Origin of the sequence: Leptolyngbya sp. GB1-A1 (genome assembly GCF_039962475.1) — a bacterium.
Taxonomy (GTDB): Bacteria; Cyanobacteriota; Cyanobacteriia; order Elainellales; family Elainellaceae; genus Leptolyngbya_A.
The window spans coordinates 403,444-459,582 of the sequence record NZ_JAMPLI010000001.1 but is presented as its reverse complement, the minus strand read 5'-3'; the positions used below and the strand labels follow the sequence as shown (position 1 = coordinate 459,582).

At 51.4% G+C, this 56,139-nt stretch carries 57 protein-coding genes, 2 pseudogenes and 1 riboswitch (2 of these 60 cut by a window edge); of the genes and pseudogenes, 26 read left to right on the top strand and 33 right to left on the bottom strand.

The window, feature by feature from the left end:
- Together bchB and NDI45_RS02015 are read left to right on the top strand one after the other, a co-directional pair.
- Positions 1–995 carry the 3' portion of a ferredoxin:protochlorophyllide reductase (ATP-dependent) subunit B gene (bchB, locus tag NDI45_RS02020; RefSeq protein ID WP_348245967.1) on the top strand. Its footprint begins 532 nt before the window's first position, so only the last 995 of its 1,527 coding nucleotides appear in the window; the start codon falls outside the window, past its left edge; its stop codon occupies positions 993–995.
- A gap of 86 nt (positions 996–1,081) precedes the next feature.
- A complete protein-coding gene (locus tag NDI45_RS02015) occupies positions 1,082–1,357 on the top strand; it encodes a hypothetical protein (RefSeq protein WP_190792714.1) in 276 nt (91 codons plus the stop codon).
- 2 nt (positions 1,358–1,359) lie between these two features.
- Here the strand turns inward: NDI45_RS02015 and NDI45_RS02010 are convergent, their stop codons facing one another.
- From NDI45_RS02010 to carA, 9 genes are all read right to left on the bottom strand, one after another.
- The gene (locus NDI45_RS02010) at positions 1,360–1,722 is read right to left on the bottom strand and encodes a VOC family protein (RefSeq protein ID WP_190792713.1); all 363 of its coding nucleotides are present in this window, start codon (positions 1,720–1,722) and stop codon (positions 1,360–1,362) included.
- Positions 1,723–1,755: 33 nt separating this feature from the next.
- Positions 1,756–2,757: an aromatic ring-hydroxylating dioxygenase subunit alpha gene (locus tag NDI45_RS02005; protein ID WP_348245964.1), complete on the bottom strand. Its 1,002-nt coding sequence runs from the start codon at positions 2,755–2,757 to the stop codon at positions 1,756–1,758.
- A gap of 24 nt (positions 2,758–2,781) precedes the next feature.
- The gene (locus NDI45_RS02000; protein ID WP_190792711.1) at positions 2,782–3,774 is read right to left on the bottom strand and encodes an ABC transporter permease; all 993 of its coding nucleotides are present in this window, start codon (positions 3,772–3,774) and stop codon (positions 2,782–2,784) included.
- A gap of 120 nt (positions 3,775–3,894) precedes the next feature.
- Positions 3,895–4,938, bottom strand: coding sequence for an ABC transporter permease (locus NDI45_RS01995; protein WP_190792710.1), 1,044 nt, complete (start codon positions 4,936–4,938; stop codon positions 3,895–3,897).
- 17 nt (positions 4,939–4,955) lie between these two features.
- Positions 4,956–6,500, bottom strand: a complete 1,545-nt coding sequence (locus NDI45_RS01990; protein ID WP_348245962.1) for an ATP-binding cassette domain-containing protein — start codon at positions 6,498–6,500, stop codon at positions 4,956–4,958.
- Between the two features lie 97 nt (positions 6,501–6,597).
- On the bottom strand, positions 6,598–7,890 hold the full coding sequence (locus NDI45_RS01985) for a BMP family ABC transporter substrate-binding protein (protein ID WP_242067415.1): 1,293 nt from the start codon (positions 7,888–7,890) through the stop codon (positions 6,598–6,600).
- 803 nt (positions 7,891–8,693) lie between these two features.
- Positions 8,694–9,248, bottom strand: a complete 555-nt coding sequence (locus NDI45_RS01980) for a DNA starvation/stationary phase protection protein (RefSeq protein WP_190792708.1) — start codon at positions 9,246–9,248, stop codon at positions 8,694–8,696.
- Positions 9,249–9,524: 276 nt separating this feature from the next.
- Complete coding sequence (locus tag NDI45_RS01975; RefSeq protein ID WP_348245959.1) at positions 9,525–10,484, bottom strand: bestrophin family ion channel; 960 nt, start codon at positions 10,482–10,484, stop codon at positions 9,525–9,527.
- A 37-nt stretch (positions 10,485–10,521) separates the two neighbouring features.
- Positions 10,522–11,679 (bottom strand): glutamine-hydrolyzing carbamoyl-phosphate synthase small subunit, encoded by a 1,158-nt coding sequence (carA, locus tag NDI45_RS01970; RefSeq protein WP_348245957.1) that lies wholly within the window; start codon positions 11,677–11,679, stop codon positions 10,522–10,524.
- A gap of 8 nt (positions 11,680–11,687) precedes the next feature.
- Here carA and NDI45_RS01965 point away from each other — a divergent pair, with 8 nt between their 5' ends.
- The gene (locus tag NDI45_RS01965) at positions 11,688–11,834 is read left to right on the top strand and encodes a hypothetical protein (RefSeq protein ID WP_190792705.1); all 147 of its coding nucleotides are present in this window, start codon (positions 11,688–11,690) and stop codon (positions 11,832–11,834) included.
- A 103-nt stretch (positions 11,835–11,937) separates the two neighbouring features.
- Here the strand turns inward: NDI45_RS01965 and NDI45_RS01960 are convergent.
- The 4 genes and pseudogenes from NDI45_RS01960 to NDI45_RS01945 form a co-directional block, all read right to left on the bottom strand.
- Positions 11,938–12,672, bottom strand: a pseudogene (locus tag NDI45_RS01960) (class I SAM-dependent methyltransferase).
- 225 nt (positions 12,673–12,897) lie between these two features.
- Complete coding sequence (locus NDI45_RS01955) at positions 12,898–13,218, bottom strand: hypothetical protein (protein WP_348245955.1); 321 nt, start codon at positions 13,216–13,218, stop codon at positions 12,898–12,900.
- A 127-nt stretch (positions 13,219–13,345) separates the two neighbouring features.
- Positions 13,346–14,200, bottom strand: a complete 855-nt coding sequence (locus tag NDI45_RS01950) for a DNA-formamidopyrimidine glycosylase (RefSeq protein ID WP_348245953.1) — start codon at positions 14,198–14,200, stop codon at positions 13,346–13,348.
- A gap of 98 nt (positions 14,201–14,298) precedes the next feature.
- Positions 14,299–14,547, bottom strand: a complete 249-nt coding sequence (locus NDI45_RS01945; protein ID WP_190789733.1) for a photosystem I reaction center subunit IV — start codon at positions 14,545–14,547, stop codon at positions 14,299–14,301.
- A 505-nt stretch (positions 14,548–15,052) separates the two neighbouring features.
- On the opposite strand from NDI45_RS01945, the gene NDI45_RS01940 reads away from it, so the two are divergent.
- Positions 15,053–16,516 (top strand): hypothetical protein, encoded by a 1,464-nt coding sequence (locus NDI45_RS01940; protein WP_348245951.1) that lies wholly within the window; start codon positions 15,053–15,055, stop codon positions 16,514–16,516.
- Between the two features lie 37 nt (positions 16,517–16,553).
- Here the strand turns inward: NDI45_RS01940 and queA are convergent, their stop codons facing one another.
- Positions 16,554–17,699 (bottom strand): tRNA preQ1(34) S-adenosylmethionine ribosyltransferase-isomerase QueA, encoded by a 1,146-nt coding sequence (queA, locus tag NDI45_RS01935; RefSeq protein WP_348245949.1) that lies wholly within the window; start codon positions 17,697–17,699, stop codon positions 16,554–16,556.
- Between the two features lie 155 nt (positions 17,700–17,854).
- Between queA and NDI45_RS01930 the strand changes: the two genes are divergently transcribed.
- Together NDI45_RS01930 and NDI45_RS01925 are read left to right on the top strand one after the other, a co-directional pair.
- Positions 17,855–18,244, top strand: coding sequence for a hypothetical protein (locus NDI45_RS01930; RefSeq protein WP_190789621.1), 390 nt, complete (start codon positions 17,855–17,857; stop codon positions 18,242–18,244).
- A gap of 275 nt (positions 18,245–18,519) precedes the next feature.
- Positions 18,520–19,989 carry a phospholipid carrier-dependent glycosyltransferase gene (locus NDI45_RS01925; protein ID WP_348245946.1) on the top strand — a complete coding sequence of 490 codons (1,470 nt, stop codon included), beginning with the start codon at positions 18,520–18,522 and terminating at the stop codon, positions 19,987–19,989.
- Here the strand turns inward: NDI45_RS01925 and trmB are convergent.
- On the bottom strand, positions 19,986–20,624 hold the full coding sequence (gene trmB / locus NDI45_RS01920; RefSeq protein ID WP_348245944.1) for a tRNA (guanosine(46)-N7)-methyltransferase TrmB: 639 nt from the start codon (positions 20,622–20,624) through the stop codon (positions 19,986–19,988). The genes NDI45_RS01925 and trmB overlap by 4 nt on opposite strands.
- A gap of 419 nt (positions 20,625–21,043) precedes the next feature.
- On the opposite strand from trmB, the gene NDI45_RS01915 reads away from it, so the two are divergent.
- The 7 genes from NDI45_RS01915 (at position 21,044) to NDI45_RS01885 (ending at position 28,665) form a co-directional block, all read left to right on the top strand.
- Positions 21,044–22,207, top strand: a complete 1,164-nt coding sequence (locus NDI45_RS01915; RefSeq protein ID WP_348245942.1) for a metallophosphoesterase — start codon at positions 21,044–21,046, stop codon at positions 22,205–22,207.
- Between the two features lie 216 nt (positions 22,208–22,423).
- Positions 22,424–22,807, top strand: a complete 384-nt coding sequence (rpsL, locus tag NDI45_RS01910; protein ID WP_190790286.1) for a 30S ribosomal protein S12 — start codon at positions 22,424–22,426, stop codon at positions 22,805–22,807.
- Positions 22,808–23,139: 332 nt separating this feature from the next.
- On the top strand, positions 23,140–23,610 hold the full coding sequence (gene rpsG, locus NDI45_RS01905; protein WP_190790287.1) for a 30S ribosomal protein S7: 471 nt from the start codon (positions 23,140–23,142) through the stop codon (positions 23,608–23,610).
- 263 nt (positions 23,611–23,873) lie between these two features.
- The gene (gene fusA, locus NDI45_RS01900; protein WP_348245939.1) at positions 23,874–25,994 is read left to right on the top strand and encodes an elongation factor G; all 2,121 of its coding nucleotides are present in this window, start codon (positions 23,874–23,876) and stop codon (positions 25,992–25,994) included.
- 25 nt (positions 25,995–26,019) lie between these two features.
- A complete protein-coding gene (gene tuf, locus NDI45_RS01895) occupies positions 26,020–27,249 on the top strand; it encodes an elongation factor Tu (protein WP_190791333.1) in 1,230 nt (409 codons plus the stop codon).
- Between the two features lie 292 nt (positions 27,250–27,541).
- Positions 27,542–27,859, top strand: a complete 318-nt coding sequence (gene rpsJ / locus NDI45_RS01890; protein ID WP_058882368.1) for a 30S ribosomal protein S10 — start codon at positions 27,542–27,544, stop codon at positions 27,857–27,859.
- A gap of 164 nt (positions 27,860–28,023) precedes the next feature.
- Complete coding sequence (locus NDI45_RS01885) at positions 28,024–28,665, top strand: LON peptidase substrate-binding domain-containing protein (protein ID WP_190791332.1); 642 nt, start codon at positions 28,024–28,026, stop codon at positions 28,663–28,665.
- 164 nt (positions 28,666–28,829) lie between these two features.
- Here NDI45_RS01885 and pheA read toward each other — a convergent pair whose 3' ends face one another.
- From pheA to NDI45_RS01870, 3 genes are all read right to left on the bottom strand, one after another.
- Positions 28,830–29,690 carry a prephenate dehydratase gene (gene pheA, locus NDI45_RS01880; RefSeq protein ID WP_190791331.1) on the bottom strand — a complete coding sequence of 287 codons (861 nt, stop codon included), beginning with the start codon at positions 29,688–29,690 and terminating at the stop codon, positions 28,830–28,832.
- A gap of 195 nt (positions 29,691–29,885) precedes the next feature.
- Entirely contained in the window at positions 29,886–31,274 is a 1,389-nt protein-coding gene (gene mnmE, locus NDI45_RS01875; protein ID WP_348245936.1) for a tRNA uridine-5-carboxymethylaminomethyl(34) synthesis GTPase MnmE, read from the bottom strand.
- A gap of 287 nt (positions 31,275–31,561) precedes the next feature.
- Positions 31,562–32,230 (bottom strand): hypothetical protein, encoded by a 669-nt coding sequence (locus NDI45_RS01870; protein ID WP_348245934.1) that lies wholly within the window; start codon positions 32,228–32,230, stop codon positions 31,562–31,564.
- A gap of 219 nt (positions 32,231–32,449) precedes the next feature.
- On the opposite strand from NDI45_RS01870, the gene rbsK reads away from it, so the two are divergent.
- The 4 genes from rbsK (at position 32,450) to NDI45_RS01850 (ending at position 36,233) form a co-directional block, all read left to right on the top strand.
- Positions 32,450–33,373: a ribokinase gene (rbsK, locus tag NDI45_RS01865; RefSeq protein WP_348245932.1), complete on the top strand. Its 924-nt coding sequence runs from the start codon at positions 32,450–32,452 to the stop codon at positions 33,371–33,373.
- A gap of 66 nt (positions 33,374–33,439) precedes the next feature.
- A complete protein-coding gene (locus NDI45_RS01860; RefSeq protein WP_190791327.1) occupies positions 33,440–34,096 on the top strand; it encodes a DUF938 domain-containing protein in 657 nt (218 codons plus the stop codon).
- 140 nt (positions 34,097–34,236) lie between these two features.
- Complete coding sequence (locus tag NDI45_RS01855) at positions 34,237–34,383, top strand: hypothetical protein (protein WP_190791336.1); 147 nt, start codon at positions 34,237–34,239, stop codon at positions 34,381–34,383.
- Between the two features lie 83 nt (positions 34,384–34,466).
- Positions 34,467–36,233 (top strand): ABC transporter ATP-binding protein, encoded by a 1,767-nt coding sequence (locus tag NDI45_RS01850; protein ID WP_348245993.1) that lies wholly within the window; start codon positions 34,467–34,469, stop codon positions 36,231–36,233.
- A gap of 98 nt (positions 36,234–36,331) precedes the next feature.
- On the opposite strand, the gene NDI45_RS01845 is transcribed toward NDI45_RS01850, so the two are convergent.
- The 7 genes and pseudogenes from NDI45_RS01845 to miaB form a co-directional block, all read right to left on the bottom strand.
- Complete coding sequence (locus NDI45_RS01845) at positions 36,332–36,508, bottom strand: chlorophyll a/b-binding protein (protein ID WP_190791326.1); 177 nt, start codon at positions 36,506–36,508, stop codon at positions 36,332–36,334.
- 161 nt (positions 36,509–36,669) lie between these two features.
- The gene (locus NDI45_RS01840) at positions 36,670–37,014 is read right to left on the bottom strand and encodes a hypothetical protein (protein ID WP_190791325.1); all 345 of its coding nucleotides are present in this window, start codon (positions 37,012–37,014) and stop codon (positions 36,670–36,672) included.
- A gap of 736 nt (positions 37,015–37,750) precedes the next feature.
- A complete protein-coding gene (locus NDI45_RS01835) occupies positions 37,751–38,524 on the bottom strand; it encodes a hypothetical protein (protein WP_348245929.1) in 774 nt (257 codons plus the stop codon).
- An 844-nt stretch (positions 38,525–39,368) separates the two neighbouring features.
- Positions 39,369–39,809 (bottom strand): annotated as a pseudogene (locus NDI45_RS01830) (ferritin family protein); the annotation flags it as partial.
- Positions 39,810–39,870: 61 nt separating this feature from the next.
- Entirely contained in the window at positions 39,871–40,710 is an 840-nt protein-coding gene (locus NDI45_RS01825; RefSeq protein ID WP_348245927.1) for a M56 family metallopeptidase, read from the bottom strand.
- Positions 40,710–41,129 carry a BlaI/MecI/CopY family transcriptional regulator gene (locus NDI45_RS01820; RefSeq protein ID WP_348245925.1) on the bottom strand — a complete coding sequence of 140 codons (420 nt, stop codon included), beginning with the start codon at positions 41,127–41,129 and terminating at the stop codon, positions 40,710–40,712. The genes NDI45_RS01825 and NDI45_RS01820 overlap by 1 nt, the downstream gene beginning before the upstream one ends.
- A 74-nt stretch (positions 41,130–41,203) precedes the next feature.
- Positions 41,204–42,586, bottom strand: a complete 1,383-nt coding sequence (miaB, locus tag NDI45_RS01815; protein WP_348245923.1) for a tRNA (N6-isopentenyl adenosine(37)-C2)-methylthiotransferase MiaB — start codon at positions 42,584–42,586, stop codon at positions 41,204–41,206.
- A gap of 874 nt (positions 42,587–43,460) precedes the next feature.
- Here miaB and NDI45_RS01810 point away from each other — a divergent pair.
- The 4 genes from NDI45_RS01810 (at position 43,461) to accD (ending at position 46,166) form a co-directional block, all read left to right on the top strand.
- Positions 43,461–43,979 (top strand): orange carotenoid protein N-terminal domain-containing protein, encoded by a 519-nt coding sequence (locus tag NDI45_RS01810; protein ID WP_190790799.1) that lies wholly within the window; start codon positions 43,461–43,463, stop codon positions 43,977–43,979.
- A 346-nt stretch (positions 43,980–44,325) separates the two neighbouring features.
- The gene (locus NDI45_RS01805) at positions 44,326–44,829 is read left to right on the top strand and encodes a nuclear transport factor 2 family protein (protein WP_242067200.1); all 504 of its coding nucleotides are present in this window, start codon (positions 44,326–44,328) and stop codon (positions 44,827–44,829) included.
- 171 nt (positions 44,830–45,000) lie between these two features.
- Positions 45,001–45,222 carry a hypothetical protein gene (locus NDI45_RS01800; RefSeq protein ID WP_190790800.1) on the top strand — a complete coding sequence of 74 codons (222 nt, stop codon included), beginning with the start codon at positions 45,001–45,003 and terminating at the stop codon, positions 45,220–45,222.
- A gap of 8 nt (positions 45,223–45,230) precedes the next feature.
- On the top strand, positions 45,231–46,166 hold the full coding sequence (accD, locus tag NDI45_RS01795) for an acetyl-CoA carboxylase, carboxyltransferase subunit beta (protein WP_190790801.1): 936 nt from the start codon (positions 45,231–45,233) through the stop codon (positions 46,164–46,166).
- A gap of 174 nt (positions 46,167–46,340) precedes the next feature.
- Here accD and NDI45_RS01790 read toward each other — a convergent pair whose 3' ends face one another.
- The 3 genes from NDI45_RS01790 to NDI45_RS01780 form a co-directional block, all read right to left on the bottom strand.
- Positions 46,341–46,961 carry a DUF305 domain-containing protein gene (locus NDI45_RS01790; RefSeq protein WP_348245920.1) on the bottom strand — a complete coding sequence of 207 codons (621 nt, stop codon included), beginning with the start codon at positions 46,959–46,961 and terminating at the stop codon, positions 46,341–46,343.
- Between the two features lie 69 nt (positions 46,962–47,030).
- The gene (locus NDI45_RS01785) at positions 47,031–47,255 is read right to left on the bottom strand and encodes a hypothetical protein (protein ID WP_348245918.1); all 225 of its coding nucleotides are present in this window, start codon (positions 47,253–47,255) and stop codon (positions 47,031–47,033) included.
- Positions 47,256–47,309: 54 nt separating this feature from the next.
- Positions 47,310–47,504 carry a heavy-metal-associated domain-containing protein gene (locus NDI45_RS01780; RefSeq protein ID WP_348245916.1) on the bottom strand — a complete coding sequence of 65 codons (195 nt, stop codon included), beginning with the start codon at positions 47,502–47,504 and terminating at the stop codon, positions 47,310–47,312.
- Positions 47,505–47,508: 4 nt separating this feature from the next.
- Between NDI45_RS01780 and NDI45_RS01775 the strand changes: the two genes are divergently transcribed.
- The 3 genes from NDI45_RS01775 to NDI45_RS01765 all read left to right on the top strand — a co-directional run bounded on the left by NDI45_RS01775 (position 47,509) and on the right by NDI45_RS01765 (position 49,990).
- Positions 47,509–47,844, top strand: a complete 336-nt coding sequence (locus NDI45_RS01775) for a hypothetical protein (RefSeq protein ID WP_348245914.1) — start codon at positions 47,509–47,511, stop codon at positions 47,842–47,844.
- A 35-nt stretch (positions 47,845–47,879) separates the two neighbouring features.
- Positions 47,880–48,596: a DUF2993 domain-containing protein gene (locus tag NDI45_RS01770; RefSeq protein WP_348245912.1), complete on the top strand. Its 717-nt coding sequence runs from the start codon at positions 47,880–47,882 to the stop codon at positions 48,594–48,596.
- 62 nt (positions 48,597–48,658) lie between these two features.
- On the top strand, positions 48,659–49,990 hold the full coding sequence (locus NDI45_RS01765; protein WP_348245910.1) for a nucleotide disphospho-sugar-binding domain-containing protein: 1,332 nt from the start codon (positions 48,659–48,661) through the stop codon (positions 49,988–49,990).
- 13 nt (positions 49,991–50,003) lie between these two features.
- On the opposite strand, the gene NDI45_RS01760 is transcribed toward NDI45_RS01765, so the two are convergent.
- The gene (locus NDI45_RS01760) at positions 50,004–51,503 is read right to left on the bottom strand and encodes a glycosyl hydrolase family 57 (protein WP_348245908.1); all 1,500 of its coding nucleotides are present in this window, start codon (positions 51,501–51,503) and stop codon (positions 50,004–50,006) included.
- A gap of 310 nt (positions 51,504–51,813) precedes the next feature.
- Entirely contained in the window at positions 51,814–52,920 is a 1,107-nt protein-coding gene (locus NDI45_RS01755; protein WP_347277835.1) for a pentapeptide repeat-containing protein, read from the bottom strand.
- A gap of 12 nt (positions 52,921–52,932) precedes the next feature.
- On the opposite strand from NDI45_RS01755, the gene NDI45_RS01750 reads away from it, so the two are divergent.
- The gene (locus NDI45_RS01750; protein WP_348245905.1) at positions 52,933–53,055 is read left to right on the top strand and encodes a hypothetical protein; all 123 of its coding nucleotides are present in this window, start codon (positions 52,933–52,935) and stop codon (positions 53,053–53,055) included.
- A gap of 76 nt (positions 53,056–53,131) precedes the next feature.
- A complete protein-coding gene (locus tag NDI45_RS01745; RefSeq protein WP_348245903.1) occupies positions 53,132–54,121 on the top strand; it encodes a CHAD domain-containing protein in 990 nt (329 codons plus the stop codon).
- Between the two features lie 108 nt (positions 54,122–54,229).
- On the opposite strand, the gene NDI45_RS01740 is transcribed toward NDI45_RS01745, so the two are convergent.
- From NDI45_RS01740 to NDI45_RS01730, 3 genes are all read right to left on the bottom strand, one after another.
- Positions 54,230–54,979: a GNAT family N-acetyltransferase gene (locus NDI45_RS01740; protein WP_348245901.1), complete on the bottom strand. Its 750-nt coding sequence runs from the start codon at positions 54,977–54,979 to the stop codon at positions 54,230–54,232.
- Positions 54,980–55,257: 278 nt separating this feature from the next.
- Positions 55,258–55,341, bottom strand: a complete 84-nt coding sequence (locus tag NDI45_RS01735) for a hypothetical protein (RefSeq protein WP_348245991.1) — start codon at positions 55,339–55,341, stop codon at positions 55,258–55,260.
- A gap of 366 nt (positions 55,342–55,707) precedes the next feature.
- Positions 55,708–56,043 carry a DUF4278 domain-containing protein gene (locus NDI45_RS01730; RefSeq protein ID WP_190790810.1) on the bottom strand — a complete coding sequence of 112 codons (336 nt, stop codon included), beginning with the start codon at positions 56,041–56,043 and terminating at the stop codon, positions 55,708–55,710.
- 42 nt (positions 56,044–56,085) lie between these two features.
- A riboswitch (Glutamine riboswitch) is annotated at positions 56,086–56,139 on the bottom strand (it continues 95 nt past the right edge of the window).

Sequence of the window (56,139 nt, the reverse complement as noted above, 5' to 3'; positions counted from 1 at the left end):
ATCAGCACGACTGCCGCGAACTGCGAAAGCTGATGGGCGATCTGGGCATTGAGGTGAATGTCGTGATTCCTGATCAAGCTTCGGTGCATGAGCTGAAAACCCTGCCGCGCGCCTGGTTTAACCTGCTACCCTATCGTGAACTGGGCTTGATGACCGCTGAATATTTGCAGGCGCAGTTTGGTACTCCGTTTGTGGATATCACGCCGATGGGTGTCGTAGAAACGGCACGGTGCATTCGGGCAATTCAGCAAATTGTCAACGCGCAGGGCGCAACCGTAGACTACGAACCCTTTATCGATGAGCAAACGCGGTTTGTGTCGCAGGCGGTCTGGTTTTCGCGATCGATCGACTGTCAGAACCTGACTGGAAAAAAAGCGGTCGTGTTTGGCGACAATACGCACGCGGCTGCTTTAACGAAAGTTTTGGTAAGAGAAATGGGCATTCGCGTTGTGCTGGCGGGAACGTACTGTAAATACGATGCGGAATGGTTTAGGGAACAGGTCAGCGAATACTGCGATGAAATCTTAATCAGCGAAGATAACGCCGAAATCGGAAATGCGATCGCCCGTTTAGAACCTGCCGCCATTTTTGGAACACAAATGGAACGTCACGTCGGCAAGCGTCTGGATATTCCCTGCGGCGTGATTGCGGCTCCGATTCATATTCAGAACTTCCCAGTTGGCTATCGTCCGTACGTGGGCTATGAAGGCGCAAACCAGCTTGTGGATCTGGTGTACAACTCCTTCACGTTGGGCATGGAAGATCACCTGCTGGAAATCTTTGGCGGTCACGATACCAAAGAAGTGATTACCAAAGGCATGTCGGCAGAATCTGACCTCAACTGGAGCAAAGATGGCTTAGCCGAACTGAATAAAATTCCCGGATTTGTGCGCGGCAAAGTGAAGCGAAATACCGAAAAGTTTGCCCGCGATCGAGGAATTGAATCGATTACGGCTGAGGTTTTATATGCTGCAAAAGAAGCAGTTGGTGCATAAGTTTTGAGACGGTGTTTGACATCAGAATGAGTGAAGTCCTTTAGAATAAGGGGTGGGCTAAGCCTGCCCTTATTTTTTGTTGAATGATGACTCCTGAAAACTTAGAATCTGAACGTCTCTATACTCGCTTTGTTGCGATCGCCAAAACCCTTCAAATTGTCGGCTGTTTGTTGATTGTAGCGATCGTCGTTTTCTTTTTAACCAGTGTTCGAGTGGTCGGCGCACCCGTTCCGCTGTCGCTGATTATGGTTTTGTTTTTGCTGATTGTCGTGCTGATTGGAATTATTTATTTAGCAACTCAGGGATTGATTGCGATCGTTGATTTACTGAGTCGAATCGAGCAGAATACGCGACCCGAATAGTATTACTCGCTGCGTCGAGTCCCAAAGAAACCTAACAAATTGCCAAACGGATCTTTGACCTGGCACATCCAGCTTCCATCGCCGCGATCGAGCGGACCGCGATATAAAACTGCACCCATTTGCATCGCTTTTTCCAGTGCAGTATCGAAACAGTCAACACGCCAGTAAGCGACCTGCCCGGCAGTTCCGGCAGAGACTTTGCGATCGGCTTCACTAAACCAGATTTCCTGATCACCCACCAACACAAAAAAATGATCGGGATGATCGAGATAGGTGATGGGAGCATCAAATAGTTTGGCATACCAAGCGGTTGCTTCATGACGATCGGGTACAAAATACATCAGTTCAACAATGCGCTGAAACATAGAATTTCTAACTCAAATTAATACGTTATTAGATCAGATCGTGCCATAAGTAACGCCTAACTGTTTGAGCCATTTGCGATAGGCAAGCGACCCTCGATCGCAGGGCAAATGAAATTCGAGCTGCGGGGTATAGAGCGGCAATTGTTGAGGCGAGTGGGATTCCAGATTTGCACCATCTTGAGCAAAAACTTTTTCCTGAAATGCTTGGGCGGCAGCTTCATCCATTTCTTCTTTGAAGTTGAACGTGAGGCACATCCAGCCAATCATCTCAACTTCGCTGACCGGTGTAACAAAGTAGAAAATATTGAGCAAATGTCCATTTGGCATTGTCTTTCGCAGCACGGCAACGAGTGGACGCAGTGCCCAGTAGTCATACTGCACAAACGCACCCTGCCCTGTACCGTCGGGGTCGGGCTGCCAGTAGCGAATGTCGTGGAGCCACACACCAGACTGATCGATCGTCACCTGGTAATCTTCCACTTCTGGCTTTTCGCGGCTGCCCAAAATGCCCTCATGCACAAAGGAGAAATGCGCCACGTCGAGGAAGTTTTCGATCGCCCGATAGCCGTTCGCGCTACAGGGATGAGGTCCAGTAATCACGCGACCGTACGCCGGATCATGCCACTCAGCAAAGTCGGGAATCTCCTGCTGCGGTTCTCCTAGAGAAACAAACACCAGTCCATATTTTTCCTGCACGGCATAGCGGCGAACGCAGGCTTGCTTGGGCGGAATGTAATCTGGATGAGCAGGCACATCAACACATCGACCGTCCGGGGCATAGGCTAACCCGTGATAGCTGCAAATGACGCGATCAGCGACAATTTTTCCCTGAGAGAGCTGCACACTGCGATGGGGACAGCGATCGTCCCAGGCACAAACCTCACCCGATTCAGTCCGCCAAAGTACCACATTGGCATCCAAAAGACGCACAGGAACGAGAACCCCCGGCTGAAGATCGACGGAACGGGCAACCCCATACCAGTCATTCCAGATCACAGAATCCGCTAGAGCTTTCTGCTGAACAGTTTGCTGCATCGTGTTCCTCCTATTTAACCCTGTTTAATCCTGCTGAAACACCCGTCCCAAGGCGGCAGGCGGCGTACTGTGAATCATTTGCCCGATCGATCGACTGACAGCAGGCGGAAGACGTTTGAGGAGCCGTTCGAGCCATTCACTTGAAGTCAATACGAGGAATAAAATCATCAATACAAATGGAGCAACGGTGAGAACCTGCGTGGGAACGTTGGGTAACGCACTTTGGGCAACGCTGGCTAAAGATTGGAGAATGCCAAACAGATAGCAGCCAAACGCAGCCCGTAACGGATTCCAGCCGCCGAAGATGACGATCGCCAATACAATCCAGCCATAGCCTGCGGTATGCCGATGACTCCAGCCCGCTTTGAAGTCGAGCGAAAACGCTGCTCCGGCAATGCCCATCAACGCGCCGCCCAATAGGGTATAAAGATAGCGCATCAGCACCACATTCGTTCCACGCACAAACGCCGCCGCAGGCTGTTCGCCGATCGCCCTCAGCATCAGTCCCGGACGGGTGCGATAAAAGAAAAACGCCGTGCCAATAATCAGCAGATAACTGCAATACACGAGCAAATCGCTTTGAAACAAAAGCGGTCCCAAGAGCGGAATATTTTGCAGCAGCGGCAGCTTGAAACTGGGCACAACCGGACCCGGAATTCGCACAAACGGGTTGCCCAAAAACGAAGACAAATCAGCACAAAGCAATGCCAGCACAAACCCGATCGCCACCTGAGATTGCTGAAGCGTCAGTGCCCCAAAAGCCACGATGAGCGCGATCGCTGCCCCCGTAATCGCCGCCGCCCCAAATCCCAACAGCAAGCAGGGCACTGTACCCAGTCCTTCAGTGGTTTTCGCGACCGCAAAGCCGACCATGGCTGAAAGCAAAATGGTTCCTTCAGCAGAGAGGTTGATGACGCCAGCCCGTTCGGTAATCGTTTCGCCGACGGCAGCAAAAATCAGGGGCGTGGAGGTAGCGATCGCGACGGCGAGAATGGCGATGATTTGGGCAGGAGTCATGCGGGTAGAGAGGGGATGAGTGGAAGGGTGAGGGGACGGGGAAATGGGAGGAGCAGGGAATAGGATTCAGGATCTTGTGGAGTGGGTGTCCTGACGTGCCCATCGCCGCAAATTTTTGGGTTAGCTTGTGGGTTGCGTAGGCGATTGTTTGCGCTGGCTGAAGCCCCGTCCTAGGAGGGCGAAGAGAACGATCGTGCCCTGGATGACGCCGGAGAGAGAGGATTCTAGATCGAGCGCGAGGGGAAGTTGAAGGCTGCCAATGTTGAGGGCACTGAAGAAAAAGCCGATCGGGAGAATCAGCCACGCATTCGAGCCGATGAGCATGGCGATCAGCAGCGACAAATAGCCCAGATTGCTGGAAACGGTGGGAATCAAGCGATGGAAGACGGCAAGCACCTGCAATGCGCCCGCGAGTCCGGCACAGGCTCCGCAAATCGCAAACGCGCTCAAAAGCTGCTGAATGGATGGGATGCCGAGAACGTAGGAGGCTCGCAGGTTTTGACCCACCGCTTTGAGCTTCAGCCCGAAGTAAGTACCGCGCATGACCACGATCGTCGCTGCCAGCACCAGCAGAGCCAGAATTAAGGCGATCGGACTTGCTCCTGTGCTGCCAAAGGTAGGTAGCCAGAGGGATTCGCTAAACTGCTCTGTGCCGCTCATGGAGGCAACGCCCGGACGTTTCCAGGGACCAAAAATCAGATAAATTGCCAGCCCGTCGGCGACAAAGTTAAGTCCTAGTCCGGCAAAGATTTCATTGATGCGCCCGTAGACGTTGAGGATGCCTGTCAGCAGTCCCCACAATGCCCCGCCCACAATGCCTGCCCCAATTGCCAGCACAATCACCACAAACGGCGGCAGCACATCCTGAAACAATTGAATCGGAACCATGGAGGCGATCGCCCCGAAGGAAATCTGTCCCTCAATGCCCAGGTTATACAGCCCAGCCGTGAAGGTAAACAGCAGTCCACAGGTGCAAAGCACGAGCGGAACCAGCGTCATCACGACCCGCGCAACCTGATCAGAAGTGCTAAATGCCCCAGAAAACATATTCGTCAGCACCTCGATCGGAGAACCGCCCACCAGAACAATGACAACGGCAATAAACAGCAGCGATAAAACGATCGCGCTGGCTTGATAAACAGTCGATTGAGAAAGTTTGGGCATGGCGAGAAGATGGGAAACTAACCCATGACGTTTTGCTTGGTCGATTGCTTTGCAATTTCCGGTGTAGGGTAATCAGGCGGGCTATCTGCGTTGAGCAGCGCATCAAATCGACCGCCAATCATCTGTCCCAGGCGATCGACTGTCAACTGTGAAGCATCAATCGGCTGAGACATTTTCCCACTGCTGAATACAATCACCCGATCGCTGTACTGCATAATCTCATCGAGATCGGAAGAGGTAAACAAGATCGTTGTGCCGCCTTCGCATCGGGCAATCAACTGCTGCCAGACCCACAGCGTAGACTCAATATCCAAGCCGCGAGTCGGCTGTTCCATTAACAGGAGGTTGAGCGGGACAGGTAAAAGCGAAAGCTGGGTACGCTGCTGGTTGCCGCCGGAAAGCCGCTCGACTGTGCTGCTCGGTTTGCCACGAATGTTAAACAGGGCGATCGATCGCTGGGTTTTGTCCAGAATGTCTTTCCAATCAATAAACCAGCTTTTCGCAGGAGTCCGCAGGGCAACGTGCTCTTGAATGGTTAAACCCGGAATCAGTCCTTCTCGGAGGCGATCGGCGGGCGAGTAGCCAATTCCCCCATTCAGATACGCCGGATAAGGCTGCTGCGTGAGGTTTTGTCCGTTAACGCAAATTTGTCCGGTAGGCGTTTTGAGCAGTCCGGCGCAAAGCTGAAGCAAAAGCTGTTGACCGCTGCCTTCGAGCCCGGCTAAGCCAACGACCTCGCCCTGATTCACCGTGAGCCGATCGATCCGAATCTGAAGCCGATCGCTGATCAGCATCACGTTTTCCAGATCGAGGGCAATTTGGTCTCGCTGGGTCGGCGGTTTGACGGGAGGAGCCAGTTCATGTCCAAAGATCAGGTTAATTAGCTCAGCCTCAGCACAGGGCACGGGCAAATTTCCCACCACCTGACCCTGACGCATCACAGTGAGGCGGTCGCACAACTGATTCACGTCTTCGAGCTTGTGCGATACAAAAATCACCGATTTACCCTGGTCTGCTAACTTGCGCGCTGCTGCAAACAAAGCGTCTTTCTGGGCTGCCGAAATGCCAGTCGTTGGCTCATCCAAAATCAGCGTATTCACGCCCAGTGAAAGCAAGCGCAAAATCTCAAGCTGCTGCCGTTCGCCGACGGTAAGATTGCCCACTTTGGCGTAGAGATTCAAATCAAAATTAAATTGAGCTGCTAACTCCCGAAACTGCCGCACGACCTGCGATCGAGCCATTAGCAGACTGCCCGACTTGCCCACCATAAAATTTTCCAGGACGCTTAGGGGCGGAAAATCGAGCGGATCTTGGTGCAGCATTCCGATTCCGACCTTCATCGCATCGGCGGGTGTGCGAATCTCGGTTTCCCTACCGTCCAGCAGCAATCGACCGGAATCCTTGGTGATAAAGCCGCTGAGAATCTTGACCAGTGTACTTTTTCCCGCACCGTTTTCGCCCAGCAGTCCGTGGATGCTCCCTGCCTCGACCGTAAGCGAAATGCGATCGTTTGCCTGAACCGTGCCGAACCGCTTGCTGATGTCCTGAAGTTCAACTCTCATAGCAAATCCCTGAAGAGGCAAATTCCTGAAAGGCGGCAGAAAAAAGGCAAAGGGATCAGCCATTGGTCTGACCCCCCTTTCTTTATTATGAGCTGATTTACTTGCTGGCTCCTTCCATTCCCTCTAATAGCTGGGGCATATACCAAATCTCTTGATCGGTTGCCGTCTTACCATCTGCTACAAAGGTGCTGCCGTCTTGGAGCTTAATCGGACCCTTGTACGGGTTAATGCTGCCATCGCCCAAGCCCTGAATGAACTTGTCCAGCGAGGCTTTCTGGTCGCCTAGCGCGTTCCCCGGCAGGAAGCCAATCATCGAGGCTGGGGCGTTAATGTCCTTCCAGTCGGGACCGAGCCAGACAAACTCACTTGGCATTTCACCGCCCATCGTTTTCTGGATCGCCGTCTCATAAGGAATTCCCCAGTTGTAGTAGGGCACGCCTAAGCAGATATCAGGAGCCAGATCGCAGCCGCCCTTAAAGTCGTAGTGGACATACTTCACGGCTTTGCCTGCCTCCGCCGCTTTCTTCGCCTGGGCAGACACTTCGGGCGTGTCAATTCCCGACATCACCACATCGTAGCCGCCGTTGTAATAGTCATCTGCCACTTTAGTCGGGTCGAGCGTTTTACCCGGAATGTTAAACCAGAAGCCGATCCAGGTGACTTTGAAATCCAGGTCAGCCGCTGCCTTGTTGCGATAGTTTTCCCAGCAGTGCTTTGCGCCCAGATAAGCCGCGGAAGTGTATCGACGAGTTTCATCGTTGATCAACGGACCAACGTAGCCGATCTTGCCGCTCTCGGAACCCAGGGCAGCGGCACAGCCTGCAATCATTTTGCCGTACTCCATCCGCCCCATGATATTACCCAGGTTCGGCTGATTCTTGAAGTTCTGACCCTCTTTCCAGGCATAGTCGCCCGACGCATGAACGACCGCCACATCAGAATGCTTTTTTGCCGTCTCCAGCGCATCGTCTTTAAAGTCATCCGAGTTGAAGATGACCATTTTTGCGCCTTTAGAAATCAGATCATCAGCAACCTGTGCGCCTGTGATGTTGGGGCGATCGGCAGGGTTGACCTTATCCACATACTCAAACTTAAGGTCGGGCATTCTTTGGAGAACTTCCTGCATTCCGTCGTAGTGTGCCTGGTTCCAACCCGAATCGTTGCGCGGACCCACCAGCACCATCCCGACCGTAAAGGGATCACCGCCCCCCGCCGCTGCACCATCCGCCGCCGGACTCGAAGTGGTTGCCGTGGGGGAGTTTGAAGAAGTACCGCAGCCAACAATTAGGCCAAGCGTAATGGAAAACAGCGCAACGCTGCGCCAGAACCCACGCAGATAAAACCGTACCGGAGAAACTATTTGCTCTAACAAGCGAATCATCTTGTTCATTGAATTAGTTTGAGACGCAAAAACCAACGAATGGCACAATTGCAGAAATTGAACAGAACTTCGTTACGAAACTTTTAGGATACGATGCTCAACCCGCTTTGGCAGAGCAGCAGGATTCGCAGATGGTTTAAAGGTCACACTTGACTTACGCACAGATTGTTCACGCACAGATTGTTTACGAATGATTTAGGGAAAGCAATCTAATAAACCCCGATCGAAACTTTACTATCCTGCCCAAGCACCCTGCCCAAGCACCCTGCCCAATTGCCTCGCCCAATCAACTGACGGTCAGCAGACGTTTGGACAAGCGATGTTGTCGATCGCCGTAAAACGCATGCATCACCCGTTGATTATAGGCTGCACTAGGCTGGCACTAGGCTGATCATAGGCGAAAAGTTGAGAACCTGGCAGCAAAGGAATTTTAATCTGTGGAAGCGAGAAATTACCTAACTTTGAGATTCCTTTCGATCGCTTAATCTGCCTTTTCAATAAACGGTAGTGATCACAACAAACAGCCTCATTATGATTGCTGACCCAGTCGGAAATTGTAGTTCAAATTACAGTCGTACAAACTGAATGAGTCGCTCGATCGGATGAAGTGTGAGCATCCCGGTTCTACAAAAAAGCCGCCCATCCCATCACGGGAGAGACAGCTTATTTTCTCTACTTATTTTCCCTGGGGAATTGGGCTAAGGACTTGAGGAGTTACTGTTGCCCTTGACCAAATATCTACAAGGGGAATCCCTGTAAGGGGGAACTGCTTCGCCTTGCAGCGTTACTCTGGGAGGTTAACCCAAAAACGGCTAATTGACACTCGCTAGCGTAAATGCCGGAGTCAGGCTGTCATGCGCCAGGAAGTGATCCAGGTGGAACGCTCGATCTTCGGTTTGCAGCAAGATTTGCTCATAGAGCAGGCGCGTGGCTCGATCGCCTAAACTCTCTGCTTGAGCTGCCTGCTGCCGAATGACTCCAATGATTGCCTGCTCTGCTGCTAAGTCATGGACAACCATATCTCGACAAGAGAAAATGCCGTCCGGTTCTACAGTGAAGCAGCAGAGTTCTGCCAGTTTGGTGAAGCTTGCTGCTGGAACGCCGCCCAGACCGTTGAGCCGCTCACCAATGGCGTGAACGTGATCCTGCACTTTTCCGTATGCCTCATCAAAGAACTGATGCAGCGAATAAAATTCTGCACCTTCCACCACAAAATGATGCTTTTGATATTGCAAATAGAGGGCTTGAAAGCTCGCTAAAGTGATATTTAGTCCTTCACAAATCGCTGTGGTAACGTTTTTCTCCAGCAGGATTGGATTGTCCCGAACCTGGTCGAAAGCTTGAATAGCGGATGCGATCGTTACCATATAAGTTTCCTCTCTCAGCAGATAGAACTGCTAGCTATCGTTGGCTGTTATCCGGGTGAGGAAAGATCAACGATTCAACATTGATAATTCCTGCTTTGCCTTTAATCTAGAGGAGAGTTTATCGAACCGTCAACTATTAAAAAATACTTTGCAGTAATCTAATAGAAATCATTTGCAATTATTCGCAAGGAGTAATTATCTACCAAACAGCAGATGCTTCTTCTTCAGCCTTTTCGTCGAGCGATTTCCTTACATCAAATTCGATTGAGCTTAAAGTTAACTCACGCTTTCACGCTGAGAAGTTTGCTCTAGAAAAGGGGGAATATGCCGCTTTCTTTGCAGGGCGCTGCTTGGCTCCAGCAGCATCAGTTCCTCAATGTTTTGTTGGATGGTGGCACAAATGCTATCGAGCGGTAAGTCGTTTGCGTCGTGACCAAAAGGATTTTCAATCTCAATTCCAATTTCCTCGATCCCAAACATAATGAAGCTAATTAAAATGACGATCGCCACTGTCCATCCATGCAGCTCTGCCACAAATTGAAATGGCAGCGTCAGGGAATAAAGTAGCAAAACCTGCTTGAGGTGAATTCCGTAAGCCAGCGGCATGGGCGTTTTCAAAATGCGTTCGCAGCCTCCCAGACAATCTACCATTGCATTGAGCGACTGCTGCATCTGAGAAAACTGATAGACATTCAGGCATTCCCGCTGATATTGATACTGCAAATAATCCTGAATCCAGAAGGCAATTTCGAGCGGCGGATTATGCAGTGTTTTAAGCGTGCAGTACTGCGAATGAGGCACTAATTTTTCTAGCTCCTCATTTACCGGTTCCTGCCTCAGATGCCGCTTCACTGCAACTGAAAATCCAGCTAGCAAAGACAAAATAATTTGCTTATTCTGGCGATCTTGCAGATCTTTTTCAATAACCGAAACCCAAATTTGTCGTGCCAAATTGCGAGTGGCGTTCACAAGACTGCCCCACAGCTTCCGTCCCTCCCAAAACCGCTCGTAGGCAGTATTGGTGCGAAACACCAGCATCAGCCCCAGGACGACATTTGGAATCACGCCCGCTAACACAGGCAGACCCACCGGATAACCTAATCGATCGAGCAGCACAACGCCGATCGCAAAGAGCCCACACACCAAGGTACGCGGCAAAACTGCCGGAATCACCGATCCTCGCAGCCGCAGCGCCGATCGAAACCAGGATTGCTGCGTTTTCTTAACTTTATGCATGGTCAGGAAACCGGATTAAAAATCAGCAAGAATTACCCTATCCTGCCCTTTGCTGGCGATGTTCGCGCATGGACTGCACAAAGTTATCGAACAAATAATCTGCGTCGTGAGGACCAGGGCTGGCTTCCGGGTGATACTGTACCGAGAACAGCGGCAGCGACTTGTGACGCAATCCGGCAACTGTACGATCGTTCAAATTCAGATGCGTAATTTCTACGTCTGCATCTGGCAGGGAGTCTGCGTCGATCGCAAATCCGTGATTCTGACTAGTAATTTCCACGCGCTGATGCAACCCGCAGGGCTGATTTAAGCCGCGATGCCCAAACTTGAGCTTAAACGTTTCGCCCCCCAGCGATAGACCGAGAATCTGGTGGCCCATACAAATGCCAAACATCGGCTTCTCGCTTTCCAGCAAGGCTCTTGCCGTCTCGATGCCCTCGGTTACTGCGGCAGGATCGCCCGGTCCATTCGAGAGGAAAATTCCGTCTGGATTGAACTTGAGGATTTCCTCTGGCGGCGTATCTGCCGGAACCACAATTACTCGACACCCGTAGCTTGCCAACCGTCGCAGGATGTTGCGTTTGATGCCAAAGTCGATCGCCACTACGGTCAACTGTTCCCCAGTAGCACTGTCTAACGTTGGGCGAAACTCCCAGGACGATTCAGTCGGGTCAGCCCATTCGTAGACTTTTTGCGTTGTCACTCCCCGCACTAAGTTCAAACCTGCCATGCTCGGAGCTCGCTGCACCTGAAGCAGCAAATCCGCCGGATCAAGCACTTCGGTTGAAATTGCCCCGTTCATTGCCCCCGTTGCTCGAATCTTGCGCGTCAGCGCGCGGGTATCAATGCCGTAAATTCCAACAATGTGATGTCGCTTCAGATAGTCGGGCAAGGATTCAGTCGATCGCCAGTTGCTCGGACGGTAACAGATGTTTTTGGCGATCGCCCCCCGCACATGAGGACGAATTGATTCTTCGTCGTCCGGGTTTACTCCAGTATTGCCTAGCTCTGGATAAGTAAAGGTGACAATCTGCCCCTCGTAGCTGGGGTCGGTCAGCACTTCCTGATAGCCTGTCATGCCCGTATTAAAAACGACTTCACCGATCGTCGTTCCGGTCGCCCCAAACGACCATCCCTGAAAGCTGGTTCCATCCGCAAGGACAAGCAGGGCAGGTTTGGCATCTGAAAAGAGCATAGGTTCCCATGAAAGTCAGCGTTATCTATATTAGAGCGCGATCGGTGGGAGTGGGACAGGGAATTGTCAGGATTACAGGATTTGTGGGGAGCAGAGGAGCGGAGGAGCAGGCGGGCGAGAAAGGTGAGGGGCGATCGCTTGCTCTATCGGTCTAATGACCAAGATAAGCGGTTGCAAAAATTTCTAAGACCACATCAGGACTTCTTCAATCCGCTCTAACACGGTTGTTATACGGCGATCGCTTGCTCATTTGCAATTTCATCTTGATTTATGTGCAATAAAGGCAGCATGGGCTTTTGGTAGTTTATATTGACCATAACTACGCATGACTGGAATCTGGAACCCTATCTCACGAAGTTTTTCAGCCATGTCTTTCGCCTTGTACAGTCGTAAATGATGTACTTCTTCATCTCGCCTGTAATGTTCTCCCACTTTTCGTAAAGTGATAATGCGACGAATCAATATTGACTGCTCTTGATTCTCCTCCTTCTCAACAAGAACTATTAAGTCTTACCCTTCAGTAAAACTCTGAGTTTTATTTCCTTGCATCCCCTATCCTGGTTCTGCAATATCAAAGAGGAACACACCTCCTGGAGTTAATGCGCTGTAGATGCGATCGAAGAGTTGAGTCAGCGTGTGGCAATTGTTATCTGTATCAAATAGATAGTTGAAACATTCACCAATTGAGACAACAGCATTGCAAGACGGGATGTTGGTCTTAAACAATGACTCCACTCGAAACTCAGCACCCGGAACTCTGGTTCGAGCAATTGCAACCAGAGGCTCAGAAATATCGATTCCAAGAACATGATAATGAGCCTTGCTAAGCTCTAAGGCTGATAATCCACTTCCACATCCCAAGTCCACTACTAAACCTTCTCGAATCCTGTTTTGATCCAAAATATCAAGGATGCCAGGAGCGGATTTGAGAGCATATTCGCTGTGACCAACATCATGAATGTATGCAAGGTCTTCCTTGTACCAATTTTGCATCTCTTCACTCCAGCAAATTATTGCGTGAATTTCTACAATTGCGTCTCACCAATAACTAATAACTGAAGGGTACTGTCTCCACTCAGGGCTGAGTTGTATAACGGCGACATTCACCGGCTGCCAGTAGCCTCTCATCCTAGCCGATCGCTTTCAACAGTCCGGTGCAATGAAGGGTTGGGGTACGGTAACTAGGACTGAGCCTCACCCAACATCTAACCGACAACATTACCCCTCGGAAAGAATGAGCAGAAGAACGACATTTAGCAGCGCAGTTACACTACCTCCCAAAGCTGCACCTTTAACTAAATCCCACTTTCGTGAGCGAGCCGCATAAATCAGTAATGGAGTAAGATACAGGGCTTGAGATACCCCTATAAATATTCCTGTAAAACCAACTAGGTTTATGTCAACACGGTTGGGACGTATAGGATTTCCAGGGGTGTAATACCATGCAAAAAGAGCAATTCCGAAGCAGGCAACAACTAGATTAAACACGACTATCAGGAAGGCATTGAAAACAATTTTGCGTTCATCCTCCACTTGCATAAAGATTTACCAACCACAGTTACTAAACTGTAGCTATCTTGCCGATCGCCGTAAAGTGTTGCCCTATTACTTCACTGATCCTCTATTTCATTACGTTGAACCAACCCATTCTGCATTAGGGAAATGGTTAAGCAGAGGGCTGACAGATCGGGCAATAATGCGCCGATCGCCCCGCTAATTTAATTCGCTCGATCGGGGTTTCGCAGTTGCGGCAGGGTTCGCCTTTGCGATCATAAACCCAGGCAATGCCGCCGTAGTTACCGTTAATGCCCTGGATGTCTCGAAAGTCGCTAAAGGTGGTTCCGCCTGCGCCAATGCTGTCTTGCAACACTTTGATAATTGCCTGATGAAGCTGTTTGACCTGCTCTGGAGTGAGATTGGCTGCCAGCGTTTCCGGGCGAATCTGGCTCAGAAACAGGGACTCATCTGCATAAATATTGCCAATGCCTGCGACGATCGCTTGATCCAGCAGCGCGTTTTTGATCGGACGCTTGCGGTTTTGCAGTCGCTCTGCGAGATACTCAACCGTGAAATCCGGTGAAAGCGGCTCTACGCCCAAGCCTTGCAGTCCAGAAATCACCGATCCAGGCGATCGATCGGGCGGCACGTACCACATCTGACCAAAGGTGCGCTGATCGACAAATCGCAGTTCACGATCGTTGGGGAAAAAGAGCCTGACGCGACAGTGCTTTTGCAGCGGCTCATCCTGCAACATCCAGAGCAACTGTCCGGTCATTCGCAGATGAACTCCTAGCCAGCCCGCAGGTTTTCCAGCATCGTTTACCAGTTCTGCCAGCAGATATTTGCCGCGACGCTGCCACTGGATGATCGATTGACCCATTATGCCTTCTACAAATTCCGCAGCAGAAAAGGGGTAGGCGATCGTGCGATCAAGCAGCACAGTCCCACCCCTGATCGATTGATTCAGGGTCACGCTATTTAGACCCCGACATACGGTTTCAACTTCAGGCAGCTCAGGCACGGCTAAACAAAAATGGGAACAGGACTGCTAGAAAACTTTACAGCGATAGGCTGCAATGCTTTAGACAATTTCCGATTCCCATTCTAGCCTTTAGTAACTTAAGCTTTGGCGGCTGGCTTGGTAGCAGGCTTTGCCGGAGCTTCAACTTCTACTAGCTCGTTGAGGGCGAAATTGTTGGTGTTCACGCCGCCTGCCGAACCGCTGTATCCGCTGTAATTCACGGAGTCAAACCGGACAACTACTGGATAGCGAATGCCGCTTTGATCGATCGAGGCGACCGTTCCGACTTCGTTGTACCAGAAGGACGTTTGGCGGAGGACTCGAACCTTTGAACCGCGTTGAACCATGGCTCTTTTCCTTTGGGATTTGCTTTGATTAAAAATCAATTCCGCCAGATTCAATCCATTCCAATCAATAGAAAATCTATCGAAAGGTCGATGATCTGGGGAAGAAAACAGACAGGAATCGTCTTACACCTTAAACCGTTTTTGATCGGACATCAACCCGATCGAAAATTGATAATTTGCTGAGTTTCGACACAATTCTTCAAATCAATCTAAACCTGCAATAACGCTGCCCCTAAGCCTGCTAAAAGCTGCAATTCTGTGCCAGTTTCCTAACACTTGCGCCCTGCCAATGGGAATGCGATCAATCCCAGTTCATCACTCAATGCTAGGAAAGAGCAATGAATCAGGCAAACAATGCCAAAATTGCTGCCTGCGTGCTACGTCAACGCTTCCTGATTAAGGCAAAATGTTCCCTAGTGATAAATCATCACTTTGATACTTCGATCAATCGGGGTTGATTGACTCGTTTTGTTCACACAGGCGATCGTTTAGGGAGCGGGACAGGATGAAATGGCGGAGTGTGGTGAAGCGCGTACTGGCTCCGATGCTGGTGCTGGTGTTGAGTTGGGCAATGGTGAGCTGTAGTCAGTCTGGCAGTATCGCCCGCAAGTCGCTGCTGTCGCGATCGGGAAATCGACTGGCAGAAATTGCGCCGCCTAGTGTGATTCAGGAACTCAAGCAGTACACCGACATTTATCAGCCGCAAGTGACGATCTTGAGTCCACGTTCTGATGAGGTGCTGGAAGACACGCAAACCTCTGTTAAGCTTCAGGTGCGTGATCTGCCCTTGTTTAAGGACGAGGAATTTGAGCTGGGCTATCATCTGCACTTTATTTTGGACAACCAGCCCTATCAGGCGATTTTTGATGTCGATGAGCCGATCGTTCTAAGCGACCTCGAACCCGGAACCCATACCATCCGCGTTTTTGCCTCCCGTCCCTGGCACGAGAGCTTTAAAAACGAAGGAGCCTTTGCTGAAACTACCTTCCACATCTTTGCCAAAACCCCTGAAAACAATCCCGACCCTCACCAGCCCTTGCTGACCTACAGCCGTCCCAAAGGGAACTACGGTGCGGAACCTGTCCTGCTTGATTTTTATCTTACGAACGCACCGCTTCACTTTGTCGCTCAAGAAAATAGTGAGGACGCGATTCCCGACTGGCAAATTCGCTGCACCATTAACGGAGAAAGCTTTACTTTCGATCGCTGGGAGCCGATTTATCTACAAGGCTTAAAGCCTGGAAGAAACTGGGTTCAGCTCGAACTGCTGGATGAAAACGGCAACCCGCTGCCCAATGCGTTTAATAACACGATTCACATCGTCAACTATCAGCCCAACGGCACCGATGCCCTATCCCGCTTGATTCGGGGAGAAATTCCGCTGACGATCGCCCGTCGCCTTACCGACCCCAACTACACGCCACCTGCCCCCGAACCCGCTGCGGTCGAAGAAACGCTCGAAGAAGTGACCCCCGCAAAAACGCGAGAACCAGATCAGGAAACTTTGCCCGAGAAAACCGGGAACGAAACGACTGAACTGCAGCCCCAAGCCATCCCCAATGCTTTCGATCGCGCAACTGAACAGACTCCCGTAGAAATTCCGGCTGAATTAGAGCAGCCCGACGATGAGGAAAGCATTCGAGAAGAGTTAGCCGATGAAGTGAAAGAGCAGCTTCAAAACGAACTTGAAGCATCCCCGTCGGAAGCAGCAGGGAAAGCCAAGGACGATCGCTCGCCCCTCCTGATTCGCCCGGTAGAGCAGTCTGCTCCCGAATCCGCTCAACCCAATGCTCCGGACGCAGCTCCCCAGGCAAAACCGCCTGTCCTTCCCTCAACGCCTAAGCAAGACGACCTGCCGCCTACCCTGCCCGAAATCATTGAGGAGCCGGACATTCCGACAACGCCTGCTCCCCCCCCTTCGCGATTGCCTGCCCCGATTCCACGCTTCCTGACCTTCCTGACCCGATAAGTCCTGAACCGATAAGTTTTGATGAACTAATCAGCTCTCAGATCAAGCGGGCTTCTGGCAAAATCAGCATCGCATCTCCAAAGGAATAAAAACGATACTCCTCCTCGATCGCCATTTGATACAGATCGAGAAGTCGTTGTCGCCCAATCAAAGCACTCACGAGCATCATTAAACTCGACTTGGGCAAATGGAAGTTGGTAATTAGCCCTTCGACCACGCGCCACTGAAAGCCGGGATAGATGTACAAATTCGTTTTGCCGCAGTAGGGTTGCAGGGTTCCGGTTTGGGCGGCTGCCCCTTCGAGCGATCGCACGGCTGTTGTGCCGACTGCAATCACTCGTCCTCCGTTCGCCTGGGTTTGCTGAATCTTGTCTACGGTTTCGACAGGGATCTCCAGCCATTCGCCGTGCATCTGGTGCTGCGTAATGTCGCTCGACTCGACCGGACGAAATGTGCCCACTCCCACATGGAGCGTAATAAAGGCGCGCTGAATCCCGGCTTCATCTAACCGTTGCAGCAGTTCTGGGGTAAAGTGCAGTCCTGCCGTTGGAGCCGCCGCAGAACCGGGGCGATCGGCATAAACAGTTTGATATTGCTCCGCATCCGCTTCAGACTCATGGATATAGGGCGGCAAAGGCACATGACCCAGATCAGCCAACAGCGGCAGCAGCGATTGACCGGGCGGCAAGTCAAATTCCAGATAGCGTCCCCCGGTTGCGGGTTCAACGGCTAATACCTTTGCTGTTAGTTTGGGGCGAGGTCGATCGGTTTCGTTTGCGGCAAAACCAGGAGAATTTTCATCTGGAGAATGCTCAGATATTTCGGGAATTTCGTTGCCCCAAAACTCGATTTGCGTCCCCACCTTCACCCGCCGACCTGGTTTTACCAGAGCAAGCCATTGATTGATCTGAGGCTGTTCTTCTAACAGCAAAACTTCAACGTTGCCGCCATTCGGCTTTCGTCCAAACAAACGGGCAGGAATCACGCGAGTGTTGTTGAGCACTAGCAAATCTCCCGGCTGAAGCAGTTCGGGCAGATCGCGGAAACTGCGATGCTGATAGTCTTTCGTACCCACAACCAGCAACCGGGAACTATCGCGCGGCACGGCTGGATTTTGAGCAATCCGCTCTGGTGGCAAAACGTAGTCGTAGGATTCCAGCAGGAGATCAGAATTTTCAGGCATTGCGTCAGGTCTTTTTGAAACGATCGATAAACTAACCCGATGGTCATCACGTTGGGTGAAATTCCCTATGCAGGTTAGGGGGCTTTTCCCCTATTCCTTCTGGGACTATGACGAGAAGATTAAAGAGTAGCATTTGCAGGATACGACAAGAAGTTATGGATTATATCTACTACCTCGCAAATGCCAGCCTGACATTGAGAATCGTGGAATATCTCCATTCAATGCCCTGGCTCCCTGTTCGCTTTGTCACGGTGATTCATCAAATTGATGGTTGGGTCATTAAGGTAAAGCTAAGCCGCCCCCTCGACGCTCAAGACGATGGAGACTTTCGATCGTTTCTCAACGAGCTAGGTATTCCTTACGAACCTGAGATTCGCGTAAGAATGGCGCTCTGGGGACTAGAGACTGGGCAGACTCCGGTGGAGGTAATGCGTCGATATCAGGTGGCAGTTGTGTCGCATGGAAACCCCGATCGCAGCGAAATTGAGGACTTCCGCAAACAGTTTGTGCAGGGCTTAGGCTATTGTCCCGAAACGCTTGCTTAATAACTGGTTCTTAACCCCAGATTGAGCATTATTTTAGAAATAGCCGTTAACAATCTTCTGCTTTCTGGTTCAACGATCGATTCAGAAATTAAAGTTTGGGTGGTGAACTTTGGGCACACAGAGAGTGTGCCTTTCCTTTTTTAAAGGAGAAAAATTGTTCAGGTCAAACCGCTTGCGATCGACCCAAACGACTTCCGGTTATTCCCCGAAGAAGGCACAATTGGGATGTTTGTTTAGGGTGTTTTTCCCTAGCCGTTTCCTCCCTTGTTGCGACCATGCCTTCGATCGCCTTAAAACCCAAGCCTGGCTCTGACGCTTTTCCCTGGTTTAGCTTGGGTCTCGTTTTAATCTTTCTTGGTTCTCTGGGGCTGCGGTTCTGGGAATTGAGCCGTTTTAATACCCTGGTGTTTGATGAGGTCTACTACGCCAAGTTTGCAAGTAACTGGTTGAAGGAAGAAATCATCTTTACCGGACATCCGCCCCTGAGCACCTACATCATTGCTTTTGGCATCTGGCTGGGCGAAAAGCTGCCCTGGAGCGGCGAAGTCAAAAACGGCTTGGCAGGTCTGACGGTTTCTCCGTTTAGCTATCGCTGGCTGAATGCGGTGACTGGAGCTTTCATTCCGCTGATTGGGGCGGCGATCGCCTATCAAATCACCCATCGCCGTAGTTTTGCCCTGATTGCCGGGTTTCTAATGGCGATCGACGGTTTATTTCTGGTCGAGTCTCGCTACGCGCTGAATAATATCTACCTGGTGCTGTTTGGACTGCTGGGACAGTCGGCGTTTCTGGCGGCTCTGCAAACGGAATCGCTCAGACGATGGCTCTGGCTAATTTTTGCAGGCGTTTGGTTTGGCGCAACGGCAGCGATCAAATGGAACGGGCTGGGCTTTCTGCTGGGAATCTACCTGCTTTGGATAGGGGCATGGCTCTGGCAATGGCGATTCCCAACTCAAGGTTTTGCTGAAACGCAGCTTCCTCTGCAAAAGCTAACCCAGCTCCACCTCGGACATTTTTTGATTCCGCTGGCGATCGTCCCCGCGCTTACTTATTACGTAAGCTGGATTCCCTATATGCAGGTCGATGGCTCTGCTCTCAATTTCTGGGAACTTCAGTACCAAACCTATGACTATCACCGTCGTGTTGGCGGTTTAGAGGCGCATCCCTATTGCTCGCTCTGGTTTAGCTGGTTAGTGATGTTTCGTCCGGTTGCCTATTTTTACCAGGTCGGTTCCTCTCCGAACGATCCGGCAGTGATTGCGGGAGTGGCTGCGGTTCCCGGTCAGAGCAACTTTGTCTTTGATGTTCATGCAATGGGAAATCCCCTGCTCTGGTGGTTTTCCACGCTCGCCATTCTGCTCTTTTTGGGTGTGTTTCTGGTTCAGCTTCGGCAAATGATCCGCCCTCAACCGGATGAATCAGGGTCAGCCTTTCGACCTAACTCAACTCGCTGGATCGTTGCCTATCTTGCCCTCAGTTGGGCAGCGAACCTGCTTCCCTGGCTCAGCGTCAAACGCTGCACGTTTCTGTATCACTATATGCCGTCGCTGATATTCGCGATTCTGGCACTCGCCTTTATCCTCGATCGCTGGCTGCAAAGTTCGGTTTACTGGCGGAAAGTAACTGCGCTTGGGGTTTTACTAACGCTGCTGATTGCCTTTATCTTCTGGATGCCGCTCTACCTCGGACTGCCGCTGACCCCTGAAGCGATCGCCCTGCGTCGGTGGTTTCCCTCCTGGATTTAACGACTTGCCCGCTCAAACACAGCACGATAAACAAGTTCTCCTCGCTCCAGGGTCGATCGCTCCCGTTCGGTCTGAATTCCCAGCGGATTCTCTGCTAGCCACTCCTGACTCTGCCGCACAAATGCTGGATGCTCCTGAAACCGATCGCCCATCTCGATCGCCACCGCTTTTACATCCGACTGCAAAAACACTGTTCCCCCTGGAATTAAAAATTTTGCCAGTTCTGCCACAAGTTCTGGCTGCACTACTCGCCGCTTCTGGTGTCGCTTTTTAAACCAGGGATCGGGAAACTGAACGCTAACGCGGTGCAAAACGTTTGCCGGTAGGGACTGAAGGAGCGATCGCGCTGAATTATTCGCATTACAAAACAAATAGTGGAGATTCGTCAAACCCGCTTCCTCGCGCAGCTTATTTGCCTGGATGACGAGCGGTTCCCTGATTTCGAGTCCCAGAAAATTCCACTGGGGAAACTGCTGCGCCATCTCCAGCACAAACTGACCCCGCGCACAGCCAATATCCAGATGCAGCGGCTGATTCAGATCCGCATAAACCTTCTCCCACTCAGGCACAGGCGCAGGCTGCTGATACTTATCGCTAAGCGGATTAACATGCTGACGCACTCGAACGGTTGCCACAAATCTACCTCAACGTCTCTCACTACCAACGTCTTTCGCTACCAGCGTCTCACGCTTTCAAAGTCCCCTGGTGTTGAAGGATTTGGGGAGCAATGGAGTACCCTTCACCTCCTCAAATATCCCTCATGCCATACCAGGCTGCGTTCATACCTTTCCTAGCCTAATCGATCGCTGAATCGACCAATGCAATCCGCTCCCTCAGAATGCATGTAATCAACAACCTTATCCGGGCTTCTTGTGAAGCTTCAATTCGGGCTTCTTGTGAAATGATCATCTTGCCTTTTGGAGCGGGGCATTCAAGCAACCGATCCGACAAGCCATCGAGATTCAAATCATTGCAACTCGCACGATATCCCTAATTTTCAAGCTCCCCGTCCAGAAGTTATACTCGCACCAAGCCTTTTAATATTCAAAATTTCATGTCGCTCCGCTTTCGTTTTGGAATTATCAGCGATCCTCACATCGCTTTACCTCACACAATTTGGGATTCGCCCCACCGCTTTCATCTGGTCGAAGTCAGCATTCCGGCGATCGAACAAGTTCTGGATCACCTCACCCAGCTCGACTTAGATTTCCTGCTGCTACCTGGTGATCTGACTCAGCACGGTGAACCGGAAAATCATGCCTGGCTCGCCGATCGCCTTTCGCGGTTGCCGTTTCCTGCCTATGTGATTCCTGGCAATCACGATATTCCTCACGCTTTTGCAACTGATAAATCGATCGGGCTCAAAGAGTTTCCCCACTACTACCAGAAATTTGGCTACAGCGATCCCAACCAACCCTACTACACCTGCAAACTGCTGCCCGGAGTGCGGTTGATCGGGCTAAATTCTAATTTCTTCGATGCTGCCGGACAGCAAATAGCCACAGGTCGTTTAGACGACAATCAGTTCGCCTGGCTTCAGCAGGTGTTATCTGAAACAGCAGGCGAATTTGTTCTGGTGATGGTACATCACAATGTCCTGGAGCATCTGCCCGGACAGTCCCAAAACCCGATGGGGCAGCGATATATGCTGTCCAACGCGCCAGAACTGCTGGCTCTACTGCGACAGGCAGGCGTACAGCTTTTATTCACCGGGCATCTACACGTTCAGGATGTCGCGCAGCAAGGAAATCTCTACGAAATTACAACGGGTTCTCTGGTCAGCTATCCCCATCCCTATCGAGTGCTCGAATTTTACCAGGATGATTCCCCTAACGGAGAACTGCAAAGCAAGCACGACACCCAGCTCGAAATCCAATCCCATCACATTACATCGGTTCCCGGTTTCCCAGATTTATCTCACACTTCGCGGGAATGGATGGGCGATCGATCGCGCTCCTTTATGCTCAAGCTTCTGACCCAACCTCCTTTGAATTTGCCTCTGGAAGCGGCTGAGCAATACGTACCCTCCCTCAGATATTTTTGGGCAGATATTGCGAAGGGAGACAGTCAATTTTATTTCCCAGAATTTCCACCGCGGCTCAACCGATACTTTGCTCAGTTTGGTGCGATCGCTCTTCAGGAGAATGAAGAGGTTGTAGGTGAGGCGATCGATAATCAGGCAGTTCTCTCACTGGGAGGTAGGTTGAGGAGTCTTTGACCTCCTGAATTGCTCTCGAAATTCCCGATTTGGGAGAACTTTGAAAGCCAGTAGTGCTCTGGCTCACTTCTTTCAGAATGAGGGGGTTAGGGGAGCAGCTTGAGATGACCACACAAACCCGATCGGCAGAATTGACGGATTTTCAATAAAATTGATATATTAGTAGACTGTGAAAACTTTAGGAAAATACTCAAGCGGCAAGACCTGCTCTAACTCATGCCAACGATTCAGCAGCTAATCCACACCGAACGCCAGAAAATTACTAAGAAAACCAAGTCCCCAGCTTTGAAGAGCTGCCCTCAGCGTCGTGGCGTCTGCACGAGGGTTTACACGACTACGCCCAAAAAGCCGAACTCAGCCCTGCGGAAGGTGGCGCGGGTTCGCCTTACTTCGGGATTTGAAGTTACGGCATATATCCCCGGTATTGGTCACAACTTGCAGGAACACTCGGTTGTTATGATTCGGGGTGGACGGGTTAAAGACCTTCCGGGCGTTCGCTATCACATTATCCGTGGAACGCTGGACACCGCAGGCGTGAAAGACCGCAAGCAGGGTCGATCGAAGTACGGCGCGAAGCGTCCCAAGGCAGCAACTAAGTAGATAGTTCATCAATGTTTCGCTGCGTCTCGTCGCTGTCTGCTGAGCAATCTGAGTTCTGCAAATGCCTGCAGTCTACTGCTCAGCTTTATGCTCTAACTGTTTAACGTTCGACTCTTTAAGCAGTCCTGATTGCCTGGGCTGCTTGAAGCAATGTGTGGGACCATTTCCTGCTCATGCGGCTGAGCGGACAAAAAAACTATTGGGGAGACCAGCCGAAGCGATGCGTTTCCTGTATTTCTTCGGTAAACTGTACTCCCTGTAAAAACCTAAAAACCTGCTGTCCTTAAGGGCGGCTCCGCAATCAAAGTCAAGCAAGATCAAGGTCAAAGCTTATGTCTCGTCGTACAACTGTTCAAAAACGCCCAACTCCGCCCGATCCGGTACACAACAGCCGCCTCGTTAATATGATGGTCGTCCGCCTGATGAGAAGCGGCAAGAAATCCATCTCTTACCGAATTGTTTACGATGCGTTCAAGATTATTCAGGATCGCACGGGCAACGAACCGCTTGAAGTGTTTGAGCGGGCAATCAAAAATGCCACTCCCCTGGTCGAAGTGAAAGCTCGCCGGGTGGGTGGTGCAACTTATCAGGTTCCGATGGAAGTTCGCTCCGATCGCGGCACGGCACTGGCCCTGCGCTGGCTTACGACCTATTCCCGAGCGCGTCCCGGCAAATCGATGGCAAGCCGTCTGGCAAACGAACTGATGGATGCCGCTAACGAAACAGGCAGCACAATCAAAAAGCGGGAAGAAACCCACCGGATGGCAGAAGCTAACAAAGCGTTCGCCCACTACCGTTACTAAATTTGCTCTGGCGAGATTGCGATCGCAGTCAGGCGAGTGATTTGAACCAGCAGTGTTTCCTGGGGAGTAGGCATCTTGCCCGCCCAGTTCACTAAGCTGAATCACTTGCCGCTTGCGATTGGTGAGGATACCCATCCAATAAGGTTGGAAATCCGCAATCGTGAGAGTTCGCAGAAACTACACAGAGCCAGGGACAAAAGTATAGAATCTTAACAGTGCTTGTCGCTAAGCATAAAGATGCAGCAGAGACTAAGGAGGTAGCTGTGGCACGGACCGTCCCGCTAGAACGGGTGAGAAACATTGGCATTGCCGCGCATATCGACGCGGGTAAAACGACGACAACTGAACGAATTCTGTTTTACTCCGGTGTGGTTCACAAGATGGGTGAGGTTCACGAAGGAACTGCCGTCACCGACTGGATGGAACAGGAACGGGAACGGGGCATCACGATTACGGCTGCTGCAATCAGTACGCAGTGGACTCGTCGAAATCCTGATGATCCAACTCAGCCGATGCCCGGTGAACCCGAATATCGCATTAATATCATCGACACGCCGGGTCACGTAGACTTCACTATCGAAGTCGAGCGATCGATGCGGGTGCTGGACGGTGTAATTACTGTGCTTTGCTCAGTCGGCGGCGTTCAACCCCAGACAGAAACTGTTTGGCGGCAAGCCGATCGCTATAGAGTGCCTCGCTTCATCTTCGTTAATAAGATGGATCGGACGGGCGCGAATTTCTACAAGGTTTACAGCCAGGTAGTCGATCGCCTGCGGGCAAACGCTGTGCCGATTCAACTTCCGATCGGGGCTGAAGACCAGCTGCGCGGCATTGTAGATCTGGTGCGGATGAAGGCATATATCCACGCCAACGATCTCGGTACGGATGTTCAAGTCACGGATATCCCGGAAGAGATGCAAGATCTGGTGCAGGAATATCGCACAAAGCTGATCGAATCTGTTGCCGAAACTGACGACAAATTAATCGAAAAGTACCTGGGCGGCGAAGAACTTACCGAAGACGAGATTCGGGCAGGTTTAAGAAAGGGAACTATTGCGGGAACGATCGTCCCCATGCTGTGCGGTTCTGCCTTTAAGAATAAGGGCGTGCAGCTCATGCTGGATGCGGTGATTGACTATCTGCCTGCGCCTTCTGAAGTCCCTCCGATTCAGGGCACCCTGCCCGATGGCAGCGAAGCAGTGCGTCATGCAAACGACAATGAGCCGCTGTCTGCGCTGGCGTTCAAGATCATGGCAGACCCTTACGGTCGCTTGACCTTTGTGCGCGTGTATTCTGGTGTTCTGACGAAGGGCAGCTATGTCTACAATGCAACGAAGGGCAAGAAAGAGCGGATTTCGCGCCTGATCATACTGAAGGCAGACGATCGCCAGGAAGTAGACGAACTGCGGGCAGGCGATCTCGGTGCAGCTCTTGGACTGAAGGACACCTTTACCGGAGACACGATCTGCGACGAGAACTCAACCATCATCCTGGAATCGCTGTTCGTTCCTGAGCCCGTGATCTCGGTTGCAGTTGAGCCGAAGACCAAGCAGGACATGGACAAGCTCTCCAAAGCACTGCAAGCTCTGTCGGAGGAGGATCCCACCTTCCGCGTTACGGTTAATCCCGAAACGAATCAAACCGAGATTGCCGGAATGGGTGAGCTTCACCTGGACATCCTGGTCGATCGAATGAAGCGGGAATACAAGGTTGAGGCAAACATTGGTGCGCCTCAGGTGGCATACCGTGAAACCATTCGTAAACCTGTTCGGACGGAAGGCAAATTCGTGCGTCAGAGCGGCGGTAAGGGTCAGTACGGTCATGTGGTCATTGAGGTCGAACCGGGTAAACCAGGATCGGGCTTTGAATTTGTCTCGAAGGTCGTCGGCGGTGCGATTCCAAAAGAATATGTTGCCCCGGCTGAGCAAGGGATGAAAGAAGCCTGCGAGTCCGGCATCATTGCTGGGTATCCAGTGATTGACTTGAAGGTAAGATTAGTAGATGGGTCGTTCCACGAGGTTGACTCTTCTGAAATGGCTTTCAAGATTGCTGGCTCAATGGCAATCAAGGATGCTGTGATGAAGGCATCGCCTGTTCTGTTAGAGCCTATGATGAAAGTTGAGGTCGAAGTTCCCGAAGACTTCATTGGAAACGTCATTGGCGACCTTAACTCTCGAAGAGGTCAAATCGAAGGACAGGACACCGAGCAGGGAATTGCAAAGGTGACTTCTAAAGTCCCTCTCGCAGAGATGTTTGGATATGCTACCGATATCCGGTCTAAAACCCAGGGTCGCGGCATATTCACGATGGAATTCAGCAACTACGACGAGGTTCCTCGTAACGTGGCTGAAACCATCATCGCAAAGAGCAAAGGGAACGCATAGTCAGTAAAGAGGAACGGATAGATACATGGCACGCGCAAAGTTTGAACGGACTAAACCCCACGTCAACATCGGTACGATCGGTCACGTTGACCACGGCAAAACCACGCTGACGGCTGCGATCACAATGACCCTGGCTGCTCTTGGACAGGCGCAAGCGAGAAAATACGATGAAATCGATGCGGCTCCCGAAGAGAAGGCACGGGGTATTACGATCAACACCGCTCACGTAGAGTACGAAACTGAAAATCGGCACTACGCCCATGTGGACTGTCCGGGACACGCTGACTACGTGAAGAACATGATCACGGGTGCAGCACAGATGGACGGTGCAATCCTGGTGGTAGCAGCGACCGACGGTGCAATGCCCCAAACCAAGGAGCACATTCTGCTGGCGAAGCAGGTCGGCGTACCCAGCATCGTGGTCTTCCTGAACAAGGTAGACATGGTGGATGACGAAGAATTGCTCGAACTGGTTGAACTCGAACTGCGCGAACTGCTCAGCGAATACGAGTTCCCCGGTGATGATCTGCCGATCGTGCGTGGTTCCGGCCTGAAGGCTCTGGAAGCGATGATCGCTAATCCGAAGACGGGTCGCGGCGAAAATGACTGGGTTGACAAGATCTACGAACTGATGGATGCGGTAGACTCCTTCATTCCCACGCCTGAGCGGGATGTGGACAAGCCCTTCCTGATGGCGGTTGAGGACGTATTCACGATCACGGGTCGGGGAACGGTCGCAACTGGACGGATCGAGCGTGGAAAGGTGAAGATTGGCGACAACATTGAATTGGTTGGCATTCGCGACACCCGTAATACAACTGTGACCGGAATCGAGATGTTCAAGAAGAGCCTCGAAGAAGGGATGGCAGGGGACAACGCGGGTCTGCTGCTGCGGGGTCTGAAGAAAGAAGACATCGAGCGCGGCATGGTGCTGGCGAAGCCCGGTTCGATTACGCCTCACACCGAATTTGAGGGTGAAGTGTACGTTCTGACCGAGAAAGAAGGTGGTCGTAAGACGCCGTTCTTCGCAGGCTACAAGCCCCAGTTCTATGTACGGACAACTGACGTGACGGGTTCGATCGAATCCTTCACCGCAGACGACGGCAGCAACGCCGAAATGGTGATGCCTGGCGATCGTATCAAAATGAATGTGAAGCTGATCAACCCGATCGCAATTGAGCAGGGAATGCGCTTCGCAATCCGTGAGGGCGGTCGGACGATCGGTGCAGGCGTGGTTTCTAAGATCCTCAAGTAATTCAAGATTGAGTCTTAGGGCAATCGTTTGAATAAAACATGGGCAGCAGTTGGTCTTTGGGCTGGCTGCTGTTCTTCTTTGACGCCGTGAAAGTCCCATTCCCCTAGTATTGAGGGATTTAGGGGGCGATGCAGGGTGTACCCATCCTGTGGCAATACCTGCTCAGACAACTCCTCTCCAAAACTTCCATAAAGCAGTACACTAGATCAGGCGACACGCTGCAAAGCCGCCTCTCTGGATTAAACCAGATTGAACCGACAAACTGAACCTAGACAACTTAACGGGAACGCTCATGGCAACGATTCAACAGCAAAAAATTCGGATTCGACTGAAGGCGTTCGATCGCCGCTTACTGGATACTTCCTGCGAAAAGATTGTAGACACGGCAAACCGCACCAATGCGACTGCGATCGGTCCAATTCCTCTCCCCACGAAGCGTCGGATTTACTGCTTGCTGCGATCGCCGCACGTAGACAAAGACTCGCGGGAGCACTTTGAAACCCGGACGCACCGCCGTATTATTGACATTTACCAGCCTTCATCTAAGACGATCGATGCGTTGATGAAGCTGGATCTGCCCGCAGGCGTGGACATTGAAGTGAAGCTGTAAATCGTCGAGCTCTCCGCTTGGGATTGCCTTCACGAATACGATAGACTGTGAAGAGTAGCTTAATCTTTCAAGATGGCTACTCTTTTTGCATTAGACCTTTGCGGGTGCGAAGCTGCCCACTGGGGTTAAAACGTATCTGTTTGCCGTTAGGGATAGAGACTGCAATGACTTTTTCCTCATCGATCGCCGTTCGTGAACTGCCCCTCTTTCCCCTTCCCGAAGTTGTTTTATTTCCTGGTCGTCGCCTCCCCCTTCATATCTTTGAGTTTCGCTATCGGATCCTGATGAATACGGTTCTTCAGGGCGATCGTCGCTTTGGAGTGCTGATGGTTGATCCGGCGGAGGGGAATGTTTCTGGAATTGGATGCTGCGCCGAGATTGTTCAGCATAAGCGTACCTCAGACGATCGAATGTATGTTGAGACGATCGGGCAGCAGCGGTTTCGGGTGCTGGAATACGTGCGGGAGCGACCCTATTACGTGGGCTTGGTCGAGTGGATCGAGGATCACCCGTCAGAGCAAGATTTACGAGGTCTTGCAGGAGATGTGAATCAGCTTTTAGAAGATGTGGTGAAACTTTCCACAAAGTTAACCGGGCAGGAAATTGAACTGCCGGACGATATTCCCAGTTCGCCGATCGAGCTGTCCTACTGGGTGGCGTCGAATCTGCAGGGCGTTCCTCAGGAACAGCAAGCTCTTCTGGAATTGCAGGACACGGTAGCCCGACTAGAGCGAGAAGCTGAAATTCTCACTTCGACTCGGAATCATCTTGCTGCTCGGACTGCGTTGAAGGACGTGTTTCAATAGCGTTCGACCTGCTGCATTTAGGAAGCCAAATTAATTAAGAAGTGCGGAATGACTTCTGTGACTTGATTTCTATGACTCGATCGCCTTCTGCTTAACCAACTACAGCGTTAAGAAAGCCCGGTGTTAAGACTGTTGTGCCCGTGTGTGATCCTGTTGTGATCAACTCACTCTGGCTTTAGCTGTCCATTGACTACGGTTTGAATGTTGTAGCTGCCGAAGATCTTCAGAGTTTCGGTGCAGCTTCTTAGTTCTGCTAGGGCAGACTGCACTGCCTCGGACTGCAAATCGGCTTCTAGATCCACAAAAAACAAGTAATCTCCAATGGCTCGCTTTGTGGGGCGAGATTCAATGCGGCTAAGGTTAATATTGCGTCTTGCCAGCACATCCAGCGTCTTCACTAAAGAACCGGGCACGTTGGCAGGCAGATTGAAGGCAAGCGAAGTGTGTTTTCCAGTAGAGGCAGGTTCGAGGCTGATAATCCAGAAGCGGGTGCAGTTGTCAGGCAGGTCGTTAATGGGATGAGCCAAGATTGGCAAATTATAAAGGTGAGCCGCTCGCTCAGACGAAATTGCACCGATGTGCGGGTTGTCCAAGTGCTGGAGTGCTTCTGTGGTGGAGTTGGTTGGAATCAGCTGAGCCGTGGGCAGAAATTTTTCGAGCCAGCCCTGACATTGGGAAATTGCTTGTGGGTGAGAGTAGACGATTTCGATCGCCTCTAACCCGGACGCACGGGACAGCAGCGCATGGGAAATCGGCAAAACAAGTGCCTGCTGAATTTGGAGCGCGTCAAACTGCCAGACCGTATCAAGCGTCATCCGAACACTGCCCTCGGTTGAATTTTCGACTGGGACGACGGCAACCGGGACTTCTTGCTGTGCGACAGCACGAATCGCTTGAGCAATGCTGGGGTAAGGCATTAAAGGCAGCGTTATGCCCTTGGTTTGGGACAACCACTGAGCGCAAGCAATCGCAGCACTCTCGGTATAGGTTCCTGTGGGTCCCAGATAAGCGATTAATTCTGGCATAGGAGATATCGGGGCAATCAGCGAAAGAAGAAACGCAGATCGTGCTGAAGCTATGCAATAGCATACCTTGTTTGGGCAAAAAGCAATCGGGGGCGACGAAGCCTGCGGTTTGCCTGAAGTTTCCTGGCTGTAAGGGCACTGCGAAGCAGCTTTCTCGACCCATCTAGGTAATCTGGGACGGTTTAAAGAGTGAAGTTACTTGCCGATGCAGAACTTGCTAAAGATTTGATCCAGCACAGCTTCGGTCACTTCTTCTCCGGTAATTTCTCCTAGAGCCTGGATTGCTGAGCGCAAATCGATCGTCCAAAAATCGAGCGGCAATTGAGCGGCGATCGTCTCCTGAACTTGGGCGAGTGCGCTCTGGGCGCGGGTGAGGGCGGCAGCTTGTCGCTGGTTGATGGCAAAGTCGAGGTTCGCTGCCTGAAGTTGATCTGCGTGAATAATAGCAACGATCGCCTTCTCTAAATCTTCAATACCTTTTTGCTGGGCAGCGGCGGTTTTAACGATTGGGTGTCCGGCAGGAAGGTCAGGCAGGGTATCAATGAGGTCAATTTTATTGAGCACCAGAATGAGCGGACGGTGCTTGACCTGCTGATAAATTTCGAGGTCTTCTGCGGTCCAGCCTGCTTCAGCATCAACGGTTAGCAGAACCAGATCGGCAGTCTGGGCGGCTTGGTGCGATCGTTCGACGCCGATTTGCTCGACGCGATCAGCGGCTTCCCGAATGCCTGCGGTGTCGAGTACCTGAATAGGAATGCCCTGCACCACCAGATAAGATTCCACCACGTCGCGGGTGGTTCCGGGTAGATCCGTGACGATGGCGCGATCGGTACGGCTCCAGGCATTGAGCAAACTGGATTTGCCGACATTGGGACGACCCACAATCGCCACCTTCACGCCCGTTCGCAGCAGTTCTCCTCGATCGGCTGTCGCAAGAATTTGCTGAACCGATCGCCGAACTTCATCAATTTGTACCCGAATCCAGTCTTCGTCGAGCGGCGGCAGATCGTCCTCAAAATCAATCCGGGCTTCGACTTCTGCCAGAATTTCCAGACCGATCGATCGCAGGTGACGAATGGGCTGGGCTAGCTTGCCCTGAAGTCCTGCCAGTGCGGTTTGGGCAGCCTGGGTAGACTGTGCCCCTACCAGATCGGAAATGCTTTCTGCCTGGGTGAGATCGATCCGACCATTGAGAAATGCTCGCAGCGTGAATTCTCCGGGCTGTGCCAGTCTTGCGCCCTGTTCCAGGCAAAGCTGAAGCACCTGCTGCACTGCCATCATGCCGCCGTGACAGTGAAATTCCACCACGTCTTCACGAGTATAGGAACGGGGAGAGAGCATCAGCATCAGCAACGCTTCATCGATCCCCTGCCGGGTTTGGGGATGGCGCACCTGCCCATAAAGAATGCGGTGACTTTCCCAGGTCTGATTTCCAGGTGCATCAAACAGCGATCGGGCGATCGCCAGTGCCTCTCGACCTGAAAGCCGCACAATGCTAACGCTGCCTTGCTGAGGCACAACGGCTGTGGCAATAGCGGCGATCGTTTCGCCCTGATAAATTTTGGCTGGAGCTGGATGACCCATGCGGTTTGCTTGATTCCTTGATGCTGGGTAAATCCCTGACGAGATTGTCTCTTTCATCCTACTCCAGCCCCAGAGCGGCAATGGCACGAATGCAAGCTTCAGCCCTGCAAAAGCGAGGCAAAAGCGAGGCAAAAGACACAAAAAAGGAGATACAGCTTAGCCGTACCTCCGAGGATGGGGTTAGATGCAGTTTGATTGTTTAATTGCTAGACGAATCGCCGCACGAATCGCCATCTATTCAGGCTTAAAAACTTAAAAACAGTGCGGCTTAGGGTTCTCGCATTGCCTTAGATTTCTTCGTCTTCTTCGATTTCTTCGTCGTCCACATCGAGCGCTTCATCGATCGACTGAGCTGCATGACGGAACGCATTGCCCAGCTTGTGCAGTTTGCCCTTGTAGCCGCGCTGAGCCTCGTTAGCGAGTTCGTCGGTTTGTTCGCCCAGTTCGTCCAGTAGTTCGATAACGTCTTCGCTCTGGTCTTTCTTGCCCGACAGCAACTTTTTAAGCTGTTTCAGGTTCGCAGCAACTTCTTTGTAGGACTCGTCTTTGGACTTATGCAGGATGTCGTACCATTCGTCGATCATGCCGACTGCGACTTCCGCATCCATTTCGGTAATGTCGTGTGCGGCAAAGATTTCGAGCAAACCGTCTAGCTCTTGTGCTTCATCGATTTCGTTCTCAGAGTGAGACTTTTCTGCTTTCGCAGGGTCGTTCTTGCTGGCTTTTGCGTGATCGTCTTTTTTGCCTTTCGACTCTGGGCGCGATTCAGCCGTGTTTTCCTTTGCTTTTTGATTGTGCTTTTCTTTCTGATCGTCTTTCTCTACGTGCTTCGCTTCACCGTCAGTTTTGTCTTTTGCTTTTGCACGCGATTCAGCCGCATTCTCTTTGGCTTTTTGATTATGCTTTTCATGCTGATCTTCAGCAGTCGGCTTGCTCTTTTCTTCTTTAGCTGCCATGGGATAATCCTTTGTAGGAAGAACGGTACGACGATCAGCATAAAAAGCTTGATTTGCCTCAACCCTCTTTCCAAAGGTCTAATGTAAACAGCCCTCCGTCGAAAGAAATGCTTTTGAGTGCCGATCGCCCCTCAACTGCTCCATTCCCCGCTCGTTTGCCGTTTTCGATCGCGCTTTTTCCCAGTTTTGCCCCATAATTTTGCCGTATGAGTATTCCGCATGAGTGTCATTGTCTTTGGTAGCCTTAATCTCGATCTGGTTGCCCGAACACCTCGGCTCCCGATGCCCAGTGAAACATTGACCGGATACTCGTTTGAGACGATTCCAGGCGGTAAGGGCGCAAATCAAGCAGTGGCAGCCGCTCGGCTTGGCATTTCAACGCACTTGATTGGGCGAGTGGGGGGCGATCGGTTTGGGCAAACGCTGCTTCAATCTCTTCAGAGCGATGGTGTTCACTGCGAAGGTGTAGCGATCGATGAGGCGAGTCATTCGGGCGTGGCGCTGATTACCGTTGATGATGCTAGCGAGAATCAGATCATTGTGATTCCTGGTGCAAACGGACGGGTCGGCGAGGCAGAGGTGTATCGTCTGCGATCGGTTTTGTCGGACGCAAAGGTACTGCTGCTTCAGCTTGAGGTTCCTCTAGCGGCGATCGAGGCAGCAGCTCAGGCGGCAAAACAGGCAGGCATCCCAGTAATTCTCGATCCGGCTCCAGCCCAATCGGATTTCCCCGCTGAACTTTACTCGCTGATTGATATTCTGACGCCAAACCAGGTGGAAGCCAGTCAGCTTGTGGGATTTGCGATCGACACCGAAGCTGAGGTGGTTCGTGCCGGACAAATTCTACATCAGCGCGGCGTGCAGACAGTGGTAATCAAGCGCGGCAAACAGGGGGCATGGGTTCAGACCGCAACAGAGGCGTTTGCGATCGAAGCCTTTCCGGTGCAAGCAATTGATACGGTTGCGGCAGGAGATGCCTTTAATGGGGGACTTGCGGCTGGACTCGCAAGCGGTTTGTCGCTTCAAGCGGCTCTGATTCAAGCGGCTGCGGTTGCTGCCCTTTCTGTTACCCAGACGGGGGCGCAGCCTTCGATGCCAACCCGAGAGGAGGTTGAGCGGTTTCTTGAAGAGATGGGGAGATGAGGGGAGGAGGAAAGTAAAAGCGTTAGAACAGTAGGATGAGTGAAAACTATGCCGCGCTAAACCCCAATGTCTTTTCCTGATGCCCGTCAATATGCCCCGGCAACTGAGCGAAACCGTGAGCCGATCTTAAATGTGCTGCGTCAGGTGTTGCCGCCGGATGGAACGGTTTTGGAGATTTCGAGCGGGACGGGGGAACACGCTGTTTTTTTTGCGCCCCGGCTTGCTCCGCGTTTGTGGCTGCCTTCTGATCCTAATCCGCAAGCCCGTGCCAGTATTGCGGCATGGCGACAGCAAATCCCGGCTGAAAATCTCTATCCGCCAATTGCTCTGGATGTCCGCGATCCGGTGTGGGCAGTAGAGCAAAATCCCCTCCCCGAGGAGCTGCAAGGACTTAACCTGAACCGAAATCCGATTCGGGCGATCGTCAACATCAATATGATCCACATCTCGCCCTGGTCTGCAACGCTGGGACTGATGGCAGGCGTGTCTCGTTTGTTGCCAGGGGGTGGAATTTTGTATCTGTACGGTCCCTATCGGCAGAACGGCAGGCATACGGCCCCGAGTAATGCCGCGTTTGATCAGAGCTTGCAAATGCAGAATCCAGACTGGGGCGTGCGTGATCTGGAAGCGGTGGTGGCGGCAGCAGCGGCAGAAGGCTTGTCGTTTCTCAAAACCTGGGAAATGCCTGCCAATAATTTTTCGGTGGTGTTTGAAAAGCTTTAAGCCGACAGCCGATCGTCTTTGGACAAGCGAAGCAGTTGAGAAATCTGCTGACCAATCATAATAGAAGGTCTAAGTAAGCAAAACGGTTTTAGACCTTGACCCCGTGCAACGCAACCTTCACCCAGCGCAGGAGCAACCCCATGCCTAGCCTCGATCGAAAAGCAAACCGCAAGATGGAGCAAAATATTGACAAAAATACGATCCGAATCGAGCCAGTGACTGTCGTGGTGGCAATTTTCGCGCTGCTGCTGCTGCCCCTGCTGCTGTCGGGCTTTCTGTTTCAGTAAGTTTCAGTCAGTTTGAGTGAGTTTCAGTTATTTCGCGTATTGAGGCGTTTGCTTTGACTTCTTCTCCTCACCCCCAATCTTCCATGAATTCGCTGCTGCGCGTGTTGGGCAGTCTCAGACACTATCGTTGGCTGGCAAGCGGCGCGTTGCTCAGTTCTTTGCTGCTGACGGCTGCCTATGCAGTCACGCCTCAATTGTTTCGGTGGGGGATTGATCGCGGCATTGCAGCGCAAAATTCCAGGGTGGTTCTGCTGTGCGCTGGGGCAATGGTGCTGGCGGCGATCGCGCGGGGACTGTTCAACTTTGGGCAGAGCTACTGGGCAGAAGCGGCATCGCAGGGGGTGGCTTACGATCTACGAAATCGGATTTTTGGCAAGATTCAAAACCTTAGCTTTAGCTATCACGATCGATCGCAAACGTCCCAGCTTCTAACCCGCGTCACCAGCGATATCGAGCAGATTCGATCGTTTCTCAGCACCAGTTTGATCCAGGTGATTAGTGGCCTAGTGACACTGATTACGATCGCCACCATTCTAATTTTGATGAACTGGGAGCTTGCCCTGATTACGCTCACCGTTGTGCCCATGTCTGCCTGGCTCATGGCGCAATTTCTCACCCGCAATAGCGATTTGTTTCGGCGGGTGCAGGAGCAGTTAGGCGATCTGAATGCGGTGCTGCAAGAAAATCTGTTTGGTGTGCGAGTTGTGAAAGCCTTTGTGCGTGAACAGCCGGAATCCGATCGCTATACGCGACTGAACGATCGCCTGATCCAAACCAATATGCAGACGATTCGGGCGATTCGCAATACGTTTCCCTACATTTTTCTGCTGAGCAATCTGGTCACGGTCGTGGTCATTGGCTATGGTGGCGCGGCAGTGATTGACGGCAGGTTTTCGATCGGTCAACTGGTGGCGTTTAATTCTTACCTGCTGCTGATTTTGCAGCCAATTTTGCTGATTGGGTTTGCGGCTCCCGCTATTGCCCAGGCGGTGGCTTCGGCAGAAAGGGTGTATGAAGTGGTTGATGCGGCGGTGGAAATTCGCGATCGCCCCAATGCCGTTTTGTTTGAGACCTGCGGCGGCAGAATCACCTTTGAAAATGTTTGGTTTCGCTATCCCGGTGCCAGTACGGAAGCACTCAAGGGGATTTCGTTTGAAACCAAACCCAGGGAACTGATCGCGATTTTAGGCATGACTGGATCGGGCAAAAGCACGATCATGAACCTGATCCCGCGATTTTATGACGTTACCCAGGGAGGCGTGCGAATCGACGGACGAGATGTGCGCGATTTTCAGCTCAACAGCCTGCGATCGAAGATTGGCACCGTCTTTCAGGAAACCACGCTATTCTCCGGCACGATTCGCGAAAATATTGCCTATGCCAAGCCCGAAGCTACCCTGGAGGAAGTGATCTCCGTCGCCAAAACCGCTCAAATGCACGACTTCATCACTAGCCTGCCCGACGGTTACAGCACGATCGTTGGAGAACGGGGCATTGGCTTATCTGGCGGACAAAAACAGCGAATCGCGATCGCCCGCACCCTGCTCACCAACTACAGCATCCTCATTTTGGATGACAGCACCTCAGCTGTTGATGCTCGCACCGCTAACGAAATTCAAACCGCCCTCGATGATCTGATGCGCCGCAAAACCTGCACGTCTTTCGTGATTGCTCAGCGCATTAGCACCGTTCGCAACGCCGATCGCATTCTGCTGATGGACAAAGGCAGACTAGTCGCCCAGGGAACCCACGAAGAGCTAATGCGAACCAGTCCGCTTTATGGAGTCATTCTGGAATCGCAAGTGAAGCGGGGTAGAGCAGCAGAACTGTCCCAAGAGTTGAAATTTTGACCTGGTTTCACTCGGTTCCTGCGCCGTTCAACCTGTCATGATCCCCTTTCACCCGTTCGCTTCCTGACTCACCTACTCCCTTCCTTACTCACTCACTACTAAATTAATCCCAGCCAGGACAATAACCCTTGTCCCGTGAAATATTCGATCGCGATCGTTGCGACGAAACCAATCATCGCAGCTCGACCATTAAGCTTTTCTGCATAAGCGTTGAAGCCAAACTTGGGTTCTGGCAGGCTAGGATTTACGGTTGGTTGAGATTGAGAAGAGACCATCGACTAAGTTCACAAAACTTCATCCCTATTGTAGAGGGTCAGCTTCCGATCGTGAGCAGTCGCAACCCGGAAGTTTTTGCTTGTAATGCTGAACCGATCTGATAAAGCTGCTGTGAATTTGTTGGGCAGCAGAGAGGCTGCGCTGACTCGTCCGCCTGAAATTACTTTGAGATGAAGCGCAAATTTCCTTTTAGGCTGGTGGGTTCAAGTTGTTTTGCCCATTGAATAAACTGCGGATCAAGCTGAGCCTCGCTGCTGCGAATTAGCAAAGCGGTGTAACAAGCCTCCTGCCGGACAACGATCGCCTGAAACTCGATGCCATGTGCAACTGCATAGCGCAGTCCCTCTAATCGCAGAGAAGATCCAAGCAGGGACTGCAAGCCGAGTGCCTGAAAAATAGCCTGCACCCAGCTCAAATCAGGATTTTCCTGAGAGGCTAGATATTCTTTAGGCAGACCGCTCAGATCAAAAATTGCTGCACCAATAACAGCATCTAGATAAGGCATGGAGAATTCCTCTGCTAGAGGAGCTAGAGGAAGGGAGAAACCCGGGGAACGAATACTGAGTAAATCACGACTAGCAGTCATATTGGTTAAGCAGAGATTGCCAAAGCGAGGAAGTTACTTGCAAAGCAACTCGACTTCCAGTGTAAAAAGCGGGAAATCAACAACGCGACCGTAGAATCCCTCTGCGATCGTGAATTTTCGATTGAATTGGCAGCTTGGTCTGTCATAGCGGAGGACGAACCGTAGAATAACTCTGTTGGAGACGATCGGTGGAAAGGCTGCTAAATCTAGGAAATCAACTAATTAAAGCGTGCTTGTCCTTAGTTCAAGCTGCCATGAAGAGTGCTCAACCACTTTCTTATCTTTTATTGCGCTGCGATCATCGTTTTTGTCAACTTTAAACACAACAAATTCGGTTTTCTGCTTCTGACTGCTTATCTTATTTACACAATCGTAAGTTTTAGCAGCATTCAAACCCGCTCGTCGTCTACCCACTTCCTGAGGCGATCGGGCAGGAAATTAGCGATTACCCTTCGGGCAACTGCGAAGTACCTGGGTACAGCGTGCAGCCCACCTAGATATTCAAAAAAAGATATTCACAAAAAATAAGGGGGCAAAGCCCCCTTTCAGGTAGATGACGAGCAAGCTGAATCAAGGAAACAGTTGCTACCAATCCTCTATTCAGCTTTTACTAGCCCGAATTACCACAGACCGCGAACTGGAGCCGCCGGGCGAGTTACACCTGTGCTGCCCGTGCCTGTACCCAGACCTGTGCCGCTCGTGCCTGTACTGCCTGTGCCTGTACCGAACCCTGTGCCAGATGTACCCGAAGTTCCGGTAGTGGGGTTTTGCTCAGGGACAACCCGGCGAGTATCGTTGTTGAACGTACCATTTGTTCCGGGAGTTGTCGTACCGGGTCGAGTAATGGTGCTGGGAGAGGTCGTCGTGCCACCTGCCCCTGAGCCAGAACCGAAGCCGCTGGACGAACCACCCGTATTGGTCCGGTTTTGGGTGCCAAAATCCGGTGAGTTGGAGTTTGGTACATTAGGATTGGACTGGGAAGGAATATTGCTGGGATTGTTGAAAACGCCCCGCGGATCGTTGGGTCCAGTGCCATCGGATGAGCCATCGCCATCGCTACCAACACCGCCATTATCGCCGCCACTGCTGTTGCCACCAGCACCGCCGCCACTGCTGTTGCCACCAGCACCGCCGCTGTCACCACCAGCATTGCCACCAGCACCGCCACCAGTAGCGCTACCGCCGCCACCGCCGCCGCCACTGCTGCCACCAGCACCGCCGCTGTCACCGCCAGCCGTGCCGCCAGCACCGCCACCAGTGCTGCTATCGCCACCGCCGCCGCCACTGTTACCGCCGCCAGCACCGCCACCGCTATTACCGCCGCCACCAGCGCCACCGCCGCCGCCAGCACCGCCACCGCCGCCAGCACCGCCGCCGCCACCGCCAGTAGCAATGAGCTGACTTTCATCAGCATGAGACGGAGCTTCATTTAACTGCCCCAGTGCCAGTGCTGGGAGGCTGACTAACACACCTGCACTCAAAAGTCCTACAAAGCTAAGCAGCTTCTTCACCGCCATTCGATCGCGCTTCTGATACATAAAACGTTCCTCAAGAAAAGTTGCTGAATATGTGTGAAATCCGCTCATGAACCAGGATGAGCAGAAAAGGTTTGCTGACAGAATTAATGGCAAGTCAGCCGCTGAAGTAGCCTAGAAGAATGAACAAAGGAAGGCTTCTTTGTTATCAGCTTGCAGTGCAGAAACATCTTTCCTTCTCTTGGAAGTTAAGGACTATAGCACTGCCTTCGCTCCTATTAAGACACAATAAAACAGCCCGTTCTTTTATTTGTCTATCGAAAGAATGAATCTCTTGCTTCTCGCTATAAACCCTCTGGCAAAGGGCCTATTCTGAGTATGTTTTAAGTGTTGACTACTTAGAAGAACCAAAGAGAAGAACCAAAGGTTTGTATAAACAAACTACAGTTTTAATTTAAATAATTAGGACAGTTTAATGACTGTAATACAATTCTTATCTCTGTAGAAACAGCAATAAAAGGCTGTAATTAATACAGCCTCCAAAGTCCGCCTTTAGATAGACGCTGCTTTATTGGCAGCCTGTAGATCGTTAACAGTTATTTTTTACCGAACTGTTCCTTTTAATGCTTCTGTGTTTTTGGATGCAACTAGATAGAACCGGAGCAAATGACCACCGATCGCCCACTGGAAGCAACTTTCGCAGCGATTTAAGCCATTTGGGGTAGTCTGCCTGCTCGATCGCCATGCGCTTTAAGTTCAAGTCAGCGCAGTGATACAGGCGGCGGAAAAACTGCGAGCAACCGTGTAAATAATCCAATCGATCGGGAAGAAGGTGTCGCTGCGGGCTTTTGTGAAATAGCCCAGGTCAAGCGTGCGGTTGAAATCTTCCATCGGTTTATTGAAAAATCCAGCAGGGCGAGCTTCATCTCGTACTATCAAATGAAACATTTCAGCCAGGACAAGATTTCGATTTTTTAGCTTACGAGACAGTTCTTTAAACGGCAGAAATCCTGAAGATTCAGAAACACACGATCGCTTTAGATAGTGAACAGATCCTTGTCGAGTTTTGCCGTCAATTTGTTCCCGGAATTTTTCAAAAGTAGCATCGCATCCGCAATGATTAAGATTGTAGTCTGCCCACATTGCTTCAAACTCAGCCGCCTGAAGAGATAAATCAAGGTTTGCAGCAACGCCAAAGTTTGTAGTATAAACGCGGGGAGTGATCAGCGTTTCTCCGATCGCTTTGCCTTTAACGCGATCGAGTCTAGGAGCCGTTGGCAGCCCATTAACCCTAATGAACTTAGACGTGAAGCGGCAGCGTTAGCAGCGGTAGCAGTCCCAGTCCTAGCCAGAGCCACGATCGCCCCTGACGCCCTATCTGCTGATCAGGAGAGAGCAATGCCTCGATTCGTTCTTCCAAACGATCGAGCGTTAGATCAGTGTTGAAGCCTGCCTGTAGGGTGGGAAACGGAGTTTGGATGTTCTGGACAATTTGCAGCAGAGATTCTGCAACGACGATCGGATCAACGCGCTGAGCTGCCCAAGCGTCTGCCCGCAGTTCTCGCAACAGCAGCAGTTCTTGCCAGAGGGCTTCGGTTTGGGGCAGCCAGAAGGTGATTTGTCCTAACCAGCCCAGCCAAAAAAACCAGAAAGTATCGCGATAGTGGGCGTGTGCCTGCTCATGGGTGAGGACGGCTTCGAGCTGTTCGGAGTTGAGCTGATTCAATAAGCCGCGACTGACCACGAGTTTCGATCGCCAGAAGCCTACCTGCGCCGCAAACGGAATCTCGGTTTCAAGCAGATGACCGCTCGTTTGAGCCACGGCTTCACAGGGGTAGCATTGAACCTGCTGCGCCGATCGCCAGCCTTGCCACGTCCGGTAGAACAGCGTGAGCAGCGCAAATCCGACAACGGCAATCGAAAACAGATAGCCAATCCAGCCCGTGGAAAAGCCCAGCATTGCCCCATCCATGCCCATCCACACCACTGCCCCACTCATCGTCAAGAGCAGCAGCGGTGGCAGAATCAACCGAGTCAGGGCAAATTGCCAGCGCGTTGCCCAATTGCCTTCACCCGGAACAGAACCACAGCGCAGCAGCAAACCGATCCCGATCGCCAGTCCTGTCAGCAAAAAGTGCATCAGTTTCCCTCCTTGGCTTGGCGGGCTGCTTTTAACCGTTGGGCAATGGCATCTAGCTTTTCGATGCTGGCGCAATCGAGCTGATCAGCAAAGGCAGCGACCACATCGGGATTGCCTACTGCCAAAAATCGCTGAAGCTGATCGTGTGCCTGAAACATCTGCGCCTCGCTCCGAGACACAAGCGGTCGCCACTGGAATGCCCGATCCTGCCGATCGCAGGCCAGCCAGCCCTTTTCGCTCAGCCGCCGCAAAACCGTTGTGACAGAGGCATAGGCAAGCTCACGATCGGGATCAGTGAGAATGCGATCGTGAATTTCCTTCACCGTGGCCAAGCCAAGCTCCCACAGAATTTCTAGAATCTCGGTTTCGAGGGGTCCGAGGGACAGGTGTTTCGGGCGACGGGGCGGTAAGGCAGACATGAGAGGTGAATCACAGAATGAAATTCGTATCTCCCAAAGTATAGCTGCGGAATGTCAGCTACTGAGCCAGACCCTTAAACACAAGCTGGCTGAACATTCCCCAGGCGTTCCCCTTGCGGGACGATCTCCCCAGTGAGGCTAAATGCGCGTGCTTCAGTGATCTTGACCTGCACAAGCTGACCCCGCAACTGCTCGATATTGCCCTCAAAGAAAGTGAGTCGATTGCCGCGTGTCCGCCCCATGACTTGCGCTGGATTTTTGGGATTGGGTTCTTCCACCAGGACTTCTTCGATGCGTCCGCCATAGCGCAGCGATCGTTCTGCCGCTTTGGTAGCCACCAGATGATTCAAGCGTTGCAGGCGATCGGCCTTCACGTCTTCAGAAAGCTGATTGTCCCACAGGGCGGCGGGAGTGCCAGGACGGGGCGAGTAGGCAGCCGTATTGAGCTGATCGAAACCGATGTCTTCGACGAGCTTCAGCGTGTTCTCAAACTGTGCTTCTGTCTCGCCAGGGAAGCCGACGATCGCATCTGCGCTAATGGCAGCATCGGGCATATAGCGACGAATCGTGTCGATAATCCGGCGATATTTTTCATGGGTGTAGCCGCGCGACATTGCCTTCAGCACCTCGTTATCGCCCGACTGAAACGGAATGTGGAAATGCTCGCACACCTTAGGCAACTCAGCGCAGGCACGAATCAGCCGTTCAGTGAAATAGCGAGGGTGGCTAGTGGCAAACCGGAGGCGATCGATTCCCGGTACGGCATGCACAAAGTAGAGCAGATCGGTGAGCGTGTGCAGATGCCGCCCGTCTGCGGTGGCTCCCGGTAAATCGCGTCCGTAAGCGTCGATGTTTTGCCCCAGCAGCGTCACTTCTTTGTAGCCCTGCCGTCCTAGCTCCTCCATTTCTGCGCGGATTGCCTCTGGAGTACGAGACTGCTCCACTCCCCGCACATTGGGAACTACGCAGTAGGTGCAGCGTTCATTACAGCCGTAGATTACATTCACCCAGGCAGTCACGGCACTATCGCGGCGCGGCTTGGTAATGTCTTCAAAAATATGGACAGGCTCGGTTGCCACAATCTGATTTCCGGCAAACACCTGCTCTAGCAAATCTTGCAGACGATTGGCGTGCTGCGGTCCCATCACAAGATCCAGTTCAGGAACGCGACGCAGCAGCGATTCTCCTTCCTGTTGAGCGACGCAGCCCGCCACAATCAGCGTCAGGTTAGGCTGTTCGTGTTTGCGCTTTGCCTGCCTGCCCAGGTAGGAATAAACTTTTTGCTCGGCGTTGTCCCGAATCGTGCAGGTGTTGTAGAGGATAACGTTTGCCTCATCAGGAGACTCTGACCACGCAAACCCCATGTTTTCTAAAATGCCTGCCATCCGCTCGGAATCAGCTTTGTTCATCTGACAGCCGAACGTGGTGATGTGATAGCGACGGAGAGAATCAGTCATAGGTTTGTGAAATCAGAGCGTGCTGAATCAGAAAAGAGAAATGAACTGGGGAATTGTCCGTTTCTTATTATAGGTTTTGTGGTAGGTTCCTCTTTCCCTGGTGATCGTTTTCCCTCCAAATTCCTTCTAAAAATTTCCCACAAAAAATCCCGGCAATAAAACCGGGAGATGTCCAATGGTGTGCTTGAGTGGCAGTGTTCCCACGTCTGTCCCGAAACAAACAGCAGTATCCAGCAGTAGCATCCGAAGCCCACAAAAAACTTGCCCCCGCATGACTGCCATGAGGCGGCTACCCGATTTGCAGGGCTGTTCTATGTATGGCTCACGATCACGCTATGCCTCAAGATCGCGACGCTCAGTCTGTTGCCTTCAGGGATTTCCTGCTGTTATTGGTTCTGGAAAAGCTACAAACCAGTAGTTTTCCTTCCTTAACCATCCTCCCTTAACCCAATTAAACCCACTCAATTGGAGAATGAAGCTGCAGACATTTGTAAACATTGTTTGCGTTTTGTAAACAATTCGTGCAATATATGCGTAGAGGTGAGTACGCAAGAGTTCTTCTCTTGAGTCCAAATCTCAAGTTCAACTTTGGAGCCAGTATGGTTCGGAGTCGGTGTGGTTCAGAACCAGTATCGTCTGGAACCAGTATTGTCCAGAGCAGCAATTCGGGAGGTTGAAATGGGGAATCGATTTGAGGAACCCATTTAAGACTAGTTCTCAGGACTCGTTCACTCCCTTCTAGAACTTGAGATACGAAAACGATTCGGCGATCGCTGAACGAATTTACTGCAAACTCACTGCAAATTCACAGCTCAGCTCCATTAGGAGCGATCGCAGCCACTCTTGCAAACAAGCACTCTTGTAGATAAGCACTATGACTTACAGCACAGATTTTCGTCTCTCTATCGTTTCCAACCCTTACCTATCAAGCAATCTAGCGGATCCCGTTACCGCAACCACTGCTCAGTTTAAGCAGCTCACCGTTGACGACCAGCTTGCTGTGCTCTGGTATGCCTATACGGAAATGGGACGATCGATCACGCCTGCCGCTCCGGGTGCTGCACGGCTCCAGTTTGCAGAGGGCATTCTGGCACAGATCAAGAAAATGGCTTACGACGACCAGCTTCAAGTTATGCGCGATCTGGCAAGCAACGCAAACACCCCGATCAGCCGCTCCTATGGGGTTCTCAGCGTCAACACTAAGCTGGCTTTCTGGTATCAGCTAGGCGAAATGATGGTGCAGGGCACAGTGGCTCCCATGCCTGCGGGCTACCAGCTTTCTGAGGCAGGGCGATCAGTGCTGGAGATGATCAAGCAGCTCGATATGGGTCAGCAAATCACCGTCCTACGAAACACCGTGGTTAATATGGGCGTTGATCCGCTGGCTGACTAAGCTCCGGCGCATTGTTCAGCAAACCAATTGCTTAATCCAGCGGGGTGGGTGAATGCCTGCTCCGCTTATTTCTTGATCGACAGGTTTCCCTCGAAGGCAGGATGTTTGCAGTCGCTCAATCGCGTTTGATCAGAAAAACAAAATTTCGATCGGGCTGTTTGAGAATTCATTGCCGTTACCCGGACTGCTCCCTAACGCCACTTCTTGGGGAACCGAGCCTGCTTTAGGGATTCAAAGTCCCCTAAGGTTGACGGGCTTTAGGGGGTGTAAAACTTTTCCCACTGCTCAAACATCCTCTAAGACTCTTGCCCTCGAATTTTTCCGACCTCAAATCTTTCAGAAAGGAATGGAGAACCGCATGGATCGCGTTAGCCCTGCTGATCAAGTTACTGCTGACCAGACCTATCCAGATACTGCACAGCCGATGCTTACCCCTGATCAACCTGATCAAACCGATGCTCAGCCTGAGAGCCAAATCGACCGTGAGACAGAAGCCGTTATTCAGCAGTATTTTGAGACGTTTAACACAGGAAACTTTGCCGCGATCGCAGGACTTTTTGCCCCAGAAGGTGCGCTGTATCCTCCGTTTGAATCGGCTGTAGTCGGACCGGATGCCATTGCTGCTTATCTGAACCAGGAAGCGCAGGGAATGACGATCGAGGCGCGGCAGTGCGTTCAGAACCTGACGGAAACGGGCGAAATCGAAGTTCAAGTGGCAGGCAAGGTGCAAACGCCTTTGTTTGGGGTGAATGTCAGGTGGTTGTTTGAGTTGAATGATCGTCTCGAAATCCTTAGCGTTCGCATCAAACTACTGGCTGCCCTGGAAGATCTGCTAAAGCTAAAGCAGTAGAGGACCAAAACAGCAGGAACAAAAGAGGCTGAACTGGCGTAATACACTTTATTACTAGTTGCTATTTCTGGTACTGTCGCTTCAATCCTGCTCGATCGTCCTCGTGTCTCATCGGAGTCAAATCGTGCGACGATAGAATCTCTGGTGTTTTTGCTTTGATAGGATTATCCTGTGAACTGGATCACGCTAAGAACAGCCAGTACGCAGTGGGAGGCGGAGCTAATGCAGCAAATGCTAGAAGCTCAGGGCATTCCGACTCGCCTTGTGTTTGACCGGGCAATGCCGCACTGGGGTTGTGGTGTGCCTTTTACGCTGCAAGTCCGCGTTCAGGATCAGTGGACTGCTCTCTTCCTGCTCAGCCCCATCGAAGAAAACCTTGAAGAAAGCGTTTGAGAAGCTAAATGTCTCTATTTGACTGGTTTGCCAATCGACGAAAATCGGGTTCGACGAACACGGAGCGACAGGAGCGCGAAATCGCAGACGGCTTGTGGAGTAAATGCCCTGACTGCAGCGTTCTGACCTATACCAAGGACCTGCGGGCAAATCAAATGGTCTGCGCCGAGTGCGGTCATCACCTAAGAATTTTTAGCGAAGAACGCATTTACCAACTTATTGATCCAGGAACCTGGAAACCGCTGGATACCCAAATCTTGCCAACCGATCCGCTGTCGTTCCGCGATCGAAAATCCTATGGTGATCGACTGCGAGAAACCCAGGAGCGGATTAAGCTTACCGATGCCGTTCAAACCGGACTGGGACAGCTCGACGGTCTGCCGATCGGCTTGGGCGTGATGGATTTCCGCTTTATGGGCGGCAGTATGGGATCGGTGGTGGGCGAAAAGCTGACCCGCATGATCGAGCGATCGACCCGCGAACGGCTGCCAGTCATGATTATTTGCGCGTCGGGCGGAGCCAGAATGCAAGAAGGAATGCTGAGCCTGATGCAAATGGCAAAAATCTCTGCTGCCCTGGAGCGACACCGGGAATCTGCGCTGCTGTACGTTCCGGTTCTCACCCACCCCACGACGGGCGGCGTGACGGCAAGCTTTGCCATGCTGGGCGATGTGATCCTGGCAGAACCCAGTGCAACGATCGGCTTTGCGGGGCGGCGCGTCGTAGAACAAACCCTGCGCGAAAAGCTGCCCGACGATTTCCAGACTTCGGAATATCTGCTGACTCACGGCTTTGTGGATGCGATCGTCCCCCGCACTCAGCTCAAGAAAACCCTGGCACAGCTTATCCGCCTGCATCAGCCCTACCCCTCGCCAACCGCAACCCATCCGAATCATTTTGTCCATGTGCCGGAGACGATGCCAGTGAATAGCAGAGTACAGTAGGGGCGATTGCTAATTTAATTTACGGTGACGTAGGATGTGTTAGCGCAGCGTAACGCGTCACTAGAAACCAATCTGCCTCGCCCCGTGTTTCCTGCCGAGTGCCCACCCGATCGAACAGGTTTTAGATTCAGATTTTCTGCCGCAGTAGGACGATCGTATCCAAAGTTAATTGGATTAGTGGTGCGTCATGCTGCTTGCGCCAAACCAGTCTTTCAGCCAAGCCTGCATCTGCTGAATTTCCTGCTGCTGGCTGGAGGCAATCTGTTCGGCGAAGGGGCGGACGGGTTCGTGCTTCACTAGATTTTGGCTAAGGAGCTGTTGCGACATCGTTACGGCTCCCTTGTGATGCCTGACCATGCCTTCAAGGAATGCTCGATCGAGCGCGTCTCCTTGAAGCTGGGTTAGATCGCCCATCATCGGCTGATAGTTTGCCTGGGTTGGCTGTCCGGGATACCATTCGCTCAGCCACTTTTGCATTTGCTGAACTTCTGTGGACTGCACCCGGATCACTTCTTGAGCAAACTGCTTCATTTCAGGACGATCGCTGCGCTCCAGCATGATTTTGGCAGAGTCGATCGCTTCCTGATGGTGCGGGATCATTTGGGTCAGGTAGTCTTGCTCGCTGCTCACCTGCATTTCGTGCATCATTTGATTGTGAGCATTCCCGCCCTGAGCCTGCATTTGCGGGGAGTGGTTGGAATGATCCATCTGCTGAGCCTGATTTTGTTCGGGCATTGCACAGCCCATCAGGGTGGTGAGGGCAGTTGCGGTCATTAAAATGAGTTTCGATCGCATGATTCTTTACTCCACAGAAATCTAGAAGTCGGGTCAGGATGCACTTTTGCGGCTGAATTTGCCCACCGATCACTTCATCGCCCTGCCAATCAGCTTGCGAATTGCCTGGGAGGTTTGTCTTTTAGCGCAACTTGCCAAGAGACAACCGAGGAGAACACAAGCGATGGCGATCGCAGGCGTTTTATCATACCCCTGGGAAACGAGTTTCTGAACGGTAAAAAGAAACAGAAACAGCGTGACAAATAACAAAGAAAAGTACGCCGCGCTTGTCCCCAGGACAATCAGCATATCCATCGTTGTGGAATGTCGCTTGAACGTTTTAGAAGTTAGTAAGGAATGAGAAACGGATTAGTTAACGGTGTAGCCTGCGGCGACGATCGCTGCTTTCACAGTCGTTTCTGGGGCTGCAGTTTCGATATTCACCTGCTTGGTTGCTGGATCAGCCGCCACTTTTGCACCCGGATCGATCGCTGTTACCGCATTTGTGATTGTCGTTGCACAGGCAGAGCAAGCCATATCGGGAACCGTATATTGTAGGGTCATGATTTTGTCTCCACTAAAAAAAGTCTTCGATTCAGGTCAAATCACTGCTTCAGGAAAGCTCGATCGGCATGACTTGAACTCCCACTTCTATCCTGAAGGCTCCAGTCGGGTGGAGAGTCAAGGGGGAACTGTAGAAGAAAATGGGTCGGGGGAGCAAATGGGTCGTTTGTTGTTTGCAGAAGCCAAAGAAGCACAACTTTCAGCACTCGCTGCACAGCAGAGCTTCACTAAAGTTTACTTTTTCGGCGGTTCAAACCTGTTCTTCCGGCAGACGAGAAATGGTGAGAAATTGCTTAATTTACGATCGACAAAGGTTCAAGCGGCGTCTTCATTTCTCTAGGAAATGGGGATTCAGGAGGGTGTGAGGCAAACAGCATGAAGCGGGAATCCAGTCGTTTTTCGCAGCAGGCCATTAATCGCATTGCTGAAATCGCGATCGCCAGTCAGTTAAAGCAGGACGTTGACCTCAGCGTTAATATTGCAGCAACACTGAAGCAATTGGCAAAGGGGCAAATTGATGCGATCGTCATCTTGATCGAGAGATTAGTGCTGTCTAGAAACTTGAAAACCGAGGCATTTCAGCTTGATATCGGTGCGGTGACGGTGAAACCCCTAAGTGCGCTGAAGGGACAGATCAAACTGCTGCATCCTTCGCAGGGAAAGCTGAGCGTTGTGATTAACGAGAACGATCTGACCACTGCGCTTAACCAAGCAATCGCGCAAAATTCTCCTCAATTGAATCAAATCACTTCACCTGTTCGCTGCTCACTGGTTAATAATACAATCACGATTCAACTCAAGCCGAATCCCTTGTCTGATGAAACAGAATCGATCGTGTTAATGGCATTGCCCCCTTCAGAACAGGAATCCAAACAGGGAATTGTCTGGCAGCATTCACTTTCTTCTCATCCGTCTTCTCAGCAGTCAAATCCAAGCTGGGCTTCTGACGTGATTGCCAGCCTCGATCGGCTTTTGAATCTAAAGGACTTTGAACAAAAAGGGCTATTTCTCACCGTCCAAGAAATACAAATTGCTGACGGTAAGCTGCGGCTTAATGCAGATGCATTTATTCAAGAGTTTCCTCCTGATTAAGCGCGATCGTCTTTTATTGTTTTTAATTTAATCTCTTTAATCTCCAATTGATTCACCTGACTATGACTCACTTTGGTATTATTTGCCCTCCGCTGTCCGGTCATCTTAATCCCCATGCTGCGCTAGGACGAGAGCTACAGGCTCGTGGGCATCAGGTCACTATGCTGCAAATCCCCGATCTGGAACTCAAGGTGCGATCGGAGGGCTTGCAGTTTGCGCCAATCGGCTCTCGCTATCAGCCCGGAATGCTGGCAAAGACAATACAGCAGCTTGCAACGCTAAGCGGTATCCCGGCACTGGAACAGTCGGTTACGTTTTGCGCTGAAATCGCCACGATTTTGTGTGAAGATGCTCCTGCTGCGATCGCTGCTGCCGGAATCGAATTTTTGATTGTGGATCAGCTTGAGATTGTGGGGGAGACGATCGCCGAAGCGATGGGACTACCGTTTGTGTGCGTGAGCTGCGGTCAGCTCATTCATCGTCGTGCCGAGATGCCGCCTTTTTTCATGGGCTGGAGCTACAATCTGGCAGCCTGGGCAAAACTCCGCAACCAGTTGGCTTACTGGATTTTCGATCGCCAGTCTCAGCCGATTTTGCAGACGATTAATCGCTATCGAGAGCAGTGGCAGTTGCCGCCTTATCGCCAGCTTTATGCGTCTCGCGCTCGATTGGCGCATCTGTGTCAGCAGCCTGTCGCCTTTGATTTTCCCTGTCCTGATTTGCCGCCACATGTTCACTATCTGGGACCGTTTCGCAATCCGTCTCCCCGCGCTGTGCCGTTTCCGTTTCATCGTTTGACAGGACAACCGCTGATTTTTGCGTCGCTGGGCAGCATTCAAAACACCAAGCAGGAAATTTTTCGTCAGATTGCGGCTGCCTGTGCCGAACTCGATGTGCAGCTTGTGATTGCTCACGGAGGCGGCATGAGCGAAATCGCGATCGCAGAGCTTTTTGGAGAGCCGATGCGAAGCACTTCCCCTGATAAGGTAATTGTCGTCGAATATGCCCCCCAGTTTGATGTGATTGCCCAGGCAAGTCTAACCATTACCCACGGCGGATTAAATACGGTACTGGATTCGCTCAGCCACGGAGTGCCGATCGTCGCAATTCCGATCACGTTTGAGCAGCCCGGAACTGGGGCACGCATTCGCTGGACGGGCGTAGGCGAAGTTATGCCGGTCGATTACTCCTTACGAGGAAGTGCGCCGCATCAACTTGATGTGCCAATGCTCAAAGCCACGATTCAGCAGGTTTTAACCGAACCGGTCTATCGCCAAAATGCCCGACGAATTCAGCAGGCGATCGAACAGGCTGGAGGGGTGCGCCGGGCAGCGGATATTATTGAGCAGGTCATAGGACGGAATCGAAAGGCGATCGCCGTCTCAGCCGTTTAACCATTTCAGCCGTTTAATTGGACAGCAACGCCATTCCCCGATCAAACAGCATCCGCGCATAGTCTGTCCAAATTCCCTGCCCCCAGTAGCGAAAGCAGCTTGTTTGCAGCAGCAGGTTGTAGAGTAACGCTTCCTGATAGTCAGGCTGGCGCGTGACCGCAGGATCTTGTTCGACTTGCCGATCGTATTTCTGATGAAAGGCGACGCTGAGCTGTGCCATTGGCTCCAGCACGTTTTCATAGCCCTGAACCCAACTCAGATGATTCGTCCAGGAGGCTCCGTCCATGTGAAAGTGGGGGTCGGTTTGCTGGAAGTGGGCGATCGCTTGTTGGACTGCTTCAGGCGTGGTGTGCTCCAGGTCAATAGACTGCCAGATTTTGTGCTGCTGCACTGCCTGACAGGTCGGGAAATCTGCGGGATGAATGCCTGCCGCTTCAATCAGTTCTAAATACTCTGTGCCGTTCATCGGAACTGTTCCTGTTGTGCCGCCGCCTCCGTCACGAATCTCGTGATAAACGCGAAACAAATCACGCGGATACTCATTCATCATCACGCCGCCATTTTCGCCGTCTGCAATTTGGGTGACGAGTGAGGGAATGGCTTTATCTTGTAGGGTTTGGCTATTTTGGATAACCTGTTTACCGCGTCCTTTTGCCTCAAAATAGGGCTGCATCTGGGCGACTAGTTTGGTATCCGACCCCTGCGTTTTGACCAGAGCTGTAATGCTAATGATTTCACCGTGGGAGTTTCGCGCAACCAGGCGATTCGGCAAATATTTCTGATCCTGAGACAGCGGCGAACCGTCCAGATTTTCGATCGAATGTTCCTGCACCATCAGCCAGCGATAGCCGCAATCGAGCAACGCTTGAATATAGGCATACAGCGTATCGGGATGATTGGGCAGGTGCATTTCGGGCGGCGAAAAACCTTTGACTCGCTTTAGCGCATCGATACCAAAGATTGCTGCAAACTGATGCTGCCATGCTTGAAGATGTAACTTTAAATCGGCGATCGGCGTAGAAGGTACAACGGCATGACTCCACAGCGTTCCCAGCCATTCCACATGGAGGTAATAGGCAGGATCACAGGCAATTCGCTTCAGCTTGTCTAAAACGTCCGATCGCTCCATTTGGTGCAGTCCCCAGAGCAAGTTTCCCGAATAGTCAAGCATAATGCGCGGATTGCAGCCCTCACTCACCAACTGCGGAATGAAATCCCCCATGCGCCCATAGCACCAGGCAAACGGATCAGCGTTGTGGTTATCTCCTTCGTGAGGATGTTCATACATATGTTGGAGATTGCTAATTAATCCTCCGTTGATACCTGCGGGAATAGTAGGCTGGTGCATATGTAGGGCACAAGCAAATCCAGCAGTGATATTTTCCAACGATAAATTGGTAATGGGCAAAAATAATGGTTCTTGATGGTGGGTAATCGATCGCAGTTCGTTTTCCCATCCACTAATTTGAGGAAAGTTCGATCGCAGTTCAGGTGATGAAGAGAGGGATAACATAGAAATTCTTAGTGTGCAAAAAGAGGTGAATCAGAGTGGAGAGAGCGTGAATCAGGGTGGGAAGCGTGTGGAGAGAGAGATGAATCGAATCGCCAAACGAGTAGATTTAAGAAATTGAAATTTTAGAAACTGATGGGTATTTCTGCGGCGATCGGTTTCAGCGTTCTACTTAACGATACAGACAATTCCTGATTCTGGCTGAATCTTCCCTGCTCTAAGTCCTAATCTGGATTTCAAAGCCCCCTAGCATTGGGGAATTTAGGAGCAATGTAGAACCTCTGAAACTCCTCAACCAGCCTCTCAAGCCTCGCTAACGTTTCAGCAAATTCGGAATTCCCTCACAGCCGCCGGGAATCGTTTGGCGTGTTTTGGAGCCACCCCAGGCACAGCAGTAAAATCGCTGTTCATCCGAGAGCCGCTGTACGCCTGTAAAGTCAGCATCTTCGATCACGGCTCCGGTGTATTCACCTGTTTCGTAGTCTGGAAAGTCTTTCGGCGTGCGCGGCGTGGCAGTTTTGACCGAACCATAGTAGAACCGGACATGAGACAAGTCAGACCCGGCAAAGTTGGCTTCACAGAGAACCGTCCGGGCAAAGTTGGCACGAACCAGCTCACACTGGCTCAGATTCGCTCGAATCATATTGATGTCGCTGAGGTCAGCCCCCCGCAGATCTCCCCCTGCCAGATTTGCCCCCGCCAGCATTACCCCCAGGTTAATCACGCGAACGCCCGTCAACCGATCTTCGGCATAGCCACCGGAGCCATCGAGAATGGCGCGTCCCAATCGCTCATCGCGTCTTAAAGGAGTAAGCAGTCCAGCCCCAGAGAGAAAGCGAAGAACTTTTGCTTTACCGCCTGCATCAAGGCTGCCCAAAATCGCGGCAGTGCGCCCTTCTGCGATCGCCCGCTCCATTGGGAAATCTTCCAGTAAGCCGTCGTCGTTGAGGGTGAGTTCGGCGATTCCCTGAAAATAGGCGTCGATCGTCTGCTGCTGCGTAATGATATTTTGCTGGCTGGCAAGGCGATTTTGCTCGATCGTCAGCCGCTTCGAGGTAGTGTACTGCTCCCAGGTGACATACAGCGCAACAATCGCAATCAAAATTTGACCGATCGCACTTAAAAGATTGCTGAACACATCAATGCGCTCCCAGCCAAGCTGAGCAATCTGATTTCGCACCGATTCAGCCCACGGACTGGTCCAGAGTAGCACCAGCGTTGCAACAACGACTCCTGCAATAGCAGTAATCAGCCGTCTGTGCGATCGAGTCACCTTTTCCAGATGGGGCAGCAGCGTCACTGCCAGCACCCAGAGCGATAGAAACAAGGCAACTCCGGCGGCAATTTCTCCCAGCCAAATCAGCCCAAAGCTGAAGCTAATCACCATCAAAATTAGGGCGATCGAAATCAGTAAACCCACACGCAACTCCTCATGCCAACTGTCCTTGTGTTTTGGATTAATGATCTTGATGGGTTTATTGTGCAGGAATTTCGTGGCGATCGGAAAATCGTTTTGCTAAATCAATCCAACGAAGCAGTTCTGATGAAGGATTAGCAATAGACAGGTTCGCGTTAAAATAATTCTTTTCCAGAAGTGCAGGTAGGGAAGGTATCAAAGTATGAAAAAAAGTATGAAAAAAGAAGAAAAAGAACAACTTTCCTTTAACAGTATTCATGAATTAACGGAAAATTTAACATTAGGTGAACTAGCTCAGCAAGTGATTACTGAACAGTTTCACCGAATGAGCAAGCCTGCAAAACGTGTTCTGGAAGATACCGATCCTGAACACCTGCATCAAATGCGGGTCAGCACACGCCGCCTCAGAACCGCAATGCAAATTTTCGATCGCGCCATCCTGCTGCCCAAAAGAGCTGACCGCAAACAAGTTCGTAATCTGGCTCGAATTTTAGGCGCAGTGCGTGATCTCGATGTGCAAATTGCCAGCCTGCAAAATGAGTATCAGCCCCAATTCGAGCAGACTGAACAAAAACAAATCCAATTTGCAATCAAGGCATTAAAAAAGCAGCGAGTTGCCGCGTTTCAGGCTATGAAAACTGCGCTGAACGATCGCCCCTACAAAGCTCTACAAACTGCGTTTACAAACTGGATTGAGCAGCCCAAATTTCACCCGATCGCTCACCTGCCGCTGCTCACCGTGTTGCCGGATGTACTGAGTCCTTTGGTTGCTGAAGTGCTGCTTCATTCTGGCTGGACAATCGCACAAGACAACATTGCCGTTGAAAGCGAAACGCTGCACGACCTGCGAAAAGTCTGCAAACATGCCCGCTATCAAACCGAATTCTTCAAGCCGTTTTATGGCGAACCATTTCATAACTGGATCGAAGAAATTAAACAAATTCAAGATCGGCTCGGCAGCTTCCAGGATACACAAGTGCTGCAATCGTTACTAGATGAGGCGATCGGCAATCAGGCTGAATTACCCCAACTCCAGGAAAAAATTCAGCAAACGCAAGCCGAAGCCCTCTCCACCTGGGATGCAACCCGCCAGAAATATCTGGATCAAAACTTCCGCTATCACCTACACCAAATGCTGCTGCACCCCACGCTGCACCGCGATCGAGTTCATCCAGAACTTGTGGGGGAAATTTCCTCGAATTGAGAGAAGACGTTGCAGCGAAAACAGCCGATTCCCATTGAATGGGAGCGGGCATCCAATCCGCCTGGCCAGGCAGCAATGTAGGAGCTTGGCGGCTCCGCAAATCTCTTCTCAAGTTCGCGGAATCGATTTGTGTAGAAACATCTGTCGCGATCGTCCCAGCAGAACCGAAGTTAGGGTGGTGTCAATTCGTTCCACTTCATAGCCTGCTTTGCTATAGAGCCGTTGGGCGCGGGCGTTGTCCTCCAGAACGTGCAGATACAAATCCTGATAGCCCCAGTCGAGCGCAACCCGCTCGCAGACCCGCAAAAGCTGCTGAGCTACTCCCTGCTGCCGATATTCTGCTAGCACCGCCAGATTTGACAGATAGAGATAGGGCGATTGGCGCAGAAAGGGCGATCCGGTCTTGAGCGAAATTTCGACCGTGCCGACCAGTCGATCGCTGCCCGCTACAGCAAGCTGAGGCGACTCCGAAGCCCGCGACTCAAACACCGCCTCTTGCGAAGACATCCGCCGCACTGCCACTAGACAGGCATAATGAGCCTGAGTCGATCGCTTCGCAGTTCCCCCCTGAGATAATCGCATCCGCATTCGCATATCTTCGTAGATCCCCTGTCGCAGCAAGGGATACAGCCAACCCATCGTCCCTGTGGAACTATGAAAGCTGCTGGTCAAAACTTCTGCCAGGTTGGTTAAATCCTGCTGTCTTGCTGCCCGCACGTAGAAAGGCGAACTGCCAGACGAATCGATTGCTCGCTCGATCGACGGATTGGGAGCAGCATGAAACAGTTCCTCTTCTTGCGAATCTGGCAGTTGGGAATCAGAAAAATCTGGGAAAGCGTCAGTGGGCAAGGTAGACATCTCGCAACGGAAAACAGGGGCAATATTTAGGACTCGGCGAAGAGACTGAACCGGAAAAATGAGAATGGAGGGGAATTTCCCTATTCTAGTCTCTGAAAAACTTGTCCTGACTGTGCAATGCTGCCAATTTTTGATGTGCTGGGAGAAATCTGATGAATTTATCTATAAGCCCATCGCTTCTTATACCGCAGCCTTAATTGCAGTTCGATCGTAAAGGTTGTGCCCCGCCTGACTTCAGAGGCAACGCTCAGTTTGCCCTTATGTTTCTCCAGAATAATCTAATGGGCGATCGCCAGTCCCAGCCCTGTACCTTTGCCAACAGGCTTAGTCGTAAACAGCGGCTCAAACAGTCGCTTTTGGATGGAATCGGAGATGCCATTCGCGTTATCGGCAGTTTGAATTACAGCTTGATGATCCGCGATCGAGGGTCAGTCTCCTGCGCCCTTGAGTCGATGCTGCAAAATCATCAGCGTACGCGCAAAGGCGGGATGTTGCTAACGATGCCGAATGTTGCTGACAATAAAATTAATGGGGTTATTAATTTCATGGACAATTCCTGCCACTATGTCCCCCAGGCTAGAGCGTTTTTCCTGCTGCACGAGCTGCACCTGTGCCTGTTGCAGAGTTGTGGTTCGATCGGTTAAACAAAAACACCCCCATTAAGGAGGTGTCGTCAACCAGCTAACTTAGATCAAACTTGAAAGAAGATCGAACTTGAATGAGAAACTCTAGTGGCTTAACCCCATTCGCTGATCAGAACGAGTCAGCATGGACTGTTGCCGCTGCTTTTCAGAGCGATGGTGATTCATCATCAGCACCCGTGCCCGCTCTTGAACCGACTGTGCAGGAGTCTGCTCGGTTTGAGTTTCAGTGGCAGGAGTTGGATTTGCCGTATAAGCCACGCCGCGATAAAGCAGATCTAGCGTTGGCTGAAGCACCAAAGCCTTGTTGGATTTACGGAACCGAATGTCTAGCCCGCGATATTTGCCAACTTGGGTGGCATCGCCATATTCAACTTGAGGAGCGTTGTATTCGTAGCTCACGCCGCGATAGGTCAGTTTCATAGTCTTCGCCTCTTTTCTGCGTAGATGATGGGAATGAAATGAGGCGCGTTCCTTCAGGAAAATTTCTGGGCTTTTGTCTTTTTAGCTTCTGGTTTT

What these genes read in the sequence shown, in the direction of transcription:
- NDI45_RS02005 (WP_348245964.1), bottom strand. Translation starts at nt 2,757, where the DNA reads ATGCAGCAAACTGTTCAGCAGAAAGCTCTAGCGGATTCTGTGATCTGG.
- NDI45_RS01995 (WP_190792710.1), bottom strand. Translation starts at nt 4,938, where the DNA reads ATGCCCAAACTTTCTCAATCGACTGTTTATCAAGCCAGCGCGATCGTT.
- NDI45_RS01750 (WP_348245905.1), top strand. Translation starts at nt 52,933, where the DNA reads ATGCCAACTGTCCTTGTGTTTTGGATTAATGATCTTGATGGGTTTATT.
- rbsK (WP_348245932.1), top strand. Translation starts at nt 32,450, where the DNA reads ATGAGTGTCATTGTCTTTGGTAGCCTTAATCTCGATCTGGTTGCCCGA.
- NDI45_RS01985 (WP_242067415.1), bottom strand. Translation starts at nt 7,890, where the DNA reads ATGAACAAGATGATTCGCTTGTTAGAGCAAATAGTTTCTCCGGTACGG.
- NDI45_RS01770 (WP_348245912.1), top strand. Translation starts at nt 47,880, where the DNA reads ATGAAGCGGGAATCCAGTCGTTTTTCGCAGCAGGCCATTAATCGCATT.
- rpsJ (WP_058882368.1), top strand. Translation starts at nt 27,542, where the DNA reads ATGGCAACGATTCAACAGCAAAAAATTCGGATTCGACTGAAGGCGTTC.
- mnmE (WP_348245936.1), bottom strand. Translation starts at nt 31,274, where the DNA reads ATGGGTCATCCAGCTCCAGCCAAAATTTATCAGGGCGAAACGATCGCC.
- NDI45_RS01855 (WP_190791336.1), top strand. Translation starts at nt 34,237, where the DNA reads ATGCCTAGCCTCGATCGAAAAGCAAACCGCAAGATGGAGCAAAATATT.
- accD (WP_190790801.1), top strand. Translation starts at nt 45,231, where the DNA reads ATGTCTCTATTTGACTGGTTTGCCAATCGACGAAAATCGGGTTCGACG.
- NDI45_RS01965 (WP_190792705.1), top strand. Translation starts at nt 11,688, where the DNA reads ATGAAAGTCAGCGTTATCTATATTAGAGCGCGATCGGTGGGAGTGGGA.
- NDI45_RS01785 (WP_348245918.1), bottom strand. Translation starts at nt 47,255, where the DNA reads ATGGATATGCTGATTGTCCTGGGGACAAGCGCGGCGTACTTTTCTTTG.
- NDI45_RS02000 (WP_190792711.1), bottom strand. Translation starts at nt 3,774, where the DNA reads ATGACTCCTGCCCAAATCATCGCCATTCTCGCCGTCGCGATCGCTACC.
- miaB (WP_348245923.1), bottom strand. Translation starts at nt 42,586, where the DNA reads ATGACTGATTCTCTCCGTCGCTATCACATCACCACGTTCGGCTGTCAG.
- NDI45_RS01810 (WP_190790799.1), top strand. Translation starts at nt 43,461, where the DNA reads ATGACTTACAGCACAGATTTTCGTCTCTCTATCGTTTCCAACCCTTAC.
- NDI45_RS01740 (WP_348245901.1), bottom strand. Translation starts at nt 54,979, where the DNA reads ATGTCTACCTTGCCCACTGACGCTTTCCCAGATTTTTCTGATTCCCAA.
- NDI45_RS01805 (WP_242067200.1), top strand. Translation starts at nt 44,326, where the DNA reads ATGGAGAACCGCATGGATCGCGTTAGCCCTGCTGATCAAGTTACTGCT.
- NDI45_RS01885 (WP_190791332.1), top strand. Translation starts at nt 28,024, where the DNA reads ATGACTTTTTCCTCATCGATCGCCGTTCGTGAACTGCCCCTCTTTCCC.
- NDI45_RS01980 (WP_190792708.1), bottom strand. Translation starts at nt 9,248, where the DNA reads ATGGTAACGATCGCATCCGCTATTCAAGCTTTCGACCAGGTTCGGGAC.
- rpsL (WP_190790286.1), top strand. Translation starts at nt 22,424, where the DNA reads ATGCCAACGATTCAGCAGCTAATCCACACCGAACGCCAGAAAATTACT.
- NDI45_RS01745 (WP_348245903.1), top strand. Translation starts at nt 53,132, where the DNA reads ATGAAAAAAGAAGAAAAAGAACAACTTTCCTTTAACAGTATTCATGAA.
- NDI45_RS01870 (WP_348245934.1), bottom strand. Translation starts at nt 32,230, where the DNA reads ATGGCAGCTAAAGAAGAAAAGAGCAAGCCGACTGCTGAAGATCAGCAT.
- NDI45_RS01860 (WP_190791327.1), top strand. Translation starts at nt 33,440, where the DNA reads ATGTCTTTTCCTGATGCCCGTCAATATGCCCCGGCAACTGAGCGAAAC.
- NDI45_RS01975 (WP_348245959.1), bottom strand. Translation starts at nt 10,484, where the DNA reads ATGCATAAAGTTAAGAAAACGCAGCAATCCTGGTTTCGATCGGCGCTG.
- NDI45_RS02015 (WP_190792714.1), top strand. Translation starts at nt 1,082, where the DNA reads ATGACTCCTGAAAACTTAGAATCTGAACGTCTCTATACTCGCTTTGTT.
- NDI45_RS01945 (WP_190789733.1), bottom strand. Translation starts at nt 14,547, where the DNA reads ATGGTTCAACGCGGTTCAAAGGTTCGAGTCCTCCGCCAAACGTCCTTC.
- NDI45_RS01730 (WP_190790810.1), bottom strand. Translation starts at nt 56,043, where the DNA reads ATGAAACTGACCTATCGCGGCGTGAGCTACGAATACAACGCTCCTCAA.
- NDI45_RS01765 (WP_348245910.1), top strand. Translation starts at nt 48,659, where the DNA reads ATGACTCACTTTGGTATTATTTGCCCTCCGCTGTCCGGTCATCTTAAT.
- NDI45_RS01825 (WP_348245927.1), bottom strand. Translation starts at nt 40,710, where the DNA reads ATGCACTTTTTGCTGACAGGACTGGCGATCGGGATCGGTTTGCTGCTG.
- NDI45_RS01850 (WP_348245993.1), top strand. Translation starts at nt 34,467, where the DNA reads ATGAATTCGCTGCTGCGCGTGTTGGGCAGTCTCAGACACTATCGTTGG.
- NDI45_RS01835 (WP_348245929.1), bottom strand. Translation starts at nt 38,524, where the DNA reads ATGAAGCTCCGTCTCATGCTGATGAAAGTCAGCTCATTGCTACTGGCG.
- queA (WP_348245949.1), bottom strand. Translation starts at nt 17,699, where the DNA reads ATGCCTGAAAATTCTGATCTCCTGCTGGAATCCTACGACTACGTTTTG.
- NDI45_RS01820 (WP_348245925.1), bottom strand. Translation starts at nt 41,129, where the DNA reads ATGTCTGCCTTACCGCCCCGTCGCCCGAAACACCTGTCCCTCGGACCC.
- NDI45_RS01930 (WP_190789621.1), top strand. Translation starts at nt 17,855, where the DNA reads ATGGATTATATCTACTACCTCGCAAATGCCAGCCTGACATTGAGAATC.
- NDI45_RS01915 (WP_348245942.1), top strand. Translation starts at nt 21,044, where the DNA reads ATGTCGCTCCGCTTTCGTTTTGGAATTATCAGCGATCCTCACATCGCT.
- NDI45_RS01840 (WP_190791325.1), bottom strand. Translation starts at nt 37,014, where the DNA reads ATGCCTTATCTAGATGCTGTTATTGGTGCAGCAATTTTTGATCTGAGC.
- NDI45_RS01845 (WP_190791326.1), bottom strand. Translation starts at nt 36,508, where the DNA reads ATGGTCTCTTCTCAATCTCAACCAACCGTAAATCCTAGCCTGCCAGAA.
- NDI45_RS02010 (WP_190792713.1), bottom strand. Translation starts at nt 1,722, where the DNA reads ATGTTTCAGCGCATTGTTGAACTGATGTATTTTGTACCCGATCGTCAT.
- NDI45_RS01925 (WP_348245946.1), top strand. Translation starts at nt 18,520, where the DNA reads ATGCCTTCGATCGCCTTAAAACCCAAGCCTGGCTCTGACGCTTTTCCC.
- NDI45_RS01990 (WP_348245962.1), bottom strand. Translation starts at nt 6,500, where the DNA reads ATGAGAGTTGAACTTCAGGACATCAGCAAGCGGTTCGGCACGGTTCAG.
- tuf (WP_190791333.1), top strand. Translation starts at nt 26,020, where the DNA reads ATGGCACGCGCAAAGTTTGAACGGACTAAACCCCACGTCAACATCGGT.
- NDI45_RS01760 (WP_348245908.1), bottom strand. Translation starts at nt 51,503, where the DNA reads ATGTTATCCCTCTCTTCATCACCTGAACTGCGATCGAACTTTCCTCAA.
- NDI45_RS01790 (WP_348245920.1), bottom strand. Translation starts at nt 46,961, where the DNA reads ATGCGATCGAAACTCATTTTAATGACCGCAACTGCCCTCACCACCCTG.
- NDI45_RS01955 (WP_348245955.1), bottom strand. Translation starts at nt 13,218, where the DNA reads ATGCAAGTGGAGGATGAACGCAAAATTGTTTTCAATGCCTTCCTGATA.
- NDI45_RS01940 (WP_348245951.1), top strand. Translation starts at nt 15,053, where the DNA reads ATGAAATGGCGGAGTGTGGTGAAGCGCGTACTGGCTCCGATGCTGGTG.
- NDI45_RS01780 (WP_348245916.1), bottom strand. Translation starts at nt 47,504, where the DNA reads ATGACCCTACAATATACGGTTCCCGATATGGCTTGCTCTGCCTGTGCA.
- rpsG (WP_190790287.1), top strand. Translation starts at nt 23,140, where the DNA reads ATGTCTCGTCGTACAACTGTTCAAAAACGCCCAACTCCGCCCGATCCG.
- pheA (WP_190791331.1), bottom strand. Translation starts at nt 29,690, where the DNA reads ATGCCAGAATTAATCGCTTATCTGGGACCCACAGGAACCTATACCGAG.
- carA (WP_348245957.1), bottom strand. Translation starts at nt 11,679, where the DNA reads ATGCTCTTTTCAGATGCCAAACCTGCCCTGCTTGTCCTTGCGGATGGA.